This window comes from Pannonibacter sp. I15F10I1 (genome assembly GCF_900185665.1).
Lineage (GTDB): Bacteria > Pseudomonadota > Alphaproteobacteria > Rhizobiales > Stappiaceae > Pannonibacter > Pannonibacter indicus.
This window is the reverse complement of record NZ_FYAN01000008.1, coordinates 55891-113561: the sequence shown is the minus strand read 5'-3', so window position 1 is coordinate 113561 and position 57671 is coordinate 55891. Positions and strand designations below refer to the sequence as shown.

Genomic DNA, 57671 nt, shown 5'->3' with positions numbered 1-57671 from the left:
AAATGGTCCGCAGGCGGCGGCACCCGCCGCACCCTGCGCTTCCTTGAAAGGATGGATCTCGCCATCCTCGGCTCCCACCGCACCATCGCCCCGAAGGGCATGGAAGGCGGCGAGGACGGGCAGCTTGGCCGCACGGAAGTGCGCCGTCTCGACGGGCGCATCGAGGTGCTGAAGGGCTGCGACCAGACCGTTCTGGAGCCGGGCGAGGCGGTGACCATGATCACCCCCACGGCCGGCGGCTGGGGCCGCCCGGACTGACCATTCCCCGAGGGGGCGGAGCCGGATGGTTCCGCCCCTTTTTTCATACGCATAAGCCACACACGCAAGTGTCATTTGCACTGGTAATACGGCCGCCATACTCCCATATGACGAGGGTTATTCTCGACCTGAGCCTATTGGAGGAAATGCCTGATGCCTGCTGCCGCCCGCCGGATGCGCAAGACGACAGCCGCCCTTGCCCTTGGAATCGCGACGCTTTTTGCCGCCGTTGAATATGCCGAAGCCCGCCGGGCCGGCAGCAGCGGCTTCGGCAGCCGTGGCAACCGCACCTATTCCGCCCCTGCTCCGACCAACACCGCCCCCGGCACCGCCGCCCCCATGCAGCGCACCATGACGCCGCAGCCCGCACAGGGCCAGCAGGCAGCGCCGGCCGCAGCCGCACGGCAGCAGCAGGCAGCCCAGCCCTCACGCGGGCTTTTCGGCGGCATGGGCGGCGCGCTGCTCGGCGGCCTGCTCATGGGCGGCCTCTTCGGCATGCTGTTTGGCGGCGGGCTGGGCGGCTTTGCCGGCTTCCTCGGCCTGATCCTGCAGGTTGCCCTCATCGGCTTCATCGCGGTCATGGTGATGCGTTTCCTTGGCGCACGGCGTCAGCAGCCGGCGGCTGCTGCAGCCGGTGGCGCACGCCCGGACCTGCGCACCAGCGCAGGCGGCGATGCGGGCAACCCCTTCAGCTTCGGCGGCAATGGCGGCGGCAACGCCAGCCCGGCAGCCTCCGCACCGGTGCAGGCCCCTGTCATGGACACGCCGCTTGAGCTGGAAGCTGCCGATTTCGACCGCTTCGAACAGATGCTGGCCGAGGTGCAGGAAGCCTATGGCCGCGAGGACTATGCCACCCTGCGCCGTCTGGCGACGCCGGAAGCCATGTCCTTCCTCGCCGAAGAACTGGGTGAACTCGCCTCCTCCGGCAAGCGCAACAGCGTTTCGGATGTGAAGCTGCTGCAGGGCGATCTTTCGGAGGCCTGGAGCGAGGGCAACGACGACTATGCAACGGTCGCCATGCGCTTCTCCGCAATCGACGCCATCCTCGACCGCAACTCCGGACGCGTGCTTTCGGGCAGCCTCGAAGAGCCGCAGGAAAGCACCGAACTGTGGACCTTCCGCCGCCAGAATGGCGGGGAATGGGTGCTCGCCGCCATTCAGGGCACCGACTAACACCAAGGCTCTGAGATGCTGACGCATCACGCCTTGAAAATGCTCAAACGCCGCACGGGCTTGACCAAACCTCGATGAGCCAAGCTCATCGAGGTTTGGTCTAACATCCCGCAGCTGACCCAACTGTCTCGAAGAAGCCGCCCCGCACCGGGCGGCTTTTTTTTTTGTGATCACCCCTCTCCAGAAACGTCTACCGCCCCCACTACACTTCGTCACCATGGCGCTGATTTGCATTTTACATAAGCAAAACTACTCAATTGGCATCAATATCGATATTTCATAGCGTGATTTTTGACAATGAAACCTTGGGTAAGTAGAAATATTTCCGAAAACAAAACGCAACCAAAGGTTATTTTTATATTTTTGTTAATTCACTAACCGAAATATCAGGGCACACCAAATAATGACGCAGAGTCAGATGCACAACCTGACCGATTGACGAACTGAAGCCGTTTCGCAGCACAGGGTTTAAAGATGACATCCTCGCGTTCCCACATCAGCCGCTTCCGTTCAATCGCGGCGAAAATTTTATCCCTCGTCGCATTCCTCGGCGCAATGATGATCCTCATTGCCGCGACAGGCATTCTGCAGATGCAGAAAATCGGCGGAGAACTGACTGAAATTGCAGAGGAGACTATTCCGCTGACGGTCAATGTCACGAATGTCACTCTGCATCAGATGGAACAGGCGCTGCTGCTCGAACGGCTTCTCAGAGCGGCCGGCCTGGCAGCTTCCGAAGCCACCGGCACGGTTTCAAGCCTTACGGCAAGCCTGACGAAGCTGGCTGAAACCGTCCAGAAAGAGATCCTTGAGGCAGAAGATCTGGCTCAGCACGGCATAAAGCTCGCGACGACAGCCGAGAACCGGCGCAAATACGAAACCGTTCTCGAACAGCTGAAGCGCATCGAAAAGGAACATAACACCTACGACGATCACATCGGGGAAGTGGTCGCCCAGATCAGCGCCGGCGACCTCGGCAAGGCCTCGGCATTGGCCGTGGAAATTGAGCGCGAACAGCACGCCTTGAACGCGGAGCTGGCGGCACTGACGGCAGATCTCAACAGTTTCACAGAAGCATCCGCGCGCGAAGCCAAGGAGCATGAGTTGCACGGGCTGAGGCTCATGGCGATTGTGTCCCTCATCGCCATAGCTGCTGGCACTGCCATTGCGCTGCTGATTTCCATCTTCGGGATCAGCCGCCCGCTGCGCAATGTCGTCCACGCCCTCAACCGCCTGGCACAGGATGATACAAGCGTGCAGCTCAAGGTGCGCAGCCGCGACGAAATCGGCGCACTGGCCGTTGCCTTCGAAGCCTTCCGCGAGAAAACCATCGAGATCAAGCGTCTGCAGGCCCAGGCAAAGGAGGAGGAGGAGCGCATCGAGCAGGAAAAGCGCGACGCGACACTTCGCCTTGCGGATAACCTGGAGGCGACGGTCAAGGGCGTCTCGGACAGCATCGCCACTGCCGTGAAGGAGCTGGAAGCCACCGCACAGATGATGGCCAGAAACGCCAACGACACATCCTCCACGGCCAACACGGTGGCTGCAGCAGCAGAAGAATCGAGCCGCGGCGTGCAGACGGTTGCTTCCGCTGCCGAAGAACTCGCCGCCTCCATCGGTGAGATCAGCCGCCAGGTGACAGCTGCTCTGGGAGCAGTCGGCACCACCACCGAGAACGCGCGCAGTTCCAGCGAAACGGTTGGCGTATTGGCTGCCTCCGCCCGCAGGATCGACGATGTGGTGAAGCTCATCAACGACATCGCCGCCCAGACCAACCTGCTCGCCCTCAACGCCACCATCGAGGCCGCACGGGCCGGAGAAGCAGGCAGGGGCTTTGCCGTGGTTGCCGGCGAAGTGAAGGCACTCGCCACTCAGACCGGACAGGCGACCGAAGACATCAGCCGGCAGGTCGGCGAAATGCAATCCGGCGCCTCCCTCACCTCCTCAGCCATCGAGGCGGTGGTGACTGCCATCAGCCAGATCAACGGCCAGATTTCCGCCATCGCCTCGGCCATCGAGGAGCAGAATGCGGTGACCTCCGAAATCGCCCGCAATGTGCACGAAGTGGCACAGGGCAGCGATGAAATCACCCGCAGCATCGGCGCCGTCCGGGAAAGCGCCATGGATTCAAGCTCCGGCGCCCGTCAGGTTCTGTCCACCGTGGGCGTACTGTCGGAACAGTCCCGGAACCTGCAGAACGAGCTCGGCACTTTCCTGCGGAACATCCGGGCGGCCTGACGGAGGCTGGCAAGGCTTCAGTGACAAGCGGGGCAGCCATTGGGCTGCCCCGTCAAGTTTCAGGCTGGAGCCCGCCGGTCGAAATGCATCGAGACCGGCTTGTGATCGCTTGTCATGGCAAAGGCCGGCCGCGTTCCCGTAATGGCGTGATGGACGTCATGCTCCACCAGCCCTCCCCCCTGCCGCGCCCGGAAGCTGTTTGCCGTTACCTGCCGGTTGCCGGTGAAGGTCTGGCTGAACAGGATGTGATCCAGCAGGATCCGCGGACTGCGGCCGGGATCCAGCCTGTCGCGGAAGAAAACCGACCAGCGTTCCTCCTCCGGCGCGTCAAACAGGGCGTGATTGAGGAAGCGGCGGGCAAAGAAGATTTCGCCCTGCAGCGTGCTGATCAGGTCGTGATAGAGAAACCGGCGCTCGATCCGCTCCTTGCCCGGCCCATCATTCAGATCGCCGAGCACGATCAGCGGCGCGCTTGCATCTGCGGCAAAGCGGGCATCGATATAGTGCCGGACATCCGTGCACTCAGTCGTGATCTTGACGCGGGAGTTGATCAGGTCAGCCACAAGCCCCGGATTGTTGTCGAAGAAGGCGGCATCCGTCACATCGCCCCTGCCGGAGGTGCGGGTGATCTTGCTCTTGAGATGACAGCCGATGAATTCGATGCTCACCCCATCCACATTGGCCAGCAGCACCTGCGGATGGCGCCAGTGACTGTGATTGCGGGTGATGCGGAACAGGAGCTGGCCATCCCGGAACTCCGGAAAGGCGACATCCCAGCTTCCAGCCCTGTGTTCTCCGCCGGAATTGGCCTCGGTCAGGCGCTTCCACTGGTCCAGATGAAGCAGTGAACCGGAAAGGGCGGGAATGTCCCGCAGCAGGAACCAGATCCACTGGCGGCCGGTCACCGCATCCGTGCCCTGCATGCCATAGGTCCTGCGGTCATCCGAGCCGCGCGTGACAAGCTTGTAGCCGGGCGCCGCCCTCTCGAAAAAGCGCTTCGCCCGGTCCTCTCCATTCGGTCCCTCGCTGATCATCAGCACATCGGCCGCAAGGGCGGTGATCTCGTCGCGCACTGCGGCAAGGCGGGCCTCGGCTTTCTCCCGGACGCCGTCTGAGGCGGCCTCCAGATCATCGAGCAGCTTGTCCGCATGCTCGATGTTCCAGCACGTCACCTTGAAGCTCTGGATCCTGTTGTCTGTCATAAGCACCTCCCTTGCCCTAACGGAAAGCAATTTAGGCGGGAATTGCAACACTTACGCAACAGTCATTTCAGGTTTCAGAAGGCCTCACAGCCATGGCAGGCCTTCAGGCCGGCGCCTTCGCCCGCGCCGCTTTGGCAAGCTCCACCAGCTTCTCACGCAGGGCCTTGGGCTCCGTCAGCGGTGTGTCGAACCACAGCCGGCAGGCACGGTCACCGGCCGCAAGATCGAGCCCCTCGGGATCAAGGCCCGTCAGGCGCCAGTTCGCCTTGGGCTGACCGCACAGAACCTGCGCATAAAGGGCAAGCGCATCCGCGTGGTCCTCATTCATGTGGGCGACAGCACCCGCCTCCCAGCCAGACAGCGGCGCACAGAGTTCCACCGGCAGCACGAGATCTGCCGCACTCAGCGCATAGGCCTTGCCGAAGCCGCCGTTGAGGCTGGCCCGTGCCACCTCCAGCCGGAAGAAGCTCATATCCGGAAAGTCCACGTAAAGCCCGGCCTTGGGATGGCGGGCGAGATGGCGGCGGCGGGCCTCGTCATGATCCGGCGAGCCGCGTTCAATCTCCCGTGCCACGGCCATCACCGTCATGCGCGGATGGGCCAGCGGATCGCCCTTGCCGGGTTCTCCCACAAGCAGCGAGCAGCGGCCGTCTGCCTGCATGGCCGGCTTGTGAGCCGCGAGCTTTGAGGCAAGCACGACCGGCGTTCCATCCATGGCGGCAACAGGTGTCACCCGCGAGACCAGCGGATGGCCGGTCCCCGCCTCCAGAACACCGAGGGCGGCGTGACGGGCGAGGCGCAGCAGTGAGCGGGCCTGACGGCGCACCTCATCATCCACCTCTTGAAGAAGAGCTTTTTCCTTTCCGGCTTCAGTCACCAGAGTTCTCCGAACAGCAATCTCCCTCCCCGCCATTCTATCCGCCCGGCCGCCAAAAGACAGCCCCGGCCCTTCCGTAAAGCTGCCGCTGCAGCCGTTGCCAACATGAACGGCAGATGAACGGGCATCTCAGAGTGCATTCAGTCCCCCCATGGCAAATTGGCACCATCGGAACACAGAGGAACGGGCCACACGGATCGAGCCCCCTCACGCGAAGGAGACGGAAGATGAACACCCTGACCAAGCGCATTCTGACTGCCGCCCTTTCGGCCAGTCTGCTGGCGCCGCTGGCAACCGGCGCGCAAGCGGGCGGCTGGGGTGACCGGCACGGCGGCTGGGGCCATGGCCGCGGCTTCGAGCGCGGGTATGACCGCGGCTACGACCGGGGCTGGGAAGACCGCAACCGGGTTGAGCGGGGCCGGCACGAGGAGCGCGGCCGCAAGCGCAACAACACGGACGCAGCCCTTGCTGCCGGTGTGATCGGCCTTGCCGCCGGAGCCATCCTTCTGGGCACCATGAGCGGCGGCGCCAGCGCCTCCACGCCTCCCCCGGCCTATTACCCGCCGGCTCATGCTCCCATTCCGGCTCCTGGCCCGGTCTATGGCGCACCGGTCTATGGTGCACCTCAGGCATCGCCCGGCTATCTGCCGTGGAGCCCGGCCTGGTACGACTACTGCAGCTCGCGCTACCGCAGCTTCAATCCGCGCACGGGTACCTTCACGACCCATGGCGGCGAGCAGCGCTTCTGCCAGTAATACCAAGGCTTTCGATGCTGACGCATCGCGCCTTGAAGTTGGTCAGGCGCCGCACGGGCTTGACCGGCTCTTGATGAGTCAAGCTCATCGAGAGCCGGTATAACACGGACCGTCAGTCCGATCTCCAGAGGGAGCCCACACTGCGGGCTCCCTTTCATTTTTCTGTCAGACGCCGTCAGCCCCACAATCCCACTTGCAAAGTGCCCTGCGCCGTGGCTGGCTTCTCCCGCTGGCGGAAGCCGGGCATGTTTCGGAAGGATTGTGGAATGACGATTGAACTCTACATCGCCTATGTGGCGGCCACTCTCGTTGTGCTCGCCATTCCCGGGCCAACCATCCTGCTGGTGATCAGCTACGCCCTGTCGCATGGCCGCAAATCGACCGGGGCCTGCGTCTTGGGTGTCGCCCTGGGAGATGCAACAGCGGCCACCGCCTCGCTGCTTGGCCTCGGCGCTGTTCTGGCCGCCTCCGCTACCGCTTTCACCGTGCTGAAATGGGCCGGAGCGCTCTATCTGCTGTGGCTCGGCATCAAGATGTGGCGGCAGCCGCCGTTCATTCCTGCAGCGGATCAGATTGACATGGCAGCACCCGCCATGGAGCCGCGCAAGATTTTCTGGAACACCTATGTGGTGACGAGCCTCAATCCGAAGGGCATCGCCTTCTTCATCGCCTTCCTGCCCCATTTCATCGCGCCCGCCGCGCCCGTCGCGCCGCAGCTGATGCTGATGGGCGTGACCTTCGTGGTGCTGGGCGCCTTGAACGCGGGTGTCTATGCGCTCGCCGCCTCTGCCCTGCGCAAGCAGATCCGCAAGCCCTCGCTGATGAAAGCCCTCAACCGGCTTGGCGGTTCCCTGCTGATTGGCGCTGCGGCCATGACGGCCGCCCTGCGCCGGGCTGCAGCCTGATCTGAGGCGTCACGCCCCTCGTCAGGATGCCTTTTTCGCGCGCTCCCGGATCACGGCGAGCGCGCGCATCGCTTCAGCCCTCTGCATGCGGCCATAGCGCAGGAAGGCATCGTTGATCTCCTGACCGCTCATCTTCAGCCGCTGGGCCCGCAGCTTGACGATGTTCTTGTAGGCATTGTCCGTCACCCCGTTGGCGCGGCACAGGATGACCAGCGGAGCATCATCCGTGTTGAAGACCACCCGGGCCACCATCGCCGTGGGCAGTTCGCTCACTTCCGCCAGCAAATGGGCGAGATCCACCGGCCGGTCCGTCTTGGAAAACTGGTTGACCGCATCGTCAATCGGGCGGCGGCGGGCCTTCACGTCGTCAATCAGCATCTTCGCACGCGACTGGGCGCTGCCCAGATCACGCACCTGAGCCTGCACCTCCTGCGCGGCCCGCTCCGCCAGGATCTGCACCAGCGTTCCATCTCCCCCCAGATCAAGGATACGCTTCTTCAGCTCCTCGGAGAGGTAGGGCACGAGATTGCGGGCGCCCTCGGCCGGAAGATCCTCGCGGCCGATCAGCGCTTCCTGGATCATCGGATGATGCCGGGCCTTTTCCAAGAGCATTTCAAAGGCATTGGCGGTGAACCGGGCCTGCTCGTTGCCGGCGACCGTTGCCAGAACCTCGGTGTTTCCCCGGCTTACGATGACGCTTGTCACCGCCTCGTTCAGGGGCCGCCGGTCTGCGATGACGCCCAGATGATCCATGCTGCCAGTCTCGGCAAGGGACACAAGATCATCGGTGGTCAAAACCGGTGAACCGGCCAGAACCGGCGCCGCAACGTTAATCCGGTCTGCTGCAAGCGACATGATCAAGTCACGGGGGGCGGCCTCGGCCTCGCAGATGCGCACGGCCAGCGCCATGCGGGCTTCTTCCTCAAGCTTGCCGATCACCTTGAGCACGATATCGCCGAACAGCAGGCTGATATGGTCGACCTGATCCGATGCGGCGGTCATGAACATGTCCGTCACCGCATCGACGAGCGCACGCCGGCCTTCCGGGGTGTTATCCCTCGCAAGTTCCGCCAGCCTGCCGAGATTTTGCATTTTTGCCCGCCCAAAGCATGCATCAGATCAAGAAACTACATTTTGCAGAACTTGTTACCTTTTTATTAAGGTGATGATAATTCTTACAAATAGATTTTCAACCACAAATATTTATCTTGCCGCACCTGTGTCTCGATAAATCGGCCCTGCACCCTTGCCAAACACAGCGCCAGCGCTCCCCAGCGCCATGCACAGCCTATAGGCAGGACTACGGTCCCGGCAGGCAATCCCAGTCAGACAAGAACTGCCATTCATGCGCGCAATCAACGGCTTACATCTTTGAATCAGAGAAATTACGCAACGGCTTTTGCAGTGCAGCACATTTTCTGCTTTGCGCAGGCGGCCACCTTGCCTACATTAATGAACGTGCAGGAAAGGACATCGGGAGGCAAAACAATGTCGATTGTCCGCAATCTTGACGTGATAGCAGTCTGTGCAGCTTTCGTCTTCCTGGGCGCCATTGTGATCGGCGCACTGTAGGAGACTTGGAGGACTGCAGATCTGATGCTGGCTGGGTAGAAGATATGCATCAGATGGAAATCCGGCAGGCCGGAGCAACCGGCAGCCGCGCTGGAAAAGCGTAACCAGAAAATATCAGGGATCCAGTTGGAGCGCCCGCAGGATGATGATCCGGCGGGCGTTTTATATCAAGGCGCCGAGACGCTGACGCATCGCAGCTTGAAGGTGCTCAAGCGCCGCACGGGCTTGACCACCTCCCGATGACGCAGGCTCATCGGGAGCGGGTATCCTGTCAGGACCTCCGGATGCCGGAACAGCAGACCAGCCGCCCGGATCATAGGCGCGGCCCTGAAACAACACAGCCGCCCCTTCGGGCGGCTGCGGAGCTCTGCCTTGGGCTAAAGTTTTGCCTGAACTCAGGCGGCCTTGGCGACGAGAGCGTCGATGGCTTCGTTCGCAGCCTTGATGCTGCCCTCAGCGTCCATGGCCAGCTTGTCGGCCGCCACGACTTCCACATCGGTGATGCCGAGGAAGCCGAAGACGTGACGCAGATAGGTGGTGGCATAGTCATAGGACGAGCCGACCGGCGTGCCGCCAGAAGCTGCAACGATATAGGCCTTCTTGCCCTTCAGCAGGCCTTCCGGACCGGCTTCGGTGTACTGGAAGGTTTCGCGGGCGCGGGCCACCAGATCGATCCAGGACTTCAGCGAGGCCGGAATGCCGAAATTGTAGACCGGAGCGGCGATGACGATCACGTCAGCAGCCTTCAGTTCGGCAACGAGGCTGTCGGACAGGGCAAGCTTTGCCTTCTGTTCATCGGTGCGGGCTGCCGGATCGGTGAAGTTGGCGCCGATCCACTCTTCGTCAACCAGCGGGAAACCGGCGGCCACATCGCGGGTCACGGTCTTGGCGCCAGCGATCTTGGCAGCAAGGCCGTTCACCAGCTTTTCGGTGAGATCGCGGGTCGCAGAGCCTGCCTTGCGGGCGGAAGCGTCAATCTTGAGAATGGTCTTGGACATGAATGCTCTCCTTGGAGATGAAGTGCCTGGGAGGTAAAGCACCGGTTGTTCGTCGGCCTACACATAAACCCGCATCCCCCGGAGAACTAGGCCACAGCCGGTGAACAGTCTGTTCGGGTCATCGTGAAACCCCGGCCTGAAGCCGCCGCACTCGAAGCTGCGACTGAGCAATCTCAAGGCGTGATCCGTCAGCGCCCGAAAGCCTTGGTATGACAGGTTCACACCGCCCTCCGCGCTGCGTCCTCCTTCTTGCCAGTCACCTCTGACAAGGAGCAATTCCATGACTACGATTTGGGGCGTTGTGAACGCCAACGGCACCATCGCATCCGGCAGCGGCGGTGAGGGAGACTATGATTTCGCCGTCATCAACGAAGGGCCGGGGATCTACCAGATCTCGTTCAACGGCAATTTTTCCGGCCTGCCGGCCATCACCGGCTCGCAGGTTATGTGGGGCACCATGAGCGAAAGCCCGCTCGACAACGTGGTATTCCCCTACCTCACGGCCGCCAGCGCCACAGCCATCACCGGCGCCTCGAATGGCGCACCGCAAAACCGCAGCTTCTCCTTCATCGCCATGGGCGAGTCGTCCAGCGGCCGCTGAAAACGCACAAGGGGCAGGCAGCAGAATGGTGCCGCCTGCCTCTCAGATGCCGTGCCTCACTCGGCCGCAGCGCGGCGGCGGGGGTCGTAGTTGAGGATCGGAGCAAGCCAGCGCTCGGCATAGGCGAGGTCCCAGCCCTTGCGCTGCGCGTAGTCTTCCACCTGATCGTGCTCGATCTTGCCGACGCCGAAATAATGGCTGTCCGGGTGGCTGAAGTAGAGGCCAGAGACGGAAGAGCCCGGCCACATGGCGTAGCTTTCCGTCAGGTTGATGCCGGTCGCCTCTTCCGCGCCGAGCAGATCGAACAGCGTGCGCTTTTCGGTGTGGTCCGGCTGGGCCGGATAGCCCGGCGCCGGACGGATGCCCTGATATTTCTCCTCGATCAGTTCCTCATTGCTGAGGGTCTCATCCGCCGCATAGCCCCACAGGTCCTTGCGGACGATCTGGTGCAGCTTCTCGGCAAAGGCTTCCGCAAGGCGGTCGGCCAGCGCCTGGCTGAGGATCTTGTTGTAGTCATCGCCCGCCTTGGCATAGCGGGCGGCAAGGTCATCCTCGCCGTGACCGGTGGTAACGGCAAAGCCGCCCACCCAGTCGGCAATGCCGGAGCCTTCCGGCGCCACGAAGTCGGACAGGGCCACATTGGCCCGCCCGCCTGCCGTGCGGGCCATCTGCTGGCGCAGGGTGTAGAAGGTGGCGATCGGGCTCGTGCGGTCCTCGCTGCCGAAGAGCAGGATGTCATCGCCGCGCGCCTGTGCAGGCCACAGGCCCGCAACGCCCCGCGCCGTCAGCAGCTTCCCTTCCACGATCTCGTCCAGCATGCGCCGGGCATCATCGTAAAGCGCCTTGGCTGCCGGGCCGTAGCGGTTGTCGGTCAGCACCGCCGGATAACGGCCCTTGATCTCCCAGGTGGAGAAGAAGGGCGTCCAGTCGATCAAGGGCACCAGTTCTTCCAGCGGGAAATTGTCGAAGCGGGTGATGCCCGGCTTGCGCGGTGCCTGCGGCTTGCGGCTGAAGTCGCAGGTGAAGGCGTTGGCTCTTGCATCAACGATGGACACGCGCGCACCGGACCCGCGCGCGTTGGCATGCGCCTCGGCAATCTCGGCATATTCGGTACGGACTTCGGCGTAATAGGGATCACGCTGGCCTTCGCTCATCAGGCGCGAGGCGACGCCCACGGCACGGCCGGCATCGGTCACGTAGATCGCCTGTCCCCGGGCATAGTTCGGGTGGATCTTCACCGCCGTATGGATGCGGCTGGTGGTGGCCCCGCCGATCAGCAGCGGCACATCCAGCCCCTCGCGCTCCAGTTCCGCCGCCACGTGGCACATTTCGTCCAGAGACGGGGTGATGAGGCCGGACAGGCCGATGATGTCCACCTTCTCCGCCTTGGCCGTCTCCAGGATCTTCGTGGCAGGCACCATGACGCCGAGGTCGATCACCTCGAAATTGTTGCACTGGAGCACGACCCCAACGATGTTCTTGCCGATGTCATGCACATCGCCCTTCACCGTCGCCATCAGGATCTTGCCTGCAGAGGACGAGCCCTCGAGGCCGGAAAGACGCTTTTCCTCCTCCATGAAGGGCATCAGATAGGCCACGGCCTTCTTCATCACGCGGGCGGACTTCACAACCTGCGGCAGGAACATCTTGCCCGCACCGAAGAGGTCACCCACAACATTCATGCCGTCCATCAGCGGCCCTTCGATCACATGGAGCGGACGCTCCACGGTCTGGCGGGCAGCTTCCGTATCCTCAACCACGTAGTCGTCGATGCCATTGACGAGCGCATGTTCCAGCCGCTTGGCCACGGGCCACTCGCGCCAGCTGAGATCAGCTTCCTTCTTCTTGCCGCCCTCGCCTTTCCAGCGCTCGGCCGCTTCCAGCATGCGATCGGTCGCTTCCGGCGAGCGGTTGAGCACCACGTCCTCGCACAGGTCCCGCAGTTCCTTGTCGAGGTCGTCATAGATGGCGAGCTGACCGGCGTTGACGATGCCCATGTCCATGCCGCGCTTGATCGCGTGGTAGAGGAACACCGAATGCATCGCCTCGCGCACGCCCTCGTTGCCGCGGAAGGAGAAGGAGAGGTTCGACACGCCGCCCGACACATGGGCGTGGGGCAGGTTCTCGCGGATCCAGCCCGTCGCCTCGATGAAATCGACGCCGTAGTTGTTGTGCTCTTCGATGCCGGTGGCCACCGCGAAGATGTTCGGATCGAAGATGATGTCTTCCGGCGCAAAACCGGCCTTTTCCGTCAGCACCTTGTAGGAGCGGGCGCAGATTTCCGTCTTGCGCTCGAAGGTGTCGGCCTGTCCCTTCTCGTCAAAGGCCATCACCACCACAGCCGCGCCATAACGGCGCACGAGCTTGGCCTGCGCCAGAAACGCCTCCTCGCCTTCCTTCAGCGAGATGGAGTTGACGATGGGCTTGCCCTGCACGCATTTGAGGCCCGCCTCGATGACGGTCCACTTGGAGCTGTCGATCATCACCGGCACGCGAGCGATATCCGGCTCGGCAGCGATGAGGTTGAGGAAGGTGACCATTGCGGCTTCCGAATCCAGAAGCCCCTCGTCCATGTTCACGTCGATGATCTGCGCGCCGCTTTCCACCTGCTGGCGGGCCACATCCAGCGCCGCCGAATAGTCGCCTTCCTTCACCAGCTTGCGGAAGCGGGCAGAACCGGTGACGTTGGTGCGCTCGCCGACGTTGACGAAGTTGATCTCCGGCGTCAGCACGAAGGGCTCAAGACCGGACAGGCGCATCAGGCGCGGCACATCGGGCATCACGCGCGGCGCCTTGTCCGCCACGGCTTCAGCAATGGCGCGGATATGGGCCGGCGTGGTGCCGCAGCAGCCGCCGACGATGTTGACGAGGCCGGAAGCGGCAAACTCGCCCACAAGCCCCGCCATATGCTCCGGGCTCTCGTCATATTCGCCGAATTCATTCGGCAGGCCAGCGTTCGGATAGGCGCAGACCAGCGTATCAGAAATACGCGCAAGATCAGCCACATGGGCGCGCATCTCCTTGGCACCCAGCGCGCAGTTGAGGCCGATGGAGAAGGGCTGCGAGTGGCGGACGGAATACCAGAAGGCTTCCGCCGTCTGGCCGGACAGGGTGCGGCCCGAAAGGTCGGTGATCGTGCCGGAGATCATCACCGGCAGGCGGACGCCCTTTTCCTCGAACACTTCGTCAATGGCAAAGAGCGCGGCCTTGGCATTGAGCGTGTCGAAGATGGTCTCGACCAGCATGATGTCGGCACCGCCCTCGATGAGCCCGCGTGCGGCCTCCGCATAAGCCTTGCGCAGATCGTCGAAGCTCACGGCACGGTAGCCGGGGTTGTTCACATCCGGCGAGATGGAGGCGGTACGGTTGGTCGGGCCGATGGCACCGGCCACGAAGCGCGGGCGCGACGGATCCTTGGCAGTCACCAGATCGCAGGCCTCGCGGGCAAGGCGGGCGCTCTCGAAATTCAGCTCATAGGCCAGCGCCTCCATGCCGTAATCGGCCTGGGCGATGGTGGTGGAGGAGAAGGTGTTGGTTTCAACGATATCCGCCCCGGCCTCCAGATAGGCCACATGGATGGCGCGGATATCATCAGGGCGCGTCAGGCTCAGAAGATCGTTGTTGCCCTTGAGGTCCTGCGGCCAATCGGCAAAGCGGCTCCCCCGGAAGGCATCCTCATCCAGCTTCAGCGTCTGGATCTCCGTACCCATGGCGCCATCCAGCACAAGAATGCGCTTGGCGGCGGCAGCGTGGAGGCGGTCGAAAACGTCAGACTTCTTCAGCATGGATGTGATCCGGTTCCTGTCACACAAAAGGTCCGCCACGCGGACCTGAAGATCATTCCCGTCCGGCGCAGACCTTCCGCTCCGCGCCCGACATGTTCAAAACTGCCCTTCCCGGCAAGCGGTCAGGCACCTGTTCGAGGTCTACTACATGCACACATCCCGTCTGAAACCGTTAAGGTCATGGCGGAGGGTGGCAGTTTCGTTTCGATATCCCGGCGTCTCAGCCCCCCTCCCCCTGGTGGGGAGGGGTGAGGGGTGGGGGGAGAACCTCTCCTCTCGGCACGAAGTTTGAAGATCTCCGCCGCCCCCTCACAAGACTGGTTAGGAAACCTGAGCCCCAGACACTTTCAGGCTCAGATCCCCCCACCCCTTACCCCTCCCCACCAGGGGGAGGGGAGCGGAGAGACCTCAATACAAAGCAAATGCCTCACTGCGGGCCATGCCCTCACGCCACCTGGCGCGCGGTCTCGCCCTGCCCCAGCCCCAGCATGTGGCAGAGGGCAAAGGTCAGCTCGGCCCGGTTCATGGTGTAGAAGTGGAAGTCGCTGACGCCCCGGTCGACGAGATCCATCACCTGCTCATAGGCAACGGCGGCGCCGACGAGCTTGCGGGTTTCAGCGTCATCATCAAGGCCGGCAAAGCGCCGGGAAAGCCAGTCCGGAATGGTGGTTCCACAGCCCGACGAGAACTTCACCACCTGATCGAAGTTCAGGATCGGCAGGATGCCCGGCACCACCGGAATGGAGAGGCCCGCCTTGGCGATGCGCTCCAGATAGGCTTCGAACAGATTGTTGTCGAAGAAATACTGGGTGATGACGCGGCTCGCGCCAGCATCGATCTTGCGCTTCAGGTTGTCGATCTCGACCTGCCAATCCGTGCTTTCGGGATGGCGTTCCGGATAGCCCGAGACGGAAATCTCGAAATCACCGATCGCCTTGATCCCGGCCACCAGATCACTGGCATAGGCATAGCCGTCCTCACGCGGCACATAAGCCGTGCCGACGCCCTCCTGCGGATCGCCGCGCAGGGCCACGATGTGGCGCACGCCGAGATCCCAGTAATCCTGCACCACCGCGTCCACATCCGCGCGGGATGCCCCGACGCAGGTGAGATGGGCTGCCGGAAGCATCGGCGTTTCCTTGAGGATGCGCTCCACCGTGCGGTGGGTCCGCTCACGGGTGGAGCCGCCCGCGCCATAGGTGACCGACACGAAGGAGGGCGACAGGGTCTCAAGCTTCTGGATGGTGGACCACAGGGTCGCTTCCATCTTGTCCGTCTTCGGCGGGAAGAACTCGAAGGACACCTTGACCGGTGCGCTCTCGCTGCTGTGCGAACGGCGGGCGTCGGTGGAAGTGGACATGTTACGCAACCTCGCGGGTTAGATCGGCGAGCGGCAGGTCCGTCACGACCCTCGGGTCGCGCGCCAGCCACAGGGTGACAGTCAGTGCTGAATGATTGCCTGCAGATGCAGGCACAAGATCGGTGACGTCTTCCACGTCGAGCCCAAGCCCCTGCAGCCAGCGGCCCATCTGCTCGCGGGAGAAGCCGAGACGGCGGTGGGCATGCTCCTCGCGCAGGAACTCAAGCTCATGCGGGGCGAAATCGACGATCATCAGCCGCCCGCCGGGGCGCAGCGCCCGGGCAGCCTCGGCCAGGGCACGGGCCGGATCGTCCAGGAAATGCAGCACCTGATGCACCGCCACCACATCAAAGGAAGCCGGCGGCACATTGAGGGCGTAGATATCGCCATGGCGCACCTGCGCCTGTGTCAACCCCTGCCCTGCCAGATTGGCGCGGGCGACGGCCAGCATGTCATGCGAGGCATCGACGCCCAGCGCCGTGGTGTAAAGCGGGGCAAACAGCTCGAGCAGACGGCCCGTGCCGGTGCCAAGATCCAGGAAAGACTGGAACGGCTTGTTGCCCAGCGCCCGGAGCATGGCTGCTTCCACATCGCGCTCGGCCACATGCAGCGAGCGCTCCTGATCCCACACCTGCGCCTTGGCGGCGAAATAGGCAGCCGCCTCTTCCGCCTTGGCCTTGCGCAGGCCGTCAAAGCGGGCCGCATCGGCTTCCAGCACATCATCGGAAGGCGTGAGGCGGGCAACGAGATCCCGGGCCAGATCCCCAGCAGCATCTTCAGCCAGCCGGTAGAACACCCAGGAACCTTCCGGATAGCGGCGCACGAGACCTGCCTCTGCCAACAGTTTCAGATGCCGGGAGATGCGCGGCTGGCTCTGGCCGAGGATTGCCGTCGCATCCTTCACCGTCAGCTCGCTGCGGGCAAGCAGCGCCAGAAGCCGCAGACGGCTCGGCTCACCGGCCGCCCGCAGGCCCGACAACAGGTCTTCGATGGAGAGATGCTGATCGCCGCTCATGCCGTCCACACCATACCGCCGCAACCGGCGCTTCTTCATATAAATATATCTTTATACCACGCCAGACGTACGTGCAAGCCCTGAGGCGCCTCATGTTCCGGCACAAGGTGAAGAAAGGCTTCATGTGAGCAGTAGGGTGAAGCACCGGACTCAGAGCATCAGCCACCCCGGCTAAGTGACTCTGGCGACTCGTTATTCTGCTCCGCAAACGGCTTGATGCGGGCATGGGTCACGTCCGTGCTCAAGCTTTGGCTCTTCCGCCAAAGCTTGAAAAAAGGCCCGGATCTCTTTCGAGCCGGGCCAGGTCAGCTTGAGGCGCTGTAGAAACTCAGTCTGCAGGAAGATCGGACCGCAGGGCAAAGCGCTGACGGGCGTCCTCAACCCGCATGGCGTCGAAGCGCGCCAGCGCCTGCGCGCGGGCCTGAACCGTGAGCCGGTGGCGCCAGGGGCCGACCTTCAGCAGGGTCGCCACCGTCAGTGACGACAGATTGTTGGCCTTGGCCACGATGAGGAAAGGCTCCACGTCAAGGCGGACCATCCAGTTGCTGGCCTCGGTGACGCTGACCTTGGTCAGGGAGGCGAAAGCCACCACCGCTTCGGCAAACCGGTCATCGGCTGCCAGCCAGCGCAGGCTGCTCTCGTTGAGGCGCCCGTCGCGCATCAGTGTCAGCACACGGGTGCGCGCCGCTTCAAAGTCGTAACGGCTCAGCCAGTAGTCATTCGACATGCGCTGTTCGGCAATGCGGGCGGCCTGCGGCAGCTGCTCCGCATCGGCCAGCGCACCGGCAATCACCAGCTTCTGGCGGACGGATTCGGTGGCCACTTCCACCAGCCGGGCGATATGCGCATCGGCAAGATCGCGGCGCTCGCTCAGCGCTAGCTGCAGGGCATGGTCCTCAGCCGCAGCATCCAGCAGCCCCTCGAACCCTTCCAGCGAGAACGCGGCCCCCGGGTTGGCGGCGACACGGCGCTTGACGCGGATGTCACCGCGGCGGACCAGAACGTCGGTGACTTCCTCTGACAGAACTTCACGCTGGGCGATGGCAAGGCGGTGGGCATTGCTGTTGACATCGGCAATCCCGGCGAGTTCGGGATCCTTCAGCACACTGGAACGGCGCAGCAGAGTTTCGGCGACTTCGATCTCATCGCCAGCCAGCTGGCGGATGGTGCGCTCGGGGCCCCGGCGAAGTTCGGCCAGCCGCTCGGCCACGAAGCGCCGGACCTCCACTTCCACCATGTTCACCAGCCGCAACAGGACAGAGTCATATATGTCGACCTGTTCGTCGGAGCATTTGTCTGAGGTCAGAGAGAAGAGTACGGCAACATGACGGGCGAGTTCCGCCTTCCGGTCTGCGCTGGCTTCGGACGATAGTCCGCCAAAATTCACAAGCTCCGTCTGCAACGCTTCTGTCATCTCTCAACCCACATTCGAGGACACGCCAGCACTCTAATAGCGATTCTTGAAGATAAGAGTAACGCCAAAACGTATTCTCTAAGTATGTTTTACCAACTATCGTTTAAAATTTTAATCAACTCATTTTTCTTTGTTACTTCAACAATTTGAAGCTCAAGAGAACCAAAGCCACCCGATCACACCAGCCTGCGAAGCTTGCGCGAAGCTTGCCAAACGGGGCGCGGGAGGGAAATTACGTAGCGTAATTTATTGATCAAATAAAAAAATGGGCGGCCCCAAAAGAACCGCCCAGTCTGGCACCAGTAGCTGGAAACTACTCACAGAGCCATGCTGGCGGAAATCGGACATCAGGTCCAATAGGATTGATTCGGCTTTTAAATAAGATAAACTGATCACATGATCTCACTCCGCCAGCTTCGCTATCTCGACGCCCTCGCCACCCACCTGCATTTCCGCAAGGCTGCGGAGGCTGTCGCCGTCACACAGCCTGCCCTGTCCATGCAGATCAAGGAGCTGGAGGAAAGCCTGGGCATCATGCTGGTCGAGCGGCGCTCCGGCCTTGCCCGGTTGACGCCGGAAGGCGAGGAAGTGGTCAGGCGCGGGCGGCGCATCCTCGCCGATGTGCGCGATCTGATGGACTACGCCCGCCACCGGGGCCAGCCGCTCACCGGGCCGCTGCGTCTTGGCATCATCCCTTCGATCGCGCCCTATCTTCTGCCCCGCGTCCTGCCCAAGCTGCAGAGCGGCCATCCGGACCTGCGGCTGACCTTGCGCGAAACCCTGACGGACGTGCTGGTGCAGGAATTGATGGCCGGAGAGCTGGACGCCATCATCGCCGCGCTGCCCCTCGGCCAGCCGGAACTGACCACCCTGCCCCTCTTTGAAGACCGCTTTCTTCTGGCGGTGCACAACACACCCGATCTCGACGAGCGGCGGCGGATCGGCATTGACGAGATCCGCCAGGAGGAACTGCTGCTGCTGGAGGAAGGGCATTGCCTGCGCGACCAGGCGCTCAACTACTGCCAGATCGTCACCTCGGGCCGCCGGTCCTCTCTGGGGGCGACCAGCCTTGCCACGGTGATGCAGATGGTCGCCGCCGGTTATGGCGTCACCCTGCTGCCGGAAATCTGCGCCGATGTGGAGGTGCGCGACGACCGCGTTGCCCTGCTCCGCTTTCAGGAGCCCCAGCCTGCCCGCATGGTGGGCCTTGCCTGGCGGCGCACATCCCCGCGGCGGAAGGATTTCGAGATCCTGCGGGATACACTGGCGGTCACACTCAGCGGGCTTGGCGTGGCTGCAACGCCGCTGGAAATTAGTTAGGCACTCCCTCAGGCAGCAGCCCGCTCGCGAATGCGGTAGACACAGCGCCGTCCGCCGGACAGCAGATGCTCGCAGCGCTCGATTTCGGCCTGCGGCCCGAGGACACTGGCAAAGAGCGACAGTTCCGACCGGCAAAGGCCCTGGCAAACGGACGCCGCCGCGCAGATGGAACAGTGGTTCTCGATAAAAAGCCAGCTGCCGTCCGCGTCCCGCTCGACTTCAGCCATATAGCCCTCCCGGTTGCGCAGATCCGCAAGACAGGACAACCGGTCGGACAGCGCTGAAGCTCCAGCCAGTTCCTTTTCGTAAGCCACCTGCATTTCCTTCTCGCGGAAGGCAATCAGGTCCTCCACCCCTTGCGCGCCGTAAAGCTCCCGTAGGCCGGAGAGCAGCGACAGGATCAGGGCCGAATGGTTGTCCGGAAAACGGGCATGGCCGGCAGCACTCAGCGCCCAGACGCGGCGCGGACGGCCGACGGCCCCCTTCATGTCCTCGAAGTCAACCAGTTCCTCCTGCAGCAGCCCGTCCAGATGCTGGCGCACGGCAACAGGCGTGACGGAGAGCGATGCGGCGAGTTCCGCCGCAGTCTGCGGGCCGCCAGCCTTCAGGGCGTTGAGAATACGGGTGCGGGTTCTGTCTGACATGGGCTGAACATAGCACGGGACCGGCCATATAAAAAGATTTCACTTTTCATATTCCGGAATCTAATTTAGAAAGAAAAAACTTTCTTTATAGGGTCAGCCATGTTCCTCAATCGCGCTTTCCAATTTGCCAGCACCCTTGCCGTTTTTGCTGCAAGGCACATCACGCGCCCGGCCGGCAGGCGTGGGTACCACCCGCAACTGCGTGACTTGCCCCCCGAACTCCTTGACGACATTGCACTTCCCCAGAAAGTTCGCGAATTGCTGCAGTGCGAAGAAAACCGGCAGCAACGAAGCCTGCCCCTTCTTTTCCGGCGATGGAAAGATCACGGTGGAACTCAACAATTCTAAAGAAATGCCGCCACCTGAGATGAAGGTACCCTTGCGAGATCATCGCAAAAAACGCTAGGGCATGTTAAATGCAGGTTATTACTTTGACCTCATACTCTGTAGAAGAGGAGAGTTCGAAGAGTGACAACGATGCGCCGATTTCTTGACTGGATGACTTTGTCAGGCCAGCAACCGGAAATCCTTCTGGCTCAGTTCAGGGAACTGCGCCGGCAGGTGCCGCTTCTCTATGCCTTGCTGATGGTCAACGCGGGCGCCGTGTCTTTTACACATTACGGTCTGGCCCCGGACTATCTGACGATCTGGCTGCTCCTGCCGCTTTTCATCATCTGTTCAGTGCGGGCCGTGGCCTGGCTGCGCCGGTCTGCCGATGCCGTGTCTCCAGAGGAAGCCCTTTACCAGCTGCGCCGGACCCTCTTTCTGAGTGGCGTTCTGGCGCTTGCATATGTGACCTGGTCGCTGGCACTCGACAGCTATGGCGGACCGCTGGAGCGCGGGCATGTCGCCCTCTTCATCGCCATCACGGTGGTCGGCTGCATCTTCTGCCTGATGAACCTGCCTCAGGCTGCGCTTCTGGTGATGGCGCTGGTGACAGTGCCCTACATTGTCTACTACAGCCGCCTTGATCTGACGGTCTTTCACGCCATCTCGATGAATATTTTCCTGGTCAGCCTTGTGCTGATCCAGGTGCTGTTCAATGGCCACAAGGCCTTCACGAACGTGATCCAGGCGCAGCGGGCACTGGCGCAGAAGCAGCAGGAGACCGAGCGGCTGAGCGAGGAAAACGCCATCCTCGCCCATACGGATGTGCTCACCGGCCTGCCGAACCGCCGCCATTTCTTTTCTGCCCTGCAAAAACGCATCCAGGACGCCTCCTCAACGCACACCAGCTTTGCTGTCGGCGTCCTTGACCTTGACCGGTTCAAGCCGGTGAACGACACCTATGGCCACCATTTTGGCGACCTTCTGCTCGCAGAAGCGGGTGACCGGCTGAAGGGACTGGTCAGCAGCGGCACCCGGCTTCAGATCAGCCGCTTGGGCGGCGACGAGTTCGGCATGATCATCGAGGCTCCGGCTGAGGATCTGGAGGCGCTTGGCCAATCGATCTGCGACATCATCGCAACCCCTTATGAAATTGAGGGAATTTTCGTCCGGATTGGCTGCTCCTGCGGCCTCGCGGTTTTCCCGGATGCCGAGCGCACGGTCCACGAACTGTTCGACCGTTCTGACTACGCGCTTTACAACTCCAAGACCGGACGGCGCGGTCAGGCGACGCTTTATTCTGTGGAACACGAAAGGCAGATCCGCTCTGACCGGGCAATCGAGAGCGCCCTGCAAGGCGCAGATCTTGAAGAGGAATTCGAGGTCTATCTGCAGCCGATCCTCGACCTGCAGAAAGGCAGCATCACCGGTTTTGAAGCGCTTGCCCGCTGGCACAGCCCCCTTCTCGGTCAGGTCCCGCCGGATCAGTTCATCCCGCAGGCGGAGCGCTCCGGCCTGATGCGGCGCCTCACCATCTCGCTTTTTGGCAAGGCGCTGGCGGCGATGAGCCAATTGCCGCCGCATCTCTCCCTGTCCTTCAACCTGTCGGCCCACGACATCACCAGCAAGGAAACGGTGCTCACCTTGCTCGCCCTGCTGGGGCGCAGCACCATCCAGCCGCACCGGCTGATATTCGAGATCACGGAAACGGCGGTGATGCGCAGCTACGAGAGCGCCGAGCAGTCCATGCGCCTGCTGCGCCAGACAGGCGCAAGGCTGGCTCTCGATGATTTCGGCACCGGTTATTCGAGCCTTGGCTATCTGCACCGGCTGCCGATCGACCGGGTGAAGATCGACAAGAGTTTCGTGTCAGGCATCAATGACCCGAGCGGCCACGGCATCGTCTCGTCGATCATTGCCCTGTGCCGCTCCATGTCCTTGGATTGTGTGGTGGAAGGCATCGAGACAGAAGCCCAGCGCGACCGGCTGCACAGCCTTGGCTGCCGGTATATCCAGGGCTACCTGATCGCCCGGCCCATGCCCGCCAGAGAAGCAGCCGCATGGCTGGAACACGCGGACTATCATCAGCCCGCAGCCCGGCAAGGTGTGGTATCCCTGCCTCTGAACTGAGGATCAGGAGAGACGGCCGGTGCCGGATGAAACCGAACTTGCGGTGCCCCAGACCGGGGGCACGCGCCGGCAGAAAGACATGCGCAAGGCGCTGCGCCAGCTGGCCCCGCGCATTCCCCTGTTTGATGCGCAGGCCGTCCTGTCCGGCGCCATGGCCGGGCATCTGCGCCACCTGCCGCCGTCCATTGCCGTGCAGCAGGCCCTGACCTCCCACATCCGCCACACCGCCACCGAATATGACGCGCTTCTTGCCGAAGGCTACGACCGGGATTCGGCCCGGCATTTCGTGCTGGATGATCTCAATGACCAGCTCACAGACTGGGGCTCCGGCCTGCGCATCGCCGAGGCAGACGCGGACTAACCCCGCCTCACATCAGATGCCCGGGCACTGACGCTTCACGGCCGCCGCGCGACGAGATCGATCTCCACAAGCGCATGAACGGCAAGACCGGTGACGCCGATGCAGGTGCGGGCGGGAAGCTTGCCCGGTTCAAAGTAGCTGCTGTAGGTCCCGTTCATCAGCGCATAGTCGCGGTGGAAGTCCGTCAGATAGACACGGGCCATGGTCACATGCTCCAGCCCGAGCCCAACGCCCGCCAGCACAAGCTTCAGGTTCTCCATCACCCGTGCCGTCTGGGCGGCAATCCCCTCCGGCAGCGGCGCATCCGGGGCAGCCGGATCCGTCGGCATCTGCCCGGTGATGAACACCCAGCCATCGGCCTCGACCGCATGAGAGAACGGCGCAACGGGCCGCGGCCCGCCGGAAATCATGTGATGGATTGGAAGCAAGTCAGTTCCCCTTGTCGCCTGTCGCCTGTCGCTTGTCTCTTGTCTCTTGTCTCTTGTCTTCGCCGCGCCAGCAGCATCCGGACAGTCCGGCATGCCCGCCAGCACATTCCGCAAGCCGATCTAACAGGAATTCTTTTCTCCATGCCAGCGCGCGAGAGCAGCCGGGATCACCGGAACAACTTGCACAGAGCCCGGACGGCAAGCACAGCTTCAAGACACGGAACCGCCAAAAGCAGCGATCATCGGTATTTTTCCAGACACAGCCGCACCCGTCTGGCCAGCAGAGGATGACACGCGTCAACAGGACTAACGGAGATCTTTTTCGTTTGCATACAAATAAAAAGAATGCAACCCAACCCTCATTCACACCAGAGAAAATACTTTAAACAACATACAATAATCAGAAATAACCCTGCGTACTTTTCAAATTTTACAGACAAAAATCAACCAATCGGAAATTCGTCCAATTAATTTCACGTAAAGATTCTGATGTTTTGATCCGAAACACTTTCACGCGAGGGGCGGAAGAATGACGATCAAGCAGAAGATGCTCGTTTTGTCGCTGATGGCACTCAGTGCCGTTTTGCTGACCGGGCTAATACAGATTTTTTCACTGCGCAGCACGATGCTCGAAGACCGGCGCGATCTGATCCGCTCACAGGTGGAGACGGCACAGAGCGTCGTGAAGGCCATTGCCGAGGAAGCCAAGGCAGCCGGTGTGCCGCTTGAGACGGCCCAGGCCAACGCGAAGGCCGTGCTGCGCACCATGCGCTTCAACGGCAATGACTATTTCCTCGCCATCGATGCCAGCCCGGCCAATCAGGGCCTCATTCTGGCGCATCCGAGCGCATCCGTCGAAGGCAAGAACCTGTGGAACTCCAAGGACCCTGCCGGCAATCTCTTTGTCCAGGGCGAAATCGAAGCAGGACGCAAGGGCGGCGGCTTCTCCGAATTCCTGTTTCCCCGCCTGAACGAGACGGTGGCAGCTCCCAAGCTTGCCTACACCATGAATTATGACCCGTGGCAGTGGGCCATCACATCCGCGCTCTACATCGACGACATCAGCGCCGCCTTCTATTCGGAACTTTTCACGATGCTGATGTGGATGGTGCCGCTGATCCTGGCGATTGCCGCAGGCACATTCGTGCTCTCCAACAGCATCACCCGCCCGCTGGAGGCCATCACCAGCGTCACCCGGCAGCTGGCCGACGGCAACATGACCGTTACCATCCCCGGCACCGGCCGCAAGGACGAGATCGGCCATATGGCAGAGGCCACGGAGATCTTCCGTGACACGATGATCCGCGCCCGTGATCTGGCTCAGTCGCAGGCGGCAGAACAGACCCAGCGCGAGGCGCGTGCCCTGCATATCGAGGAACTGACCCGCAGCTTCGATGCGAGTGCCGCGGCACTTCTGCAGGCGGTTACCCAGTCCGCCTCCGGCATGGAAGGCAGCGCCCGCAACATGGCCCGCATTGCCGAAGGCACCAACTCCAGCTCGACCGCCGTTGCCTCGGCGGCGCAGCAGGCCGCCGCCAATGTGCAGACGGTTGCCTCCGCCACGGAAGAGCTGAGTTCTTCCATCTCCGAAATTGCGTCGCAGGTTTCCCGTTCCTCGCAGATCGCCATGCAGGCGGTGGACGAGGCCCGGCGCACGGACGGCCAGATCCAGGGCCTTGCCAACGCAGCCAACAAGATTGGCGAAGTGGTGGACCTCATCCGCGCCATCGCCGAGCAGACCAACCTCCTTGCCCTCAACGCCACCATCGAGGCGGCGCGCGCCGGTGAAGCAGGCAGGGGCTTTGCCGTCGTGGCGGCCGAGGTGAAGGAACTGGCCTCGCAGACCTCCAAGGCAACCGAGGAAATCACCACGCAGATTTCGGCCATCCAGTCGGAAACGCGGGTGGCCGTGGACGCAGTGCAATCCATCGGCAAGACCGTGGAAGAGATGAACCACATTGCGGCCGCCATTTCCGCATCCGTCGAGGAACAGGGCGCCGCCACCAGCGAAATCGCCCGCAACGTCGAGCAGGCCTCGCGCGGGACGCAGGATGTGACGGACAACATCCTAGAAGTCTCCCACGCGGCCAGCGAAACCCGCGGCGCTGCCACCAGTGTGGAACAGGCCGCAGCAGCGGTGACGCGCGACGCGCTGGCGCTTCGCACCGAGGTGGAAAGTTTCCTCAGCGGCGTCCGCGCCGCCTGACGGACAGAACAAGCGTTCTGGCTGAAAAGGCCGGGTCCCCGTGGCCCGGCCTTTTCGTTGCCACAGGACGGGCACAATGAGGCCGCACTATCCCGGCACAAGTTGCATCCGGAACACTTTCACGCTTGCATTTCCTTCGAGGTCATCATGAAAATCAGGCACTTGCTGGCAGTGGCCCCGCTGCTTCTCTCCCTCGCTGTCCCCCCTGGATCTGCAATGGCCGAAAACAGAATAGACACCATCCGCCCCGATGCCCCCGTGCTTGCGGCCTATGGAAGCTATGGGGTTGGCGTGACGACCATCGAACTGACCAATCCGGGCCAGATCGATGTGCTGAACTCGGAACCTGACAAGGAGCCTGTCCTCTATGACAGACCGCTGACGGTCGAGGTGTTCTATCCGGCTGCCGCCGATGCAAAGCCCACTCCGCTCAAGGCGATGATGCGGGACGGCAGCACGATGATCGAACTCAGCGGCCGCGCCTCGCGCGCCGCCGAACCGGACCTGAGCGGCGCGCCCTATCCGCTGGTCATCATCTCCCACGGCTATCCGGGCAACCGCTTCCTGATGAGCCCGCTGGCGGAGAACCTTGCCAGCAAGGGCTTTGTCGTTGCCTCCATCGACCACACCGAATCCACCTATGACAACAGGGCCGCTTTCATCTCGACACTGGTCAACCGTCCGCTGGACCAGATGTTTGTGCTCAATGCCATGGATGAGCTGGGCAAGACGCCGGGCGGCCCGCTGGAGGGACTTCTGTCCACCGAGCGGACCGGCCTCATCGGCTATTCCATGGGCGGTTACGGCACGCTGCTTTCCGGCGGTGCTGGCCTTGCCGATTTTGCCCGCGAGGCTTCATGGGCTGATGGCAAGGGCGCGTTCCTTGAGCGCCATCTCGCCGGAAGCGAGAGCCATGAAGCGCTGGTCGATCCGCGCCTCAAGGCCATTGTCTCCGTCGGCCCCTGGGCGCGCAAATCCAATGCCATGAATGCCGACGGTCTTGGCGGCCTGCGCGTTCCGGCCCTGATCGTGGGCGGCAATCAGGACGAGATTTCCGGCTACAGCGACGGCATCCGCAAGATCTGGCAGGAAGCCAAGGGCACCGACCGCTATCTGCTGACCTTCGTCAATGCGGGCCACAATGCCGCCGCACCCATGCCCGCTCCGGCAGAAAGCTACGCCTTCAGCGAGGCCATCGGCTTCCCGCCGTTCCAGCATTATGCCGATCCGGTGTGGGACAGCGTGCGGATGAACAACATCCTCCAGCACTTCACCACCGCCTTCCTCAACATCAACCTCAAGAGCAAGACGGACGAGGGCAAGTACCTCAAGCTCCTGCCCTATGCGGAGGATGGCGTCTGGTCGATGAATGCGGATGGCAAGCCCAACGCGGACCACACCTACTGGGAAGGCTTCCCGCAAGGCAGTGCCATCGGCCTGCGCTTCGAGCACCTGGAGAAGGGGGAGTAACTCCTTCCCCCAATCAGCCCGGATAGATCCAGTGCTCCGGCAGATGCGCCGTAATGGCATCGCCCGGCAGGATGCGCCCCGGCAGTTCGACGAAAGCGACAAGGCCGCGCAGATATTGCGCGGTCTTCGGGAACAGCAGATCGAGCCCTTCGCGCTCCGGCACATGCTCCGCAATCTTGCGGCCAGCAGCCCGGCAGGGTGAATTGTAGCCATCCACCCGCAAAACAGCCCCGCTCTCAAACACGAGCCGGGTGCGCGGCGGCAGCAGGCTGAGGCTGGGGATGCCTTGCGTCACCACATTGCCGCCGATCCAGCCGGCGGGCAGCGCATCCAGTTCCATCCGCGAGGCAATCAGCGTCAGTTCCTCCACCGACAGGATGGAGAGCTGACGCTCGTTCACCATCACCGTGCCGCGGGGATACCAGGGCTCGCGCCCGCCCGAGCGCCGGGTGCGTCCGCCATGCCGGTCGCCTTCGATGCCGTCAAAACCAAGATCCAGCGCCGCGCAGGTCTCCGTCGCAAAATCTGATTTCTTCGCCGTTCGCAGCACTTCGGCCGTCTTGCCGGAAATCTTGCGCGCAGGCACCCGTTGCAGCCGCGCCAGCCTGTCCTCAAGCGCCGCATGCCCGGCCTCACCTGTCTCCACATTCATGACGCCTTGCCCCTCAAGTTTTCCGGCTTCACCCAAGGCCGGATACTTAGCGCATGCAGGCGGGAGCGGCCAATGAATTGGCGTGAAGTGAGTATCACGCAAATTGCACGGCGAAGGCGCACAATCTCGGCCGCATTGCGTCCTGCCGGAGGAGGAACAGACCCTCCAAGGAGATCCGAATGAGCACCAGCAGCGTCACCCTGAATCTCGTCAATCTGCGCGGGAAGCCAACGGCCCCAGACGAAGATATCTACATCCTGCTGACCGGCGAGGACGTCACAGGTCTGACCGGCATCACGCTTGGCGCGGTTACGTCCCTGTCGCAGATCACGAACGCCGCCATCAGCTTCACCACCATCAAATCCGGACGGCTCTATGCGGGGCTCGGCCCGTTCCCCAATCCGCCCACCCCGACCGGCGGCTTCTACTACGGCTGGATCGAGTTCAGCTGCCTGACGGCGGGAGACAACCTCTGGATCAACATGTCGAATGTGGATCTGCTCGGCCTGCCGCTCGCCATTGCGGGCACGGAGGCCGGAGGGGGCAGCTTCTCGCTCGGCTACAAGGACCCGATGACCCCTACCCTCATCAACACCATGAAGAATTCGGTTCTGACGAAACATGGACAGGGCGCGGTGATCACCACGGTTTCCGGCCAGCAGCTGGTGATCGGGCCCACCATCATACCCTCAGCATATCCCGACATGACCCCCTACGTGGTGAGCCTCGTCAAGGCCAATGCCCCCGTCACCATCGTTTCCGACACCCCGCCCGGCGGTTCTCCCGAGACCTTTACCGGCAACTTCCAGGCAGCCGATCCGAAAACCGGCGTGATCCTCTCCCTGAAGGGCGACCAGGGCGACACATTCGAGCTGACGGCGATCAACCTCAGCAGTTCGATCATCTACCGCTGCGATGGCGGCACCATCATCTTCAATGGCCGCGTCGTGCCGCAGAACCGCACGTCAAAGAATGACCCATCCGGCCAGCCAGCCTCACAGATCATCAGCAACTCGGTGTTCCGCAACCTGATGATCGGCTTCAACGAGGGCTATTTCACCCCCACAGGGCCCAACAACTCCAGCCAGTTTCCGGGCCAGACGCCTTTCGCCGGCGGCAATGGCAACCTCTATGCGCAGGCGATCCACAACGGCACCAATTCCTATGGTTTTCCCTATGCGGACAGCAATCTGAAGGTGCTCATCCAGGCAGATCCGGCCCAGCCGGTGACCGTCTCGATCCTCGCCGACAGCATGGCCTATGGCTACACGGACAATCCGGGCGGCGGCAGCAATCAGCCCTCCAGCGGCACCTACCAGTTCGGCATCGGGTCAGGCAGCGGCGCGCTGGGGGCAATCCGCATCGGCAACTGGGTCTATGAGCCTTCCGCCAACACGGCGGGAAGCCCGGGGGGCGCCTACGGCGGCTTCCTGCCGGACCTGACGGAGTGGACACAGATGCAGTTCACCGGCGCCGGCCCCGGCGCTTACATCTGGGTGAAGAACGGCCAGATCGAGACAGGCGGCTGCCTGAATGCCGCCGGCAGCTGGAATGACAGCAAGACCGTCTACAGCTGGCCGGCCAACCTGCAATGGGTGCCGGGCGCCACAGCTCCTGCCCAACCCACGAGTTGAGACAGCGCCTGCCGCAGCAGCCGGCCTGTGCTGCGGCAGGCCTTCAAAAAAGACAGCAGACGTAAACACTCTGGCATTACCATGCGTCCCCAACGGCATGCTGGGGCAGCCTGTAGGGACTGGGGGCGTGGAATGATGGCGTTTGCGGACAAAGTTGGACACGGGTTGACCGCGGCAGCGCACCGCTTCTCCAGCATGATCCTGTGCCTGAGCCTGGCTGGCGCCCTCACCGGCGCCGCAGCTTCAGGCCCCGCCTCAGCCCAAGACACGGCAACAGGCAGCAGCGCGGCAGCCATCGCCATGAATGACGCGATGCAGGAGAGTTTCCAGCTGCGCGGCGCGCTGCAGCAGCTGGCCGCAGAACTGCCCACCCTGCCGGGAAAAATGGCGGCAACGCTCCGCGCCATGTCGCCGGATGGCTCGCTGGACTGGCTCTGGTCCGCCTTTGCCCTATTGGCAGCAGCGCTGGTTGCGGGCACAGCCGTGCAGGCCCTGTTCCGCCGCTGGGCAGAGGCGGTTTATCTCCACCGCTTTCCCCCGGCGCCCGAAACCCGCGCGGGCAAGGTCGCCTTCCTGCTCGGGCGCGGCGCGGTGATGCTGCTGGAACTGGTTGTCTTCCTGATCACCGCCTGGCTGGTGGCCGTGCTGCTGCATGAGGATCTGCATGCCTCCCGGGTGACCGTGCAGATCGGCATTCTGGGCTTCACCGCCTGGAGCCTGATCCGGCTGATCCTGTTCAACATCATTGCGCCGGACACCCCCTCCTGCCGCATGCTGGCCTTTGACGATCAGTCCGCCGCAAGGCTCAACACGGCGCTGGTCACCGGGCTCGGCCTCTCGGCCTTCGTCATCTCGCTCTCCATCTGGATGCGCGCCCTCGGGCTGGAGGCCAGTGCGCACAAGGTGGCGCTCGTCTTCTCTGCCGCCCTGTCGACCTGCATTCTCTCCACCATTGCCATTGTCTGGCGCAAGAGCGTCGCCAATGCCATCATGGGAGGCGCAGAGGACGAAAGCGCAGTGCACACTGCCCTCCACTTCATCGCCAGCATCTGGCACGTGATGGCGATCCTGTATTTCCTCTTCGCCTTCGGCACGGCCAGCTTCCGCATCCTCCTCGACCGGCCTTTTGCCACCGGCCTTGTCAGCGCGCCGGTGCTGGTGCTGGTGGCCGCGCTGCTGCTGCAGGCCGTGCTGATGCTGCTGATCGACCGGCTGCTGCCGCGCCTCGACACGCGCAGGGCGAAGGCCGTGCTGATGGATGACCTTGCCCGCGCCGAGACAGCGGCCGGAGAAGCCCCAGACACCACCGCCAATGCCTCACAGGCCGAAGCCGAAGCGCTGGAGGCAGAGGCCGCCCGCGCCCCCTACCGCGCGCTTTTCGACCATGGCGCGGCCATCCTCACCCTCGTCTTTTCCGCCTGGCTGCTGCTCAAGGTCTGGGGCATCTCGATCCACGACCAAAGCTCCATCCTCGGCAACCTGATGGAGGTGGCCATCGTCGGCTTCCTTGGCTACATGGCCTATCAGGCGGTGGAAATCGCCGTTGCGCAGGCGGTGCGGCGGGACCTCCAGCGCCCGGATGCGTCCACCCACGCGCCCGGAGAAATGGAGATAGGCGGCACCGGCGACAGCCGCCTCTCCACCCTGCTGCCGATCTTCCGCAACTTCCTGCTGATCACCATCGTGGTGATCTCGGGCATGCTGATCCTGTCGCAGATCGGCATCGACATTGCCCCGCTGTTCGCCGGTGCCGGTGTCGTCGGTCTTGCCATCGGCTTTGGCGCGCAGACGCTGATCCGGGATATCTTCTCCGGCGCCTTCTATCTGATCGATGACGCCTTCCGCAAAGGCGAGTACATCGACATCGGCAGCGCCAAGGGCACCGTGGAGAAAATCTCCATCCGCTCCATGCAGCTGCGCCACCACCGCGGCGCGCTGACGACCGTGCCCTTCGGCGAAATCAAGCACGTGCAGAATTACTCGCGCGACTGGGCCATCATGAAGCTCGCCTTCCGCGTCACCTATGACACGGACACCGAGAAGATGCGCAAGATCATCAAGAAATTCGGCCAGGATCTGCTGGATGATCCCTATTACGGGCCGATGTTCCTCGATCCGCTGAAGTCGCAGGGCATCCTCTCCATGGAGGACAGCGCCATGATTGCGCGGGTGAAGTTCATGTCAAAACCCGGCAAGCAATTCGAGCTGCGCAAGGTGGTCTATGCCGGGCTGCAGGACCTGTTCGAGAAAAACGGCATCCGCTTTGCTCACCGGGAAGTCACCGTCCGCGTCGCCGATGCAGGCGGCAACCTGCTGCCCGCCCCCACTCCGGCCCAGATCGCCAGCGCTGCCGCCGGCGCCCATGCAGGGCTTGCAGCGGCGGAGGCCGGCGGCCAGGGACAGGATCCACAGTAGCAGGTACGCCCCAGCCCCCTTCCGGCGAAGCCAGTTCAGGAAGCCTTGCCTGCGAGCAGCATCTCCCGCGCGGCCAGGAATGCCTCCCGCAGCGCCTTGTGGCCCTCCAGGCCCTCCAATGCGTAGCTGTTGAGAAACTGGCGTCCCGCAAACAGCCTCTGATCAACGGGGCTGAGTTCAGCCTCAGCGCAGGCTGTCTGCCAGTTCCCGGCGATGATGTTGATCTGCTGTTCGATCAACGCTGCCGCCTCCGCTGGCTTGAGATGAAAGTCCTGAGTTGCAGCCAGCAGAGTGGCCAGCGTGCTGGCACGCGCATCGCCCTTGATCAGCATGGCCTGCGAGGCTTCGTTGCCCGTGCGCCCTTGCGGACAAATGTCATAGGCCGGTGTCAAGGTCAGCATTCTGCCATCCCAGAAGGCGGCATGATTGCGGGCGTGGTCATCCGTGTTGCCGCACAGCACATTGAAGCACATACGCCCGTACAGTTCCCGGAGTGTGGCCTTGGGATCTGTAAAGCGGTGGCGGATCAGTTCGGCAAGATCTTCATAGGACGCATAGCGGGCCATCATTTCATCAAGGCCCAGCATCGTCAGGCCCGAAACCATGGCATGCCTCGTCCAGCCATCCCTCGCCGGGGTCCTGTCGAAGCGCTCGATCAGCAATACGTCCTTGTGGGCGGCACGGGTCAGCGAGACCGGCGCTGCATTCAAGCCGCAGGCTCTGGCCAGGGTCATCGCAATGAACTCGCCTTTCACAACGCTGTAGGTATCGTTGCTGGCCGAGAACTTGGCGATGAGCTTCTTCGCCCCGTCATCAATCATTGCCTTGGGCCGCGCCCCGCCGATCGACGTGCCATGCCGGAGCGCCTGATCGAGCGCAGGAGGCAGTGGCCTGCCTTTTTCAATGAGGCCAGCCGCCTCCATCAGCTCATCAAGCGAGGCCCCTGCTGAAAGCCTTGGAACAAACTCGGTGGCCGATGCCTGAAAATCCAGAGCGCCAATACGGTCTGATCCTGACTGGAGAAGAAAGGTCAGCTCGCTGAGTTCAGGCACCCGGTCCGCATCTGGCTTCAAGCCTGTCAGCCTGTTGATGATGACCCGTCGTCCCCAGGCATCGGGCGAGCCATCGCGAATACAACTGGCCATCTGCAGACCCGGCGCAGGGGCAATCACACCTTCCTGCAGCGGCAGTTCCGGCTCATAGATGGCAACGGCATTCCTGCGGGCGCGGTAGCTGGCGCCATAGGTGAAGAACAGGCGCCCGCCGTCCTGATCGAGGCGGCCAGCCACCACCGGCTCCGTTGCACCCGGCAGCCAGATCCAGACAAAGGCTTGGCTGGCTGCCGCCCTAGAAGTCATCATCAGGCTCCTTCACCTTGGGCCGCACACTCTTGGGCAGCAGGGTCAGTTTCTCGTCAAGACGGGCATTTTCCCTCTGCAGACTACGCTCATCAGGGTCAAACAGGCGGACCCCGGCGAGCGCAGCGACCTCGAAGACGATGCCGATTTCAGGCCCTGCTGCTCCCTTCTCGATGCTGGAGAGCGTTGTGCGGCTGATACCGGCCCGTTCCGCCAGTTCCTGTGCGGTCATGCCGCGCTCGATGCGCCCGGCACGGATCAGCTTGCCAAGCATCGCAAGCGCCTGGCGGGTCCCCCTCGAATAGCTTCTCTGACGCGGCATGGAGATCGTCTGTTTGTTCATTTGAATGAACACAAAAAGCTTTGCGTTCATAATTATGGACATCCTGCCTGATTTTTCGAGCTACATCAAGCCACGTCCAAAGTTTTGGCCGCAAGTGCCGCTCACGTCCATAATTTTGGACACGTTTCACACTCAACGCCCCACCAAAACAAAAATCCCCGGGCCACCGGCCCGGGGATTTTCCTTTTGCAAAACTGCAGCTTGAAACCACTTTACACCAAGGCTTTCGATGCTCACGCATCACGCCTTGAAAATGCTCAAGCGCCGCACGGGCTTAACCAGCTCTCGATGAGCCGAGCTCATCGAGAGCTGGCATTAGTCTCAGCGCGTCAGCGGCTTGTACTTGATGCGGCTCGGGTCGGCGGCGTGGGCGCCGAGGCGGCGGACCTTGTCCTTCTCGTAGTCCTCGAAGTTGCCCTCGAACCATTCCACATGGCTGTTGCCTTCAAAGGCGAGCATGTGGGTGGCAAGGCGGTCGAGGAACATGCGGTCGTGCGAGATGACCACGGCGCAACCGGCGTAGTTTTCCAGCGCGTCTTCGAGGGCGGCCAGCGTCTCGGTGTCGAGGTCGTTGGTCGGCTCGTCAAGCAGCAGAACGTTGGCGCCCTGCTTCAGCACCTTGGCGAGGTGCACGCGGTTGCGCTGACCGCCGGAGAGGTCGCCCACCTTGGCCTGCTGGGCCGGGCCCTTGAAGTTGAAGGACGAGCAATAGGCGCGGGAGTTGATTTCCTTGCCGTCGAGATAAATGATCTCGTTGCCGTCGGAGATTTCTTCCCAGACCGTCTTGTTCGGGTCCAGCTTGTCGCGCGACTGGTCCACATAGCCCAGATGCACGGTGTCGCCGATGATGACTTCACCGCTGTCCGGCTTTTCCTGGCCGGTGAGCATCTTGAACAGGGTGGTCTTGCCCGCACCGTTCGGCCCGATGATGCCGACGATGCCGCCGCGCGGCAGCTTGAAGGACAGGTCCTCGATGAGCAGGCGGTCGCCGAAGCCCTTGGAGACGTTCTTCAGCTCGATGACGTTGGCGCCAAGGCGCTCGCCCACCGGAATGAGGATCTGCTCGATCGTCGGCATACGGCCTTCCTGCGCCGCCACCAGATCCTCATAAGCGCGGATACGCGCCTTGGACTTGGTCTGGCGGCCCTTCGGCGACATGCCCATCCACTCGCGCTCGCGCGCAATCGCCTTGGAGCGGGCCATGTTCTCGCGGCCTTCCTGCTCCATGCGCTTGGTCTTCTTCTCCAGATAGGCGGAGTAGTTGCCCTCGTAGGGGATGCCCTGGCCGCGGTCCAGCTCCAGGATCCAGCCGGTGACGTTGTCGAGGAAGTAGCGGTCGTGGGTGATGATCAGCACGGAGCCCTTGAACTCGCGCAGGTGCCGCTCCAGCCAGTGAACGGTTTCAGCGTCCAGATGGTTGGTCGGTTCGTCGAGCAGCAGCAGGTCCGGCTCGCTCAGCAGCAGCTTGCACAGCGCCACGCGGCGGCGCTCACCGCCCGAAAGATTGTCCACCGGGCTGTCGGAGGGCGGGCAGCGCAGGGCTTCCATCGCCATCTCGACCTTGCTCTCAAGGTTCCACAGGTCTTCCGCGTCGATGATGTCCTGCAGCTTCGCGCCTTCCTCGGCCGTCTCGTCCGAGTAGTTCATCATCAGCTCGTTGTAACGGTCGACGATCGCCTGCTTGTGGGCGACACCTTCCATCACGTTTTCCAGAACGGTCTTGCCCTCGTCGAGCTTCGGCTCCTGCGGCAGATAGCCGACCTTGGCGCCTTCCGCCGCCCAGGCCTCACCGGTATAGTCCTTGTCGAGGCCGGCCATGATCTTGAGCAGGGTCGACTTACCGGCGCCGTTGGGGCCGAGAATACCGATCTTGGCATCCGGGTAGAACGACAGGTGAATGTTGTCGAGCACCTTCTTGCCGTTATAGGCCTTGTTGAGGCCATGCATGTGATAGATGAACTGGCGCGCCATGGGGCCTCGCATCTCCGTTTTGGAATTGTGCCGGGAATCTGATCGACAATTGATCGAAACTGGCCGCCCTTTTACGCCATGCAGCGGGCCGGGGCAATGGCGGTTGGTGAACAGGCCTTCCCTATAGACCTGCTCTCCCTTCACCCCCAGCGGTCCTTCAGCCCGTACCACCAGTAGGCCATCTGCAGGTAGTGGCGGCGCAGGGCGGGCAGCGGGAAACGGCGCAGGGGCGTGCGGACCGGCAGCGGCAGCTGCCAGGGGGAGCGGGCCTCCAGCGCCAGTTCCGCCGCCAGCGCCCCGGCATAGGAGCCCATGGCGACGCCGTTGCCGTGATAGGCGAGCGCTGCAAAGACGCCGGGCATGGCCGGTATGGGGCCGATATAGGGATTGAGATCCAGCGCCAGGCACACCCGCCCGGACCAGTGATGCGTGGCTTCAACATGGGCAAGCGCCGGGAACAGCCGGTCGAAGCCCTCACGGATGGCAAGGCGCAGCCGCGCCTCTTCCCCAGCCGTGCCGAAAATGCCGCCGCGCATGCCGAACAGCATCCGCCCGTCCGGCAGCAGGCGGAAGTAATGCAGCAGCGTGCGGGCATCGGAGGCCATCACGGGACTGGTCCAGCCCTGTGTCACCATCTCCACAGCCGTCAGCGGCCGGGTGACCATGACATTGGACAGAACCGGCAGCAGGCGCCCTTCCAGCCAGGGCAGCAGGCTCTCGTCCGTATAGCCGTTGCTGGCGAGGATCACACGGCGGGCATGAACGGTGCCTTTCGGCGTATCCAGCCGCCAGCGGCCCAGCTCTGGCCGGATATCCGTCACCGGCGAGCGGGCAAAGATGGGCTGGCCCGCCGCACGCAGCGCCCTTGCAAGGCCGCGCACATATTTCAGCGGATGAAGGCCGAAGCCATGGGGATAGAACAGCCCGCCATATGTGTCCGCCGCCCTCAGGCCCCTCGCCTCCAGTGCCGTTTCATCCAGCAGCTGCGTGCCGAGGCCGAAACGGGCATTGACGAAGGCGCCCTCCTCTTCCAGCGCCTTCAGGGCAGAGCGCTTGTGCGCCAGCACCACCTCGCCACTGCCGGAACGGTCCGCATGGATGGAATGGGTGCCGAGCAGCGCCGACACATGGTCAATCGCCTCACGCTGCATGTGGGAAAAGCGCTCCGCCTCCCGCCCGCCATAGCTTTCCACCATGTCTTCCGGCGAGCGCTTGGAGCCGCCAAGGCAACAGAAGCCGCCGTTGCGGCCCGAGGCGCCGAAGCCCACGTGATGGCGGTCCAGCACCACGGTGGAAGCGCCCAGCGCCTGCGCCCGCAAGGCCGCGTTAAGCCCGGTGAAGCCCGCACCGATGATGGCCACATCCACCGCCAGTGCCTCTTCCAGCTCCGGATCTGCATGATCATACGGGGCGGCACCGGCAGCGCTGTCTTCCCAGTAACTGCCGGTGGGTCCGCCGCCGTCTGCCTGCATGGTTCAGAAGCCCAGCCGGTCGCGCAGGGAAAACCAGGTCATCGCCAGCACCAGCAGCGGGAAGCGGAAGCGCGAGCCGCCGGGGAAGGAAGGCACCTTGATCCGCTCGAACACCTCGAAGCGGCCCGTCTGCCCGCTGACGGCCTCACCGATCAGCCGACCGGCAAGGCAGGCCATCGCCACCCCGTGGCCGGAATAGCCCGAGGCGGTGATCACATTGGGCGAAAGCCTTGCGAAGAAGGGCATGCGCTTGGGCGTGATCGCCAGCGTGCCGCCCCAGCCGAAATCAATGCCGATGTCCGCCAGCTGCGGAAACACCTTGGCCATGGGCTTGCGCACGAAGGCGGCAATGTCGGAGGGGAAGCGGTAGCCGTAATTCTCGCCGCCGCCGAACAGCAGCCGGTGATCGCCGCTCATGCGGAAATAATTGATGACGAACTTGCTGTCCGCCACCGCAACGCCGTCCCGGATCAGCGATTGCGCCCGCTCTGCCCCCAGCGGCTCCGTGGCGATGATGTAATTGTTGATCGGCATGACACGGGCCGACACCTTGGGCTCCAGCCGGCCGAGATAGCCGTTGCAGGCGAGCACCATGTGGCTGGCGGTCACCTCGCCCGCTTCCGTCTTCACCACAACGCGGGAGGGGCTGGCCGTGTAGCTGGTTACCCTTGTGCGCTCGAAGATCTGCGCCCCGGCGGCCACCGCCGCCGCGCCGATGCCCAGCGCGAAATTCAGCGGATGCAGGTGCCCTGCCCCACGATCGAGGATGCCGCCGTGATAGAGCGGGCTCGCCAGCCGCTGGCGCACGGCATCGCGCCCCAGCACCTCGTTGCCCTCATAGCCGTAGACCTGTTCCAGATGCCTTGCATAGTCCGCATGGTCACGGGCAATGTCAGGGCGGTGGTCCACATAGAGGATGCCCGGCCGGTAGTCGCAGTCAATCGCATGGTCGCGGATCAGGTCCTGCACCACGGCCTTGGATTCCTCGGCCAGATCCCACAGGAGCCGGGCATCGGACTTGCCGAGCATGTCCTCCAGCGTGATCTGGTCGAGCCGCTGGCCCGAACCAACCTGCCCGCCATTGCGCCCCGAAGCGCCCCAGCCGATGCGGTTCGCCTCCAGCACCACCACCGAATGGCCGGACTGCGCCAGCGACAGCGCCGCCGAAAGCCCGGTAAAGCCTGCGCCGATCACCACCACATCGGCCTGAACGGAGCCTTGCAGCACCGGATGACCGCTCCGCCGGCTCGCGGTTGCGGCATACCAGGACGAGGGGTGATGCCCCGGGCGGTCATTCGCGGTCAGAAGATCAAGCTGCGGCAAACTGAAGACCCCGGTTGGCACATCCGCACCCCTCCTGCCCTCGAAGGTGCCATGCAACCGTAAGACAGGCCGAAGCCCTTGTGAAGCTTGCCATTACGGCATGGGAGAAGAAAAAATGCGGGGTTGTCCGCCCTCACTTTCCCAGGCTGGCCAGAAGGGCGCTGATTTCGGCGAGGACTGGACCGGTCGCATCGCCAAGGCTGTTGCCGCGGCAGATGGTAATGCTGAGGGTTTCGGTCAGGCGGCGGCTGGCGAGCGGGCGGAAGACAAGGTTGCCGGCTTCGACATCGGCGCAGACGTCGATCCAGGTGAGAAAGCCGATCCCCTTGCCGCGCCGGAGCATGTTCAGCAGTGCGCCGATGGAATTGCTGTTGAACCTGACGCGCGGATTGACGCGCACGCTCAGGATTTCAGCCAAGAGCCGGGTATGCATGGACAGCGCGGCACTCGGCAGGCACAGCGGCCATTGCAGCGCCTCGGACAGGGAAACCGGCCCCTCCCCTTCCGGGCCGGAGCCGGGGGCATAGACGACGCCCAGATGGTATTCCTCGCTCTGCACCACGGCGAGGCGGGACAGCCGGGGCATGTTGAAGGCGACGATCAGATCCAGATCCAGCGCCTCCGCCCTGTCGATGATGTCCCGTGTCGTGCCGACCGTCAGTTCCAGTTCCACCACACCGAAAACCGCCTCCAGACGGTCCATGAGCGGATGCACGAGTGTGGGAACCAGCCCTTCCATCACCCCCATGCGCAAGCGCAGGTCCATTGCCAGCTTGGTCTGCTGAAGACGCTGGCTGAAGTTGGTGTCCGCCTCCATCCAGCGCAGGGCCTGATTGCGCAATTCCTCGCCTGCGGCCGTGAGCGCAACCCCGCTCGTACTGCGCACCAGCAGCGGCGCGCCATAGCTGCGCTCAAGTATCAGCATCTGCCGGCCCAGCGCGGGAGCTGAAATATTCAGCCGCTCGGCGGCCGCGCGGATGGAATCCGACTGGGACACCACGATGAAGGATCTGATCTCACGCGAGAATGCGGACATGGCGCCTGCCTGACGAGCCCGTGGAAAGTTTTTTGTTCCACGATGCAAAATTCTTTGTTCTTTTTTTAACACCGGTCAAGCCGCTACGCTCCCTCCATCATCAGGAAAAACACGGACGCAAGGCGGATGACAGTGGCTGGCGATGACATTCTTCTGCTGCGGGAAACCATCAGGATCGCGGGCGAGGCGCGCAAGGCCGGCAATCATCCGTTCGGCGCCCTGCTTGCCTCGGCAGATGGCGCGGTGCTGCTGACGAGCGGCAACACCTATCTGGAGGATCGCGGCACCGGCCATGCGGAACTCAATGTCGCCCGCGCTGCCGCCCGGTCCTATGAACCGGAATTCCTGGCCGCCTGCACGCTCTACACCTCGGTGGAACCCTGCAGCATGTGTGCGGGCGGCGTCTACTGGGCGGGCATCGGCCGGCTGGTTTACGGCATGTCGGAAGCCCGGCTTGGCGAACTGACCGGCAGCAACCCGGAGAACCTCACCATGTCGCTGCCCTGCCGCCATGTGCTGGCCGCGGGCCAGAGAACCGTGGCGGTCGAAGGCCCCTTCCCCGAACTCGAAGACGAGATTGCCGAGGCCCACAAAGATTTCTGGTGAAACGGGCTTTGGGCGGCACAGCACCCTCTGAGGAACAGGCAACGCGCGCCAGCCTCCCTGGCGACAGCAAAAGGACGGAACGATGACACAGCGCAAGACAGGACTTTCCCGCCTTTCCATCGCCCGCGGCCTGACGGCCTCCGCCATGCTGACAGGCACCTTCCTCGCCGGCATCAGCCTGTCCGGCGCGGCACTGGCGCTCGACAAGGTGACCTATCAGCTTGACTGGCTGCCGGGCGGCGACAAGGCCCCCATCTACGTCTGCATCCATGAAGGCTTCTGCAAGGACGCAGGTCTGGAAGTCACCCTTGAGCCGGGACGCGGCTCGTCCGAAGCCATCACCAAGCTGGCGACCGGCACCTCCGACATCGGCAGCGCCGGCATCGAAGCGCTGATGGCCGCACGGGCCACGGAAAAGGTGCCCGTGACGGCGGTGATGAACGTCTTCAACACCGGCCCCCATGCCTTCTACACGCTGCAAGGCTCCGGCATCACCTCGATCACGGATGTAAAAGGCAAATCGGTCGCCACTTCGCCCTTCACCTCTTCCAACGTGTTCCTGCCGCTGGTGCTGAAGGAAAACGGCATGTCGGAAGATGATATCACCCTCACCAAGGCCGACCCCGGCGCCCTCGGCCCGCTGCTGATGACCGGACAGGCCGATGCCATCATCGCCTGGCTGACGGATGTGTCACGCTACACCGGACAGGCGAAGGAAGCGGGCAAGGAGCTCGTCATCCTGCCCTGGGCCGATGCCGGGCTTGAGCTTTACTCCGCCTCCCTCGTTGCCTCGGATGCCTTCCTTGCCGAGCGGCCCGATGTGGCGAAGCGGTTCCTGGCAGCCTTCCAGAAGTCGCTGATCTTTGCCCATGACAACCCGGACAAGGCGGCCGAAGCCGTTGCCGCGGTCGTGCCGGAACTGACGGCTGAGGACGTCAAGGGATCCTGGCTCGATGCCTCCAAGCTTGCCTTCAACAGCAACACGGACAAATACGGCCTCGGCGCCTTCGACAAGGACAGGCTTGCCGCCACCTGGAGCCGGGTTGCCGAAGCCCAGGGCCTTGATGCGGCTGCCCTCGATCCGGAAACCATCGTCGACCGCTCCTTCCTGCCGGAGTAACGCCCGTGGCCCTCGTCAAGGACGCCATCTGCTTCGAAAATGCCGGTCAGACCTTTCTGACCGGTTCCGGCCCTCTCGTTGCGCTTGAGGATGTCAACCTCAGGATCGACCAGCACGAGTTCGTCGCCGTTCTTGGCCCCTCGGGCTGCGGCAAGTCCACGCTGCTGCGGCTGACGGCAGGGCTGATGAAGCCCACCGGCGGACGGGTGTCGGTTTTCGGGCTGGAGGTGGCGGGCCCGCGCGAGGACATCGGCATCGTCTTCCAGAATGCGACCTTGCTGCCCTGGGCCAGTGTGGAGGACAACGTCGTCTTTCCGGCCCGGCACATGCGCGGGCGGGTGGATGCGCAGGACCGCGAGCAGGCACGGCACATCATTGCCGCCGTGGGGCTGGCGGGGTTTGAAAAGCGGCTGCCGGGTGAACTCTCCGGCGGCATGCAGCAGCGCGTCGGCATCGCCCGCGCCCTGTTTCTCAATCCGGACATCCTGCTGATGGACGAGCCGTTCTCGGCCCTTGATGCCCTGACGCGCGACGCCATGGGCTACGAGCTGCTGCGCCTGTGGCAGGCAAGCCCGAAGACGGTGCTCTTCATCACCCATTCCATCCCCGAAGCGGTGCTTCTGGCCGACAGGGTGGTCGTGATGAGCCGGCGGCCGGGCCGCATCATCGCGGATCTGCCCGTACCCATGGGCCGCCCGAGAGACGAGAACGCACTCAGGACAGCGGAGATGCAGGACTACATGGCCCATCTGCGCAACTTGCTGATCCACCGGGAGGCCGCCTGACATGCGCGCAGAAACGACAAGCGTCGCAGGCAATGCGCCCGCTGCCCGCCATGGGGCGCAGCAAGCCCCACAAGGCCTGCACCTGCGCGAGCGGCTTGTGCGGATGCCTTTCGTGCTGCCGCTGCTCACCTTTGCCGCCCTGCTGGCCTTGTGGGAGGCAGGCACCTGGCTCTTTGCCGTGCCGAGCTACATCCTGCCTGCCCCCAGCCGCATTCTCGGCGGCTTTGCCGCGCTCGACATGAGCCGCTGGGTCACGCATGTCTGGGCCACCTTGCGGGTCGCCCTGCTGGGCTATGCAGCGGCAATCCTGATTTCGCTTCCCATCGCCATCAGCCTGTCCCGCTCCCCCCTTGCCTCCCGCGCTCTTTATCCGCTGCTGGTGGTCATCCAGTCCGTGCCGGTCGTGGCGGTGGCGCCGATCATCATCGTCGTGCTGGGCACGGGTGATGCGCCGCGTGTAGTCATCACCTTCATGATTTCCTTCTTTCCGCTGGTCGTGTCGATGACCACCGGTCTGATGGCAACGCCGCCGGAACTGATCGAGCTGTCGCGCAGCCTGCGGGCGCCCCGGCACCGGGAAATCCTGCAGATCCGCATGCCCTATGCCACGCCGCACATCTTCTCGGGGCTGAAGATCTCCATCACCCTGGCCGTCATCGGCGCCGTCGTCGGTGAATTCGTCGCCGCCGAACAGGGCCTCGGCTTCTTCATCCAGTTTTCCACCTCGATGTTCAGGCTGCCGCAGGCATGGGCCGGTCTGATGGTTCTGGTTGCCATGTCGCTGCTTCTGTTTCAGGCGGTCAGCCTGATCCAGCGGCTGTTCTTCCCCTGGTCCATGGCAAAGGCAGACAGATGAGCCTGCTGATCACCAACATCACCCATGGCTGGACTGGCGATGCCGCCGGCACCCGTTTCTCCGGTGCCATCCGTATCGAAGGCCAGAAGATTGCCGCCATCGGCGATCTTGCCCCGCTGCCAGACGAAGAGGTGATTGATGCCAGCGGCTGCGTGGTAACGCCCGGCCTCGTCAACACCCATCACCACCTGTTCCAGTCCGTCATGAAGGGCGTGCCCGCCGGCATGAACGTGCCGCTGGACGACTGGCTGGCGCAGGTGCCCTACCGGCTCTGGCCGCTGCTGGATGAAGACACTTTCCGGATCTCGGTGCGCATCGGCCTTGCCGAACTGGCGCTCAGCGGCGCCACCACCGTCTGCGACCATCACTACATCTTTTCCAGCCAGTATGACTACGATCCGGCAGCCGTCCTCTTCGAGGAAGCGGCAAGGCTGGGACTGCGCTTCGTTCTGGCACGCGGCGGCATGACGCGCGGGCGCAGCTTCACCGATCCGGACACGCCGCCTGCGCCGATGGAAACCCTCACCGGATTTCTCGACGGCATCAGCCGGGCCGCCAGCCTGTGGCATGATCCATCAGACATGGCGATGACACGGGTTGCCTGCGCCCCGGCAACACCGAACTTCAACTTCGATGCGCAGGCCCTGCCGGAGATCGCCCGGGAAGCGCGGCGCCTTGGCCTGAGGCTGCATGCGCATCTGTCGGAAAACGAGGCCTATGCCCGCCAGACATTGCGGGACTTCGGGCTGAGGCCCGTGCCCTGGCTCGCCCAGAAGGACTGGCTGGGCGAAGATGTCTGGTTTGCCCATCTCGTTGATCTCAGCCCTTATGAAGTGTCGCTTCTGGCCGAAACCGGAACGGCCATGGCCCATTGCCCGCAGGCCAATGCAAGGCTCGGCTCCGGCATCGCCCCGGCAGCGGCCCTTCACGCCGCAGGTGGCACCGTCTCACTGGCCGTGGACGGAGCCGGCGCCAACGAGGCCGCCGGTATGGGCATGGCCATGTACACGGCCTTCGCGCTGCACCGGGCCGCCCATGGCGTAGAGGCCCTGCGGCCGGAGGCCGTGCTGCACTGGGCGACGCAGGGCGGCGCCCGCACGCTCGGCCTTGGCGGCACCGGCCTGCTGGCCCCGGGCATGGCGGCGGACATCACCCTGTTCGATCTCGGAAGCCCTGCCTGTTTCGGCCTGCATGATCCGGCCCTTGCCCCCATGATCTGCGGCCCCTTGCAGGTGCGCCACAGCCTTGTTGCCGGCAGGCCGGTGGTGCAGGACGGGCGCCTGCCCGGCCTCAGCCTTCCGGATCTTGGCCTCGCCGCAGCGGAGGCAACCGCCCGGCTTGCCAATCAGAAGGAGATTCTACCTGCCTGATCCTCTCCCGCAAGGGAAGGATCAGGATTACCCCGGAGTAGAAGCTGTCAACGCCATCCCGGCGTGGGTCATTGCTCCTCAATCTCAAAGGAGACTACAGCATGACAACGGCACAAACCTACGGCCTTGCCGAACTGAACAAGGAAACCGGTTTCGGCGGCTATGGCGAGGAAGTGGAGCGCGACATTCCCCGCGTGGACATGTCGGACTACTTCACCCGCCAGGACGAGATCTCCGATGCCCTGTGGGATGCAGCCACCGGCATCGGCTTCTTCCAACTCACCGGACACGGCATTCCGCAGGCCCTCATTGACGAAGCTTTCGCTCTGTCCGAGGCCTTTTTCGATCTGCCGGCAGAGGTGAAGGGGAAATACCCGCTGCGGCCCGGCACCAATTCGGGCTGGGAATACAAGGCTCAGGTGCGCCCCTCCACCGGCACTCCGGACCACAAGGAAAGCTACCAGATCACCCTGCCGCGCATGCGCGATCTCTGGCCCACCGGGGAGGAACTGAACGGCTTCAAGGAAATCATGCTCGCCTTCGAGCGCCACAACTGGTCGCTGGCCATGAAGGTGCTGGACTGTTTCGCAGGCCGCCTGAACTTCCGCCCCGGCTTCTTCACGGATGGCCATGATCCGGACCGGGCCGAATACCAGTCCACCCTGCGCCTCATCCACTATCTCGGCATGGAAGACGCCAAGCCGGAGGACTTCAAGTTCTGGCGGGCGGGCGCCCATACGGACTTCGACTGCCTCACCCTGCTGCACCAGAAGGCCGGTCAGGGCGGCCTGCAGGTCTGCCCCGGCAAGGACAGCATGGGCCGCGCCATCGCCTGGACCGATGTGCCGCCGCTGGAAGGCGTGATCACCTGCAACATCGGCGACATGCTGATGCGCTGGTCGGACGACAAGCTCCTGTCCAACCTGCACCGGGTGCGCATGCCCAAGCCCGGCGAATATCTCGGCCCGCGCTACTCCATGGCCTATTTCGCACAGGCCAACATGGACACCGTGCTGGCCGGGCCGGAAGGCAAATACGAGCCCATGACCGCCCACGACTACATCCAGATGCGTCTCGGAGCGAACTTCGGCAAGAAGTGACGCGGGGCCTCCGATACCCGCGCATCAAGCCTTCAAACACGCAAGCACGGCAAGGGCCTGAGCCGGTCAGAAAGATCTGACCGGCATTTATACAAAGGCGCCGAGATGCTGACGCATCACGCCTTGAAAATGCTCAAGCGCCGCACGGGCTTGACCGGCTCTCGATGAGTCAAGCTCATCGAGAGTTGATCTTACAAGGCAACCGAGGCGCCGCCCGTTCCATGGCGGGCGACAACATTCTGACAGACAAGGTGGGAGCCAAATTTGATATCCAGCGCCCCGGCAAGGCCCGAGCGCAGTTCCTCCATCGTGACAAGTGTGTTCGACTCGACCTCGCCGTCGATGCAGGTGGGTGTCCAGCCGCGCGGCAGAAAGAGATCGTAGACGGACAGAAGCTCCTGATGAAAGCCCTGGGCGCTGACATAGCAGACCGGCTCATCGCTGATATGGCGGGCATGTTTCATCAATTCAGCCTCTATGCCAGCCTCTTCCCACGCTTCCTTGACGGCGGTTGTGGCTGCATCGAGATCGTGGGGCTGACCTCCGGCGACCAGGGTATCGAAATAGCCAGGAAAGGCGGTGGAATGGGCCGCCCGAAGCGAAAGCCAGATTTCCGGAGCTTGATCGGCTCCGGTGCTGACCAGACCATTGACATGCACCTTCGTCGCCCAGAGGCCCAGAATCCGCATGGCGCTTCTGTCGATGATGGCGATGGGCTCTGCATCGAAGCGATGGCGCACCGGCATCATCTCGCCGCGTCTCGGCCCGATCAGCCCGGCCTCGAGCAGCAGCAGGCGTGCCCGTTCCAGCCGTTCGGTGAGATCGCCATCATGCGGCATCGATAGCACCGCGCCGTCTGTCATCATCAACCCGCCATCCATCAGCACCCGCGCGCAGCGGCTGGGAAGGAAACCGAGCGGCGCGGCATGGCCGGCGAGGAAAAACGGGCGGAATGCAACAGGCCAATGGCCCTGTCTGAATTCGTCTTTATGCGTCATGCGGGAAACACCACCACTGCGTCTGGTCTGAAGGAAATCCGGGCCGTATCGCCGACGGCAAGTCTTGCCGGCGACATCAGGGAAAGGCTGCCGCCGACCACATCAAGAACGGTCCGCCACAGGCGGCCCTCGTAAAGGCAGTGGGTCACAGTGCCGGCCAGCGTATTGGTATCGGGTTTCTCCCAGCCATCGCCCATATCTATGCTGGCAGGATGCAGCATCACGGTAACGGCGCCGCGATAGGCGGGGTCGATGCCGGCCGGTTGCGGAACGGTGATGCGCTGATCGCCCACCAGCACACTCCACCTGCCCTCCGGGTCCGCCTCAATCACCTTGCCTTCCATGCGGGTCTCGAAGCCTGCGAGCGTGGCAATCCATCGGGAGCGCGGCGCGGCAAACAGGGTTTCCGGCGAGCCAACCTGTTCGATCTCTCCGCTTTTCATCACCACCAGCATGTCGGCAAAGGAACACGCCTCGAGCGGGTCATGCGTAACATAGAGCACCGTCTTGCCCACCCGCTTGAACAACTCACTAAATTCCTTGCGCATTTCCAGCCGCAATTGCACATCGAGGTTGGAAAGCGGTTCGTCCAGAAGCAGCAGATCCGGATCGGTCGCCAGCGCCCGGGCAATGGCGACCCGCTGTTGCTGTCCCCCGGAAATCTGGGAGGGCAACCGGCCTGCCAGCGGTGCAATCTGCATCAGGTCGAGCAGGCTTTTCACCCGGGCGTCACGTTCAGCGGCGCCAAGCTTCTTCAAGCCGTAGCCAATGATCCTTTCCACCGTCATATGCGGCCACAGGGCATAGTCCTGAAACACCATGTTGAGCCCGCGCTTGTGGGCTTCCAGCGCCCAGCCGGCCGAGGAGATCACGGTTCCGCGAAGCCGCACCTGTCCGTCGTCGGGCCGGTCCAGACCCGCAACGAGACGCAGCAGGGTGGACTTGCCGCAGCCGGAGGGGCCGACCAGACAGGCGACCTTGCCAGTGGGGACTTCCAGCGAAACACGGTTCAGCACGGTCTGCCGGCCAAAGCGACGGACCACATTGTCGATACCGAGCATGGGTGAAACCTTTCAGGTCCGCTCCACCGGGGCAACCAGACGGCGGATCGCGACGGTAGAAAGAAGGTTGACGATGACGATGATCAAAATTGTTGCGGTGCCAGCGACAAGGGTGGCGGCCGTCGCGGCGCCGAACTGGCTCTGCTCGAAGGCGCGATTGACATAGACCGGCAAGACATTCAGCCGGGGCGGCCGCAAGATCGAGTTGATGGCGAGGTCGAAGATCGCCGAGCCGAAAGCGGTCAGCGTGGCCGAAACGAGGGCTGCGGCAACCAGCGGCACGGCGATGGTAACGATCCGCCGGGTGAGCCCCGCTCCCTGCAGGGCGGCAGCCGACAGCATGCTGACTGGCACCTGCGCCATGGCACCCAAAAGCACCCGGATCGCAATCGGCACGGCACCCGCAATGCCGGCCAGCACCAGGATGGACTGGGTGCCATAGAGCGATATGCCCAGCCGGTCGAACAGGGGAGAATTCCACATGAAGATATAGCCAATGCCGAGAACGACTCCCGGAACGGCAAGACTCAGCGTGCAGGTCACGTCGATAAGCCGGTTCAGACGAAAATCGGAGAAGGTCAGTACATAGGCCGCAGCAGCCGACAGGAGGCCGCTGCCCAGGGCCGCTGCCGCGGCAATGCCCAGCGAGGTGCGCAGGGCGCTGACGAAGGCACCGCCGGTGTCGAGCACATAGGCGTAATTCGCAAGCGTCAGGTTGGCAAAGGAGAAGCCGGCCGAAATCCGGTCCGTGAAGGATACCAGCACGCTGGAACCGATCGGGATGATGATCGCAACAGTCAACGCCAGCAGGACGAGGCCATTTGCTATCAGGCCAAAGCGTGGGCCATTGGCCTGGCGCATGCGGGCCCGGCCGCTGAGAAAATCGAAGCGGCGGTTTCGCAGGATGGCGAAATAGACAAGCACCGCCGCCAGCATGATGATGGTGACATAGAAGGCCAGAACTCCCGCTAGGTCGAAGCGGATCGGCGACTGGTTAATCGCGACATAGATCGCATAGGTGAGGGTCGGAAAGCGGTAGGTGGTCGCCAGCGCCGCCGGCAGGCCGAAATCGCCCAGCACATCGATGAAGATCAGCACGGCGCCCGAAAGCACAGCGGGCAGCAGCATGGGAACCCGCACCGTGGCCAGCACGCGCAGCGGCGACGCACCGCAGAGCCGCGCGGCATGGGCATAGTCGTCCATGTCCCAGCGCATCGCCGCTGATACGGTGATGTAGGCGAAGGGAAAGGCCTTCAGGCTCATGATCACGGCAAGCCCCCACGGGTTGAAAACCATGTCGGGCACGAACGTCAGGCCGAACCACTGGTTGGCAAGGCCGCCACGGCTGGCAAACAGGATCCAGCCCTGGGCGAGAATGAAGGAGGGCAGAATGATGATCGCCCAGGCCGCGATATCCAGCGCCGGGCCCAGCACCATCCGCGAGGAATGCCGTAAGATGGCAAGTCCGGTGCCGGTAAGGCCGCCGATCACCGCCGCGGTGCCGGCCAGAAACAGGGAGTTCATAAGGGACCGCTGCCACAGCGGCCGCTCGAATACTTCCAAAAGGCCCGAAACACCGATGGCCCTGACCTGCCCGGAAAACAGGCCGGGCACGAAGGCCTGGACGATGACGGTCGCCATCGGTGCGAGCACGAGGATAACAAGCGCGGCAACGACGCAAAGCCCCAGCCAGTCCTCGGATCGCAGGAGGGCTCGTCGTGTGCGGACACCGGTTGCATTGGGAGGGATCGCGGTCAGTTCGCGCATAGCATACTCACGGGATATCCTGGAAGGGAAACCACCCCGGAGCACAAAGCTCGGGGGTGGCGGGACAATCCTTATTGGAGCGCGCGGTCGGCGAACCAGGTCTTGATCTCGGCCTCATTGGCCACAGAGAAGTCATCCGGTGCGACCCGGTAGACGGCACCTTCGGCCGGTCCGTCGGCACGGCGGGTGGCGCCTTCTACGGTCGGTTCGAACAGGCCGTCGGCGGCGGCAGCTTGCGACAGATAAGTCTGCGTTTCGGGCTTGAGCAGCCATTCTACGAATGTACGGGCCGCTTCAGACCGCTTCGTCGAGGCCTGGATACCAACGCCGCGCACGACGCCAGGCGCCCCCTCTTCCGGCCAGACCACTTCGACAGGCGCCTCGCCCGCAGCTTTCAGCGAATAGGCGACCTGTGAAGTGATCAGCGCGAGATCGAGTTCACCCGACACGATGGCGCGGCCGACCGGGCCATTGGTCCGGAACACGCGCATGCCGTTGTCAAACAGGCTGGTGAAATAGGCCTCGGCATTGTCCTTGCCGAGCGAATGGAAGAATTCCGCAACACAAGGATAGGCCGGTGCGGCAATCGCCGGATCGGCCATACCGAACTTGCCGTTGAAGCGGCTATCGGCCAGATCGGAGAATTTTGCCGGCGGGTTGCCGATCCTGTCGGTGCGATACAGCATGACGCAGGAGGCAGCCATGCCGATCGGGAACCATGAGCGGTTTTCCGGCAGATAGGTGCGCCCCGTCTCGTTGAGATTGCCGATATTGGCCGGCTCGACGCCGCGCAGCAGCTGGTTCTGGCCGTCCAGCATCTTGAAGCTGTAGGAACCGTTGAAGATCAGCACATCCCATTGGGGATTGGCCGCTTCGGCTGCGATACGGGCGAGGATCTCACCGCCGCTCATCTGTACCACATCGATCTGGCGGCCGGTATCGGCCTCGAACCGTTCGGTAATCACGCCTTCGAAATCATTGGTGTAAAGCACCAGCGGGCCCGGTGCGTCCTCGGCAGCGGCAGGCAGGGAAATGGCGGTAGTAACTGTCATGGCAGCTACGCCGAAGGCTTTCAGAAAGGGTCTCATCGCAATCTCACTCTCAGCCAGGGTCAGGGTTGCCACACCGCTCTCGTCGGCGCGCAGACCCTCGCTAGGGGAGGCAGATGACAGTTCCATGAAATGAACCCGGCCCGGTTTCAGCACGCCCCATCCCGGATTTGGAACAGGCTGATTTCCCTGGAGAATCACGGTTTTGACATAGGCACCGAGTTCGTCGGCAACGCGCCGCAACGTCGTGTTCATCAGGCGCCGCGGAGGGCTGAGAAGCGTCATGGTGAGCGCTGGCCCGATCCAACCGGGCACCACCGGCACAAGCAGACCCTCCATAACGGACTTTCTCACGGCAAATTCCGGCAGAAGCACAAGCCCTGCGCCGGACAGCGCGAGCGACAGCAGGACCTCCACGTTGGTGGTGGTGAGCCTTGGGGTGCAGGACAGGACTTCGGCCTCTCCAGCTTCGGACTGAAAGCTCCAGCTGGCCGTGCCGGCATCCAGGCCGTGAACGAAGACATCCGGGAAATCGAGAGAGGCAGGTCCCGGCGCCCCGGCTACACGCGCCGCAACGTCAGGGCTCGCGACCAGAAGCAAAGGATTGCGGCAGATGCGCCGCTGAATCAGGGGCGAGTCTCGCAGTGGCCAGTGATGCGCGTAGAGATAGAGATCGGACGTATCGCTGGTCTGGTCCAACACCCGGTCCGCCACGTCCACGACAAGATCAAGACCGGGATGGGCCTGCGTCATCGCCGCGATATACAGGCCGAGCGATGATGCCAGCAGAGGCGAGACATTGATGGAGACGCGGCCGGAAATCGCATCTGTGGAGCGCATGAGCCGGTCTTCCGCATGCTGCGCGGCCTCCACCATGGCAAGACCAAGCCTGTAGGCTTCCTCCCCGGCAGCCGTCAGCCTGAACTCGTCGCCGCTTCGGATGACAAGCCGCGCCTTCAACTGCTCCTCAAGGGCCGCCAGCCGGCGGCTCATCGTCGATTTTGGCAATTGCAGCGCGCGGCCCGCTCTCAGAATGCCCTGGTGTTCGACGATGTGCACGAAAAGACGCAGGTCGTTGAGATCCAACATGGTCGGCTCCTCTGACCAGATCCGGCGTCCTGTGCACGCCAGATATACCTAAGCTGTCCGCCAAGCGCAGACCGGCTGCAGGACTGCTAGCGGAGTTAGGTGACAAATTTGTAACAGCTTCGCTGGCGTTCCCGCCAGCAACACGCCGGGACAGGATCAACGCATCCCGGATATCATCCGCGATCGCCTTTGACCGCAAGGATCGTGCTTCTCATCAACGAGTGCATCCATCTGCCGGCACTCAGGCCGGAGGTAGAAGCTCTCACGGAAGAAGGGATTGCCGTCCTTGCCATATGCCCCAGCTATGCGACCGTTGCCCCTGCAGGTGGCCGGAGCCCACTGCTTGGTACCAACCCGTTCGCATTCGGATGGCCGCGCAAGGGCGCCAACCCTTGCATCTTCGATTTCGCCACCTCCGTTGCCACCCGCGGCGGGATCGAACTGTATCGCCGGGCCGGCAAGCTGCTGCCGCGAGGTTAGGCCATCGACACGAACGGCACCCCGGCGACCGGCCCCGGAGCGGCACAGGCAGGTGCGATGCTGTCCTCGAAGGTGCCATGCAACCGTAAGACAGGCCGAAGCCCTTGTGAAGCTTGCCATTAAGGCATGGGAGAAGAAAAACTGCGGAGCCATCGTCCGCAGACCGAAGGAAGGGCATCGGTTGGCGAACGTGGCGGGCCTCACCCGGGTGAAGCAGCATGGGCCGCACCATCGCCTGGACCGATGTGTCGCCGCTGGAAGGCGTGATCACCTGCAACATCGGCGACATGCTGATGCGCTGGTCAGACGACAAGCTCCTATCCAACCTGCACCGGGTGCGCATGCCCAAGCCCGGCGAATACCTCGGGCCGCGCTACTCCATGGCCCATTTCGCACAGGCCAACATGGATACCGTGCTGGCCGGGCCCGAAGGCAAATACGAGCCGATGATCGCCCACGACTACATCCAGATGCGCCTGGGAGCGAACTTCGGCAAAAAGTGACGCGGGGAGCTTGCGCCTTGAGCCCTGAACTGCAAGGGCTTATGCCAATTCTCGGTGGGCCAGCCTCATCGAGAATTGGTTTCTGATGGAAAATGATGGGCTAGAAGTCAAACGACAAGTGTATGATCCATGCTGGAATACAATCAATGGAGACCCGTTTGACCGAACTGCCACAACCGTCCAAGTCCGCCAGAGATATATACGAAATTTCCGCTGCGGTTGTTACCACGCTTGTGCCACCGCTGGCAGCCTTCAAGGCTGGCGCAGATATCTTGATAAGAAAGCGACTGGAGGCCGGACAGGCACTTTTACTGGAAGAGATCAGAAGCAGCGGGGTAGACGCCTTATCCAATGAGAAGTGGGACTATTATTTGCCAGCGGCATACCGTTTCTTCGAGCAGGTGCGCCTTGGTGAATATGAACACAATCTATCCGTCTTGGCCAAACTTATAGCAGGCGATCTGCGGGCAACAGACCCCCTCCCTGATATTGGCAAGATTGGGCGAGCAGCATCAAAGCTTGAGATGTTACCAAAGGAAGTATTGATCGCCCTCTCACGCTGCGAGCGAGCATTCGAAATCTACGAGACTACAGATGAATGCGATGGATATTGGATCTGTATCGACGCACCCGAACTTATCGCCAGCTTCGCAGAAGTCGGTGTAGATGTGAAGGCAATCCAATGTCAAGAATGGCTCCATGAGCTGGGTTGCCGCGGCATTCTCACGTCATCCGATAGGCCGAGCCGAATTGGCGGCACATTTTATTATCGCAGTTCAGTGTATCGAGAGATCATTCAGGGTGCAAAGGATCTAGGTGTTTAGGTGCCCGCTCCACATGGGCATTCTTCGGCACAAAACCAACCCCAAACCCAAACAGCCGCCCGATCTTTTCCAGCGTCTCCAGCGTCGGGTTTGCTGTGCCAGCTTCTATTTCAGCGATCTGGCGTCTGGTCAAACCCAGTGTCTTGGCGAACTCCTCTTGAGTAAAACCAAAGCCCTTGCGGATTTCGGCCACAGCGCCGGGCAGCCTCAACTCCCCGGTTCGGGCACGCTCCGCCAGCGTTCTGCGGTTTTCGAGGATCTCCTCTTTCGTTGGCTTTTTCCATCGAGCCATCTAGCGGTCCTTCGCCATCATTGAGACGCCGCCAGAACGCTATCTGCTATCTCGATACAGCGCCCCATCGCACGATCCAGAATGTCCGGAGGCGTGCTCATATCCTTCGCCATCGCCGGGACCTGGCGCAGGTGTTCGGCAAACATGGCAAGCGTAGCTGCGAGTGCTCTGTGCTCTGCAGGATCAGGCATCAGTTCGCCGCAGATGTGCTTCCAATCAGGAAGATGGTCGCGGCCACTGTCACGCATCACCCCCCATCGGGTGGAGCGAACGATCCCCTCCTTGGCGAGCCGCATCGGCGCGAAATCAAAGAGCGGAGACAGGCGGATCGTGCCGTCCGGGTGCTTGCTGAGAGCCGAATTCCGGCCGTGATTGTCGGGATTGCCGAGCGCCAGATTGGCGATATCGCGCTTCAGGTATTCGACAATGTCCGCAAAGGGATCGGCCGAATATTGGCGCAAGACGCCGATATAGGCCTCATGGGTGCCGACATGGCCGAAATCGGCAACGCCGATCGCGGACACCAGGCTTTCCTGGCCCAGCCGCACGGTTCCGCCGCCTTCTTTCGTCTTCCGGTCGAAACGGGGAATGATCAGGACACCTTCAGAATAGGTCGAAGGTTCGCTGACATTCAGGCCGATCGCTTGCGCGATCCGCGAATAGAGGGCTTCCCCCTCGAGGATCAGGCGGTCCGAAGGCTCGTTGCTGCGGACCAGCTTGACGATGACATGGCGCACGGCCTCATCATCGGTCACGAAGCTGTCGGGATAGTAGAGGCCATCATTCGCCTGCGTCATTGCAACCTTCGGCCATTCGCCTTGCAGGCCGCTAGAGCCAGAGGCGAGCATCCCAAAGCGGTCGGCGGCTTCCATGAACCGATCCGAGCGATCAAGGATTTCTGCCTCTGTCACCCCTTGGCGCTCGACACCACGCAGGCGTTCCGCTTCGGCGTCCGCCGCTTCCCTGATGCGGATGTTGCCGATGCCGCCCGTTGCCGATCGCAGCAGCAGGGGCAGATCGGAAGCGCGCGCGCCCTCCGCAAGGCCGAGGTGCCCAGCAAGCTGTCGCCTTGCATGCCCTTGGGGCATAAGATCCAGGAGGAAGGGCGGCCAGCTTCGGCTATACCGGTTTTCGAGATCGACAGGATAACGGACCGACAAGGCGCGATGATCCCGGACCGTCTTTCCGGCTGCGAACTCCGCCGACGCCACACTAACGAAATAGTCGAGATCGTAATCGGCGATCGACGCCCCCAGGAAGCCGGCCGCGCCGTCCTTCAGTTCCAGGGTCGCGGCGTAATGCCACTCGCCATCAAAATGGGTTTGGAGCGTCAGGCGCATTATTGGACCCTTTCAATGGTTCAAATAATGCATTTTGGGTATTTATTCAACCCATCATATTGGGTTGAATAACTGATGTTTGGCATACCAGCCGCCGAACCGGTCTTGAAAGATCTTGTGCCGGCCACCGCTGTCGGCAGGCGGCCAGCGCAGATAGAAAACGCCGCATCGCGACTTCATGAGATAGGCCGGATTGAACAAACCAATGTTCCCCTTGGATGTCTCCCCAAGAAAAACCGGCTTCTAACTAATTGATTTTAAACGAAATGGTGGGCCTGGAGGGACTCGAACCCCCAACCAATCCGTTATGAGCGGACGGCTCTAACCATTGAGCTACAGGCCCTTGCCCGTGGTGCGGGCTGGAGTGTGGTATACCAGTGCGGGCGCGGGCTGCAAGTGTCTTGCGAGCGGAATATACGCATGTTTCCGCCGGAAATACCCGGCCGCAGTGCTCCGGCAAGTGCACAGCCCCGTAACGGCATGCCTTGTGCCTGCCTTATTTCCGGGCAAATGTCGGCTTGCCTTTTGGTTCTCAAGGGATTTTTTCATCCATGACCTTGCATTCGCGCCCCCTCCGCTCCGCGCTGTCCCGCCAGCTCGCCTTCTCCCGTGCTGCCGCGCTGGCGCTTGTCCTGCCGCTGGGCCTTGCAGCCGTCAGCACTGCGCTCACTCCGGCCTTTGCCCAGGAAGCTGCGGTGAAGAACGAGCGTTTCATCACCGTGCAGGGCAGCGGTTCCGTCAGCGCCGTGCCGGACAAGGCCACCCTTTCGGGCGGTGTGACCACCGATGCCGAAACGGCGGCCGATGCGCTGGCCAGCAACTCCAAAGCACTCAACGCGGTGCTGACAGCGCTGAAGGATGCGGGCGTCGAGGCCAAGGACATCCAGACCAGCAACTTCTCGGTCCAGCCCCGCTATGGCGACTACACCAAGTCCGGCCCCTCCGGCATGCCGAAGATCGAGGGCTATCAGGTGTCCAACACGGTCAGCGTGCGGGTGAATGACCTGGAACGCCTCGGGCCGCTGCTCGACACCATGGTCACCTCCGGCGCCAACACCATCAATGGCATCAATTTCGAGGTCACCGGCGCCAATGAAAAGCGCGATGCGGCCCGTGAAGCGGCCGTGACGGATGCCCGCCGCAAGGCCGAGCTCTTTGCCAAGGCCTCCGGAGCCAAGCTGGGCCGGGTGATGTCCATGTCCGAAGGCGGCGACGGCGGTGTGCGCCCGATGTACCGCATGGCCACCATGGCGATGGAAGCGGCCCCGGCTCCGGCGCCTGTCATGGCGGGCGAGGAAACGCTCTATGCGAGTGTCACCATCGTTTACGAGCTGGTGGACTGAAAGACGGTGAGGCTCCGGTCACGGCCGGAGCCTCAAATTGCAGATAAGCCTGCAACCTCTCCATCGTCATCCTCGGCCTTGTGCCGAGGATCCAATCAAATCAATGGCTTTCAGATGGCCGGGACAAGCCCGGCCATGACGAAGGAGACGAAAGTGCAGTTTGTCACCGGCCTTGAGGCTCCGCTCATAGCCGGGCCTCAAGGCAGATTGTGTCAGATGCGCAAGCCTCGAGACCTGAACACAGCTTCAACGCTCTGCAAATGAGTAGGCCCCGGATCTCCGCTTTGCTTCGTCCGGGGTGACGCCGAGTGTGGAGCGCGGCTCTATCATAGCCCGCCAACCGGCCCGTCGTCTTCAGGCGGAGCAAACCCCGCTCACAGGTACCGCAGCCACACCTGCATCGGCTTTTCGGTTTCTTCCGTGTCGCCCATGTCCTTCCAGGGGAAATAGACGGTGGCGCCTTCCAGAGGCTTGTAGCCGCGTTTGGTCCAGAAGCCGTCGAGCGGGCGGTAGTCCGCCGGGCGGGCCGGATGATCTGCCGGGCGCACCACGGTGCAGAAACTCGCCTTGGCAAAGCCGAGCTTGCGGGCATGGGCCTCGCGCTCGTCGAAGAAGCGGTGGCCGATGCCCTGGCCCCGGTACTGCGGCAAGAGGACGGATTCGGCCAGATAGAAGATTTCCTTGAGGTTCAGCCCCCGGTCCTCGAAAGGCTGGCGGAACTGGATCACTTCCTGCGCCAGCGGTTCGCCCGTCGCCGCGCCGATGATGCGGTCTCCGTCGAAGGCGGCAACAATCAGGGCGCCGGGCGTGCCGGCATAGCGGCTGATGTAACTGCGTTCATAGTCCATGGACCCGTCGTAGAGGTAGGGCCAGTCGCGGAACACTTCGATGCGAAGCCGCGCCAGATCGTCCAATGCGTCCTGAAGTTCTCCTCCAGTCAGGCTCTTCACGGTGACCGGCATTTTCTCTCCCATATGATTTATGTCTGTTCTTGTGGCCACACGATGCGGGCGCGGACGGCAAAATCAAGCCCCCGCCCGCATGAAATCTGCTTTGCAGAGCTGCCATGCGGCCGGTGCAGGGCTTTCCTCACCTAGAACCCCGCCCGGCCCAGATAAGCCCGGTCCGGACAAGCAGCTTCAGTCGCGCGCTTCCAGCCAGATGCGCGCCGTATCCACATCCCCCGCAATCAGCCCATCGGCGATCTTCTGCCCCACGACGGCGCCGAACTTGTAGCCATGGCCGGAGCAGGCCGAAACGATGACGGCCCGCCCCTCCTCCCGGGCATAGAAGTGGTTGTCCGCCGTAAAAGTATAGGCACAGGTCACCACATCCGTGACCCTGTAGTCCCCGATGCGGCCGAAGGGCGGGGAGAAGTGATTGCGCAGCCGCTCGCCCTCGCCCGGCACGATGCCCCGGTTCTGGTCCGCATCCGCGTTCTTCACCTTGTGGATACCCGCGCCAAACTTCAGCCCCGTACCCGGCACCGGCGGCAGCACATAGCCATCCACCTTGCCGCCCACATCGAGAATAACCGGCGCAGCCTCCCATGATGCCTTCAGGTCCGCAGGCGGCTCCAGATAGACCACCGCCGTGCGGTAAGGCGTGAGATCGGAGCCCAGTTCCGGCGCCAGCTTCAGCACCCAGGCTCCGGCACTGATGACCACCCGGTCGCCCGTCAGGTCTTCGCCGCTTTCCAGCGTGACGCGCCCTGCGGCCCGGTCAACGGCCACAACCTTCGTGTTTTCCAGCAGTCTTGCGCCCTTTGCCAGAAGGAAGGCGCGCATGTCTGCGGCGATCCTCTGGCACAGCAGCACGCCGCCTTCCGGATGCACGGCCACGAAG

General features: G+C 62.8%; 48 protein-coding genes, 1 tRNA gene and 1 pseudogene (2 of these 50 only partly in view). 23 read left to right on the top strand and 27 right to left on the bottom strand.

Annotated features, from left to right (window positions below; genetic code table 11):
• The 3 genes from IF10I1_RS06490 to IF10I1_RS06480 all read left to right on the top strand — a co-directional run.
• Positions 1-258, top strand: the final stretch of a protein-coding gene (locus IF10I1_RS06490; RefSeq protein ID WP_186391095.1) for a hydantoinase B/oxoprolinase family protein. The gene continues 3330 nt to the left of window position 1, outside the view; only the last 258 of its 3588 coding nucleotides appear in the window; its start codon lies beyond the left edge, outside the window; its stop codon occupies positions 256-258.
• A gap of 153 nt (positions 259-411) precedes the next feature.
• Entirely contained in the window at positions 412-1431 is a 1020-nt protein-coding gene (locus IF10I1_RS06485; protein ID WP_186391096.1) for a TIM44-like domain-containing protein, read from the top strand.
• Positions 1432-1905: 474 nt separating this feature from the next.
• Positions 1906-3669: a methyl-accepting chemotaxis protein gene (locus tag IF10I1_RS06480; protein WP_208977233.1), complete on the top strand. Its 1764-nt coding sequence runs from the start codon at positions 1906-1908 to the stop codon at positions 3667-3669.
• A gap of 59 nt (positions 3670-3728) precedes the next feature.
• Here IF10I1_RS06480 and IF10I1_RS06475 read toward each other — a convergent pair whose 3' ends face one another.
• Positions 3729-4871, bottom strand: coding sequence for an endonuclease/exonuclease/phosphatase (locus tag IF10I1_RS06475; protein ID WP_186391097.1), 1143 nt, complete (start codon positions 4869-4871; stop codon positions 3729-3731).
• Between the two features lie 103 nt (positions 4872-4974).
• The gene (locus tag IF10I1_RS06470) at positions 4975-5748 is read right to left on the bottom strand and encodes a HugZ family protein (RefSeq protein WP_186391098.1); all 774 of its coding nucleotides are present in this window, start codon (positions 5746-5748) and stop codon (positions 4975-4977) included.
• A 227-nt stretch (positions 5749-5975) separates the two neighbouring features.
• Between IF10I1_RS06470 and IF10I1_RS06465 the strand changes: the two genes are divergently transcribed.
• Both IF10I1_RS06465 and IF10I1_RS06460 read left to right on the top strand, forming a co-directional pair.
• The gene (locus tag IF10I1_RS06465) at positions 5976-6503 is read left to right on the top strand and encodes a BA14K family protein (RefSeq protein WP_050474262.1); all 528 of its coding nucleotides are present in this window, start codon (positions 5976-5978) and stop codon (positions 6501-6503) included.
• A gap of 266 nt (positions 6504-6769) precedes the next feature.
• Positions 6770-7408, top strand: coding sequence for a LysE family translocator (locus tag IF10I1_RS06460; RefSeq protein ID WP_186424405.1), 639 nt, complete (start codon positions 6770-6772; stop codon positions 7406-7408).
• Between the two features lie 21 nt (positions 7409-7429).
• On the opposite strand, the gene IF10I1_RS06455 is transcribed toward IF10I1_RS06460, so the two are convergent.
• Positions 7430-8500, bottom strand: coding sequence for a DUF2336 domain-containing protein (locus IF10I1_RS06455; protein WP_186424404.1), 1071 nt, complete (start codon positions 8498-8500; stop codon positions 7430-7432).
• An 875-nt stretch (positions 8501-9375) separates the two neighbouring features.
• Positions 9376-9978: an FMN-dependent NADH-azoreductase gene (locus IF10I1_RS06450; RefSeq protein ID WP_050474265.1), complete on the bottom strand. Its 603-nt coding sequence runs from the start codon at positions 9976-9978 to the stop codon at positions 9376-9378.
• 280 nt (positions 9979-10258) lie between these two features.
• Between IF10I1_RS06450 and IF10I1_RS06445 the strand changes: the two genes are divergently transcribed.
• A complete protein-coding gene (locus IF10I1_RS06445) occupies positions 10259-10579 on the top strand; it encodes a hypothetical protein (RefSeq protein ID WP_197717509.1) in 321 nt (106 codons plus the stop codon).
• 56 nt (positions 10580-10635) lie between these two features.
• Here the strand turns inward: IF10I1_RS06445 and metH are convergent, their stop codons facing one another.
• The 4 genes from metH to IF10I1_RS06425 form a co-directional block, all read right to left on the bottom strand.
• Positions 10636-14364, bottom strand: a complete 3729-nt coding sequence (gene metH, locus IF10I1_RS06440; RefSeq protein WP_186391100.1) for a methionine synthase — start codon at positions 14362-14364, stop codon at positions 10636-10638.
• 445 nt (positions 14365-14809) lie between these two features.
• Positions 14810-15724: a methylenetetrahydrofolate reductase [NAD(P)H] gene (gene metF / locus IF10I1_RS06435; protein WP_186391101.1), complete on the bottom strand. Its 915-nt coding sequence runs from the start codon at positions 15722-15724 to the stop codon at positions 14810-14812.
• 1 nt (position 15725) lies between these two features.
• Positions 15726-16739, bottom strand: coding sequence for a metalloregulator ArsR/SmtB family transcription factor (locus IF10I1_RS06430; protein WP_058900728.1), 1014 nt, complete (start codon positions 16737-16739; stop codon positions 15726-15728).
• 328 nt (positions 16740-17067) lie between these two features.
• Entirely contained in the window at positions 17068-18153 is a 1086-nt protein-coding gene (locus IF10I1_RS06425) for a DUF2336 domain-containing protein (RefSeq protein ID WP_050474268.1), read from the bottom strand.
• 396 nt (positions 18154-18549) lie between these two features.
• On the opposite strand from IF10I1_RS06425, the gene IF10I1_RS06420 reads away from it, so the two are divergent.
• Entirely contained in the window at positions 18550-19473 is a 924-nt protein-coding gene (locus IF10I1_RS06420) for a LysR substrate-binding domain-containing protein (protein ID WP_186391102.1), read from the top strand.
• Between the two features lie 8 nt (positions 19474-19481).
• Here IF10I1_RS06420 and IF10I1_RS06415 read toward each other — a convergent pair whose 3' ends face one another.
• Both IF10I1_RS06415 and IF10I1_RS06410 read right to left on the bottom strand, forming a co-directional pair.
• Positions 19482-20117, bottom strand: coding sequence for a metalloregulator ArsR/SmtB family transcription factor (locus IF10I1_RS06415; protein WP_050474297.1), 636 nt, complete (start codon positions 20115-20117; stop codon positions 19482-19484).
• A gap of 93 nt (positions 20118-20210) precedes the next feature.
• Positions 20211-20444, bottom strand: coding sequence for a hypothetical protein (locus IF10I1_RS06410; protein WP_163001300.1), 234 nt, complete (start codon positions 20442-20444; stop codon positions 20211-20213).
• A 150-nt stretch (positions 20445-20594) separates the two neighbouring features.
• Here IF10I1_RS06410 and IF10I1_RS06405 point away from each other — a divergent pair, with 150 nt between their 5' ends.
• On the top strand, positions 20595-22574 hold the full coding sequence (locus tag IF10I1_RS06405; RefSeq protein WP_208994262.1) for a bifunctional diguanylate cyclase/phosphodiesterase: 1980 nt from the start codon (positions 20595-20597) through the stop codon (positions 22572-22574).
• Between the two features lie 19 nt (positions 22575-22593).
• Complete coding sequence (locus IF10I1_RS06400; protein ID WP_186391103.1) at positions 22594-22935, top strand: DUF2293 domain-containing protein; 342 nt, start codon at positions 22594-22596, stop codon at positions 22933-22935.
• 35 nt (positions 22936-22970) lie between these two features.
• On the opposite strand, the gene IF10I1_RS06395 is transcribed toward IF10I1_RS06400, so the two are convergent.
• A complete protein-coding gene (locus tag IF10I1_RS06395) occupies positions 22971-23345 on the bottom strand; it encodes a RidA family protein (RefSeq protein WP_186391340.1) in 375 nt (124 codons plus the stop codon).
• 547 nt (positions 23346-23892) lie between these two features.
• Between IF10I1_RS06395 and IF10I1_RS06390 the strand changes: the two genes are divergently transcribed.
• On the top strand, positions 23893-25569 hold the full coding sequence (locus tag IF10I1_RS06390) for a methyl-accepting chemotaxis protein (RefSeq protein ID WP_058899322.1): 1677 nt from the start codon (positions 23893-23895) through the stop codon (positions 25567-25569).
• Positions 25570-25785: 216 nt separating this feature from the next.
• Entirely contained in the window at positions 25786-27039 is a 1254-nt protein-coding gene (locus IF10I1_RS06385; protein ID WP_186391104.1) for a dienelactone hydrolase, read from the top strand.
• A gap of 13 nt (positions 27040-27052) precedes the next feature.
• On the opposite strand, the gene IF10I1_RS06380 is transcribed toward IF10I1_RS06385, so the two are convergent.
• Positions 27053-27691, bottom strand: coding sequence for an MOSC domain-containing protein (locus tag IF10I1_RS06380; protein ID WP_094463227.1), 639 nt, complete (start codon positions 27689-27691; stop codon positions 27053-27055).
• Positions 27692-27870: 179 nt separating this feature from the next.
• Between IF10I1_RS06380 and IF10I1_RS06375 the strand changes: the two genes are divergently transcribed.
• Both IF10I1_RS06375 and IF10I1_RS06370 read left to right on the top strand, forming a co-directional pair.
• Complete coding sequence (locus IF10I1_RS06375) at positions 27871-29325, top strand: beta-1,3-glucanase family protein (protein ID WP_186391105.1); 1455 nt, start codon at positions 27871-27873, stop codon at positions 29323-29325.
• 165 nt (positions 29326-29490) lie between these two features.
• On the top strand, positions 29491-31740 hold the full coding sequence (locus tag IF10I1_RS06370) for a mechanosensitive ion channel family protein (RefSeq protein WP_208977237.1): 2250 nt from the start codon (positions 29491-29493) through the stop codon (positions 31738-31740).
• A gap of 35 nt (positions 31741-31775) precedes the next feature.
• On the opposite strand, the gene IF10I1_RS06365 is transcribed toward IF10I1_RS06370, so the two are convergent.
• The 6 genes from IF10I1_RS06365 to IF10I1_RS06340 all read right to left on the bottom strand — a co-directional run bounded on the left by IF10I1_RS06365 (position 31776) and on the right by IF10I1_RS06340 (position 39243).
• The gene (locus IF10I1_RS06365; RefSeq protein ID WP_186391107.1) at positions 31776-33098 is read right to left on the bottom strand and encodes a type II toxin-antitoxin system HipA family toxin; all 1323 of its coding nucleotides are present in this window, start codon (positions 33096-33098) and stop codon (positions 31776-31778) included.
• Entirely contained in the window at positions 33088-33372 is a 285-nt protein-coding gene (locus IF10I1_RS06360) for a helix-turn-helix transcriptional regulator (protein WP_050474937.1), read from the bottom strand. Before IF10I1_RS06360 ends, IF10I1_RS06365 begins: the two co-directional genes overlap by 11 nt.
• Positions 33373-33762: 390 nt before the next feature.
• Positions 33763-35412, bottom strand: a complete 1650-nt coding sequence (gene ettA / locus IF10I1_RS06355) for an energy-dependent translational throttle protein EttA (protein ID WP_122520501.1) — start codon at positions 35410-35412, stop codon at positions 33763-33765.
• 140 nt (positions 35413-35552) lie between these two features.
• Positions 35553-36884 (bottom strand): FAD-binding oxidoreductase, encoded by a 1332-nt coding sequence (locus IF10I1_RS06350; protein WP_186391108.1) that lies wholly within the window; start codon positions 36882-36884, stop codon positions 35553-35555.
• Positions 36885-36887: 3 nt separating this feature from the next.
• The gene (locus tag IF10I1_RS06345) at positions 36888-38207 is read right to left on the bottom strand and encodes an FAD-binding oxidoreductase (RefSeq protein ID WP_186391341.1); all 1320 of its coding nucleotides are present in this window, start codon (positions 38205-38207) and stop codon (positions 36888-36890) included.
• Positions 38208-38340: 133 nt separating this feature from the next.
• On the bottom strand, positions 38341-39243 hold the full coding sequence (locus IF10I1_RS06340) for a LysR family transcriptional regulator (protein WP_050474911.1): 903 nt from the start codon (positions 39241-39243) through the stop codon (positions 38341-38343).
• A gap of 126 nt (positions 39244-39369) precedes the next feature.
• Between IF10I1_RS06340 and IF10I1_RS06335 the strand changes: the two genes are divergently transcribed.
• The 6 genes from IF10I1_RS06335 (at position 39370) to IF10I1_RS06310 (ending at position 45080) form a co-directional block, all read left to right on the top strand.
• Positions 39370-39849 carry a nucleoside deaminase gene (locus tag IF10I1_RS06335; RefSeq protein WP_058899312.1) on the top strand — a complete coding sequence of 160 codons (480 nt, stop codon included), beginning with the start codon at positions 39370-39372 and terminating at the stop codon, positions 39847-39849.
• A 145-nt stretch (positions 39850-39994) separates the two neighbouring features.
• Complete coding sequence (locus IF10I1_RS06330) at positions 39995-40969, top strand: ABC transporter substrate-binding protein (protein ID WP_186391342.1); 975 nt, start codon at positions 39995-39997, stop codon at positions 40967-40969.
• A gap of 5 nt (positions 40970-40974) precedes the next feature.
• On the top strand, positions 40975-41754 hold the full coding sequence (locus IF10I1_RS06325) for an ABC transporter ATP-binding protein (RefSeq protein ID WP_186391109.1): 780 nt from the start codon (positions 40975-40977) through the stop codon (positions 41752-41754).
• A gap of 1 nt (position 41755) precedes the next feature.
• Complete coding sequence (locus IF10I1_RS06320; protein ID WP_186391110.1) at positions 41756-42610, top strand: ABC transporter permease; 855 nt, start codon at positions 41756-41758, stop codon at positions 42608-42610.
• Entirely contained in the window at positions 42607-43980 is a 1374-nt protein-coding gene (locus IF10I1_RS06315) for an amidohydrolase family protein (protein WP_186391111.1), read from the top strand. The genes IF10I1_RS06320 and IF10I1_RS06315 overlap by 4 nt, the downstream gene beginning before the upstream one ends.
• A gap of 101 nt (positions 43981-44081) precedes the next feature.
• Positions 44082-45080, top strand: a complete 999-nt coding sequence (locus tag IF10I1_RS06310; protein ID WP_186391112.1) for an isopenicillin N synthase family oxygenase — start codon at positions 44082-44084, stop codon at positions 45078-45080.
• 191 nt (positions 45081-45271) lie between these two features.
• Here IF10I1_RS06310 and IF10I1_RS06305 read toward each other — a convergent pair whose 3' ends face one another.
• The 4 genes from IF10I1_RS06305 to IF10I1_RS06290 all read right to left on the bottom strand — a co-directional run bounded on the left by IF10I1_RS06305 (position 45272) and on the right by IF10I1_RS06290 (position 51044).
• A complete protein-coding gene (locus IF10I1_RS06305; RefSeq protein ID WP_186391113.1) occupies positions 45272-46078 on the bottom strand; it encodes an NUDIX hydrolase family protein in 807 nt (268 codons plus the stop codon).
• A complete protein-coding gene (locus IF10I1_RS06300) occupies positions 46075-47139 on the bottom strand; it encodes an ABC transporter ATP-binding protein (protein ID WP_186391114.1) in 1065 nt (354 codons plus the stop codon). Before IF10I1_RS06300 ends, IF10I1_RS06305 begins: the two co-directional genes overlap by 4 nt.
• Before the next feature lie 12 nt (positions 47140-47151).
• Positions 47152-48906: an iron ABC transporter permease gene (locus IF10I1_RS06295; RefSeq protein WP_186391115.1), complete on the bottom strand. Its 1755-nt coding sequence runs from the start codon at positions 48904-48906 to the stop codon at positions 47152-47154.
• Between the two features lie 71 nt (positions 48907-48977).
• Positions 48978-51044: an extracellular solute-binding protein gene (locus tag IF10I1_RS06290; RefSeq protein ID WP_186391116.1), complete on the bottom strand. Its 2067-nt coding sequence runs from the start codon at positions 51042-51044 to the stop codon at positions 48978-48980.
• A 207-nt stretch (positions 51045-51251) separates the two neighbouring features.
• On the opposite strand from IF10I1_RS06290, the pseudogene IF10I1_RS06285 reads away from it, so the two are divergent.
• The 3 genes and pseudogenes from IF10I1_RS06285 to IF10I1_RS06275 all read left to right on the top strand — a co-directional run.
• Positions 51252-51587, top strand: a pseudogene (locus IF10I1_RS06285) (Ldh family oxidoreductase); the annotation flags it as partial.
• A gap of 155 nt (positions 51588-51742) precedes the next feature.
• Entirely contained in the window at positions 51743-52027 is a 285-nt protein-coding gene (locus IF10I1_RS06280; RefSeq protein ID WP_058899304.1) for a 2OG-Fe(II) oxygenase family protein, read from the top strand.
• 158 nt (positions 52028-52185) lie between these two features.
• Positions 52186-52851, top strand: a complete 666-nt coding sequence (locus IF10I1_RS06275; RefSeq protein WP_186391117.1) for a hypothetical protein — start codon at positions 52186-52188, stop codon at positions 52849-52851.
• Here IF10I1_RS06275 and IF10I1_RS06270 read toward each other — a convergent pair.
• The 3 genes from IF10I1_RS06270 to IF10I1_RS06260 form a co-directional block, all read right to left on the bottom strand.
• Complete coding sequence (locus IF10I1_RS06270) at positions 52820-53143, bottom strand: helix-turn-helix domain-containing protein (RefSeq protein ID WP_186391118.1); 324 nt, start codon at positions 53141-53143, stop codon at positions 52820-52822. The two genes, IF10I1_RS06275 and IF10I1_RS06270, sit on opposite strands and share 32 nt — an antisense overlap.
• A 17-nt stretch (positions 53144-53160) precedes the next feature.
• Complete coding sequence (locus IF10I1_RS06265; RefSeq protein ID WP_186391119.1) at positions 53161-54483, bottom strand: type II toxin-antitoxin system HipA family toxin; 1323 nt, start codon at positions 54481-54483, stop codon at positions 53161-53163.
• Between the two features lie 267 nt (positions 54484-54750).
• Positions 54751-54826, bottom strand: a tRNA-Ile gene (locus tag IF10I1_RS06260).
• A gap of 208 nt (positions 54827-55034) precedes the next feature.
• Here IF10I1_RS06260 and IF10I1_RS06255 point away from each other — a divergent pair.
• Complete coding sequence (locus IF10I1_RS06255) at positions 55035-55826, top strand: SIMPL domain-containing protein (RefSeq protein ID WP_186391120.1); 792 nt, start codon at positions 55035-55037, stop codon at positions 55824-55826.
• Between the two features lie 374 nt (positions 55827-56200).
• Here IF10I1_RS06255 and IF10I1_RS06250 read toward each other — a convergent pair whose 3' ends face one another.
• Positions 56201-56788, bottom strand: a complete 588-nt coding sequence (locus IF10I1_RS06250) for a GNAT family N-acetyltransferase (protein WP_050474933.1) — start codon at positions 56786-56788, stop codon at positions 56201-56203.
• A gap of 177 nt (positions 56789-56965) precedes the next feature.
• Positions 56966-57671: the 3' portion of an FAD-binding oxidoreductase gene (locus IF10I1_RS06245; RefSeq protein ID WP_186391122.1), read on the bottom strand. 395 nt of this gene lie beyond the right edge of the window; the window shows 706 of its 1101 coding nt (coding positions 396-1101); its start codon lies beyond the right edge, outside the window; the stop codon is at positions 56966-56968.

Excerpts from the sequence above, each read along its gene's own strand:
- IF10I1_RS06445 (WP_197717509.1), top strand. The coding sequence starts at position 10,259 with ATGACTACGATTTGGGGCGTTGTGAACGCCAACGGCACCATCGCATCC.
- IF10I1_RS06475 (WP_186391097.1), bottom strand. The coding sequence starts at position 4,871 with ATGACAGACAACAGGATCCAGAGCTTCAAGGTGACGTGCTGGAACATC.
- IF10I1_RS06425 (WP_050474268.1), bottom strand. The coding sequence starts at position 18,153 with ATGACAGAAGCGTTGCAGACGGAGCTTGTGAATTTTGGCGGACTATCG.
- IF10I1_RS06350 (WP_186391108.1), bottom strand. The coding sequence starts at position 36,884 with ATGCAGGCAGACGGCGGCGGACCCACCGGCAGTTACTGGGAAGACAGC.
- IF10I1_RS06340 (WP_050474911.1), bottom strand. The coding sequence starts at position 39,243 with ATGTCCGCATTCTCGCGTGAGATCAGATCCTTCATCGTGGTGTCCCAG.
- IF10I1_RS06300 (WP_186391114.1), bottom strand. The coding sequence starts at position 47,139 with ATGCTCGGTATCGACAATGTGGTCCGTCGCTTTGGCCGGCAGACCGTG.
- IF10I1_RS06295 (WP_186391115.1), bottom strand. The coding sequence starts at position 48,906 with ATGCGCGAACTGACCGCGATCCCTCCCAATGCAACCGGTGTCCGCACA.
- IF10I1_RS06460 (WP_186424405.1), top strand. The coding sequence starts at position 6,770 with ATGACGATTGAACTCTACATCGCCTATGTGGCGGCCACTCTCGTTGTG.
- IF10I1_RS06480 (WP_208977233.1), top strand. The coding sequence starts at position 1,906 with ATGACATCCTCGCGTTCCCACATCAGCCGCTTCCGTTCAATCGCGGCG.
- IF10I1_RS06305 (WP_186391113.1), bottom strand. The coding sequence starts at position 46,078 with ATGACGCATAAAGACGAATTCAGACAGGGCCATTGGCCTGTTGCATTC.
- IF10I1_RS06315 (WP_186391111.1), top strand. The coding sequence starts at position 42,607 with ATGAGCCTGCTGATCACCAACATCACCCATGGCTGGACTGGCGATGCC.
- IF10I1_RS06465 (WP_050474262.1), top strand. The coding sequence starts at position 5,976 with ATGAACACCCTGACCAAGCGCATTCTGACTGCCGCCCTTTCGGCCAGT.
- metH (WP_186391100.1), bottom strand. The coding sequence starts at position 14,364 with ATGCTGAAGAAGTCTGACGTTTTCGACCGCCTCCACGCTGCCGCCGCC.
- IF10I1_RS06360 (WP_050474937.1), bottom strand. The coding sequence starts at position 33,372 with ATGCTTGGCAAGCTGATCCGTGCCGGGCGCATCGAGCGCGGCATGACC.
- IF10I1_RS06390 (WP_058899322.1), top strand. The coding sequence starts at position 23,893 with ATGACGATCAAGCAGAAGATGCTCGTTTTGTCGCTGATGGCACTCAGT.
- IF10I1_RS06450 (WP_050474265.1), bottom strand. The coding sequence starts at position 9,978 with ATGTCCAAGACCATTCTCAAGATTGACGCTTCCGCCCGCAAGGCAGGC.
- IF10I1_RS06455 (WP_186424404.1), bottom strand. The coding sequence starts at position 8,500 with ATGCAAAATCTCGGCAGGCTGGCGGAACTTGCGAGGGATAACACCCCG.
- IF10I1_RS06280 (WP_058899304.1), top strand. The coding sequence starts at position 51,743 with ATGGGCCGCACCATCGCCTGGACCGATGTGTCGCCGCTGGAAGGCGTG.
- IF10I1_RS06430 (WP_058900728.1), bottom strand. The coding sequence starts at position 16,739 with ATGAGCGGCGATCAGCATCTCTCCATCGAAGACCTGTTGTCGGGCCTG.
- IF10I1_RS06485 (WP_186391096.1), top strand. The coding sequence starts at position 412 with ATGCCTGCTGCCGCCCGCCGGATGCGCAAGACGACAGCCGCCCTTGCC.
- IF10I1_RS06265 (WP_186391119.1), bottom strand. The coding sequence starts at position 54,483 with ATGCGCCTGACGCTCCAAACCCATTTTGATGGCGAGTGGCATTACGCC.
- IF10I1_RS06420 (WP_186391102.1), top strand. The coding sequence starts at position 18,550 with ATGATCTCACTCCGCCAGCTTCGCTATCTCGACGCCCTCGCCACCCAC.
- IF10I1_RS06395 (WP_186391340.1), bottom strand. The coding sequence starts at position 23,345 with ATGATTTCCGGCGGGCCGCGGCCCGTTGCGCCGTTCTCTCATGCGGTC.
- IF10I1_RS06330 (WP_186391342.1), top strand. The coding sequence starts at position 39,995 with ATGCTGACAGGCACCTTCCTCGCCGGCATCAGCCTGTCCGGCGCGGCA.
- metF (WP_186391101.1), bottom strand. The coding sequence starts at position 15,724 with ATGTCCACTTCCACCGACGCCCGCCGTTCGCACAGCAGCGAGAGCGCA.
- IF10I1_RS06270 (WP_186391118.1), bottom strand. The coding sequence starts at position 53,143 with ATGGCTCGATGGAAAAAGCCAACGAAAGAGGAGATCCTCGAAAACCGC.
- IF10I1_RS06365 (WP_186391107.1), bottom strand. The coding sequence starts at position 33,098 with ATGACTTCTAGGGCGGCAGCCAGCCAAGCCTTTGTCTGGATCTGGCTG.
- IF10I1_RS06375 (WP_186391105.1), top strand. The coding sequence starts at position 27,871 with ATGAGCACCAGCAGCGTCACCCTGAATCTCGTCAATCTGCGCGGGAAG.
- IF10I1_RS06310 (WP_186391112.1), top strand. The coding sequence starts at position 44,082 with ATGACAACGGCACAAACCTACGGCCTTGCCGAACTGAACAAGGAAACC.
- IF10I1_RS06290 (WP_186391116.1), bottom strand. The coding sequence starts at position 51,044 with ATGTTGGATCTCAACGACCTGCGTCTTTTCGTGCACATCGTCGAACAC.
- IF10I1_RS06405 (WP_208994262.1), top strand. The coding sequence starts at position 20,595 with ATGCGCCGATTTCTTGACTGGATGACTTTGTCAGGCCAGCAACCGGAA.
- IF10I1_RS06255 (WP_186391120.1), top strand. The coding sequence starts at position 55,035 with ATGACCTTGCATTCGCGCCCCCTCCGCTCCGCGCTGTCCCGCCAGCTC.
- IF10I1_RS06250 (WP_050474933.1), bottom strand. The coding sequence starts at position 56,788 with ATGCCGGTCACCGTGAAGAGCCTGACTGGAGGAGAACTTCAGGACGCA.
- ettA (WP_122520501.1), bottom strand. The coding sequence starts at position 35,412 with ATGGCGCGCCAGTTCATCTATCACATGCATGGCCTCAACAAGGCCTAT.
- IF10I1_RS06385 (WP_186391104.1), top strand. The coding sequence starts at position 25,786 with ATGGCCGAAAACAGAATAGACACCATCCGCCCCGATGCCCCCGTGCTT.
- IF10I1_RS06380 (WP_094463227.1), bottom strand. The coding sequence starts at position 27,691 with ATGAATGTGGAGACAGGTGAGGCCGGGCATGCGGCGCTTGAGGACAGG.
- IF10I1_RS06320 (WP_186391110.1), top strand. The coding sequence starts at position 41,756 with ATGCGCGCAGAAACGACAAGCGTCGCAGGCAATGCGCCCGCTGCCCGC.
- IF10I1_RS06415 (WP_050474297.1), bottom strand. The coding sequence starts at position 20,117 with ATGTCAGACAGAACCCGCACCCGTATTCTCAACGCCCTGAAGGCTGGC.
- IF10I1_RS06335 (WP_058899312.1), top strand. The coding sequence starts at position 39,370 with ATGACAGTGGCTGGCGATGACATTCTTCTGCTGCGGGAAACCATCAGG.